This is a genomic window from Cutibacterium avidum 44067 (genome assembly GCF_000367205.1).
GTDB classification, from domain to species: domain Bacteria; phylum Actinomycetota; class Actinomycetes; order Propionibacteriales; family Propionibacteriaceae; genus Cutibacterium; species Cutibacterium avidum.
Map to the genome: position 1 here is coordinate 173,015 of NC_021064.1, position 57,671 is coordinate 230,685.

Below are 57,671 nucleotides of genomic sequence, written 5' to 3' on the forward strand. Positions count from 1 at the left end.
TCAGCCAGGTGATGCAGCCCGGCTACAAGCTCGGTGATCGTGTCCTGCGTCCGGCGCGCGTGGCGGTCTCCGATCCGGACCCGAATTCCAAGCCCGGGGAGTCGAAGGATGAGGGGTCGGGGGAGCAGGCCCCCGAGGCTGACGGCGACTGAGACGACACACATCGAAGAAGGCGGCCATGATCGCAGACCGGAAGAACCCGCGATGATCAGGGAGGGAGGAACCAGATGAGTACCAAGGACTGGGCCGAGAAGGACTACTACAAGGTCCTCGGTGTCTCCAAGGACGCGAAGCCCGAGGAGATCAAGAAGGCGTTCCGCAAGATCGCCCGGGACAACCATCCCGACTCCCACCCCGGTGACAAGGCTGCCGAGGCTCGTTTCAAGGAGGCCTCCGAGGCCAACGACGTGCTGTCCAATGCCAAGAAGCGTAAGGAATACGACCAGGCTCGCAGCCTCTTCGGAACGGCCGGCCGATTCGGGTTCCCGCGTGGTGGCGCTCAACCGAACGTCAACGTCGAGGACTTCATTCGTACCGCCTCCAACGGCGACGGATTCGGAGACCTCTTCGGAAATCTCTTCGGGGCCACCGGTGGACGCCGCACCACGACCAGGGCGGCTCGTCGTGGTGCCGACGTCGAGGGGGAGACGACGATTTCCTTCGACGACGCCGTGTCCGGGACGACCGTCACCATGGACATGGTCTCCCAGGCCCCCTGCCAGGCGTGCCGGGGAACTGGTGCCAGGGCCGGAACCGTGCCGAGAGTGTGCTCGACCTGTCAGGGATCGGGTATGCACGCGACCTCGGCGGGTGGCGTCTTCGAGATGACTGAGCCCTGCCCGGATTGCCAAGGGCGAGGCATGGTTGTCGAGGATCCCTGCCAGGTGTGCCACGGATCGGGTCGCGCGAAGTCCACCAAGTCCATGCAGATCCGCATTCCTGCCGGCGTGGAGGACGGCCAGCGCATCCGTATCAAAGGCAAGGGTTCCCCGGGCGAGAATGGCGGCAGGGCCGGCGACCTGTACGTCAAGGTGACGGTGCGTCCGCACAAGGTCTTCGGACGTGACGGCAACAACCTCACCGTCGACGTGCCGGTGACCTTCCCGGAGGCTGCTCTCGGCGCCGAGGTCGAGGTGCCGACCCTGGCCGGAAGTACCGTTCGTCTGCGGATTCCCGCAGGGACGCCCAGCGGCCGGACCTTCCGGGTGCGTGGTCGTGGCGTGCCGCGCTCGGACGGCAACAAGGGAGACCTGCTCGCCACGGTCGAGATCGTCGTCCCCGAGAAGCTTGACGACGACGCGCGACATGCCTTGGAGGGGTTCCGTGACGCCGTCCGGCAACCCAACCCGCGGCCATGGGAGGTGAGGTGAGATGGCACGGAGCAGCAGGAAGCTGTCCGACGCCGTCGATCTGGCGGTGATCGACAAGGACGCCGCCATCTTCCCCATCTCGGTGGCCGCCGAGTTGGCCGGGATGCACCCGCAGACCCTGCGCACCTATGACCGGCTCGGGCTGGTCATCCCGGAGCGGACCCGTGGACGGGGTCGTCGGTACTCCATGCGTGATGTCGCCGCCCTGCGGATGGTTCAGCACCTGTCCCAGGAAGAGGGGATCAACCTCAACGGGATCAGGCGCATCCTCGAGATGGAGCGTCGTATCGAACAGTTGTCCGACCAGGTCGATCAGCTCACCGACACCGTGCGTGGAATGCAGGCTGCCAGGTTCCAGGGTAGTGAGGACGCGCGGGTGTTTACCGCCGAGTCCACCGGTCGGGTCCACATGGGTAGGACGGTCGTCCACGCCCAATTGGCATTGCCTGCGCACCGAGGCTGAGAGCCCTTGAGATGGTTGCGATCTCGCGCGGGCAGTCCATTCTGACCGCTGTGAATCCGCTGACAGCAGACCGAAATACCGCTGTGAGGGGGCAGACAACCCGTCATCGACGAGGCATGATGAGATCGTGAAGGGAATTCTCAGGATTCTCAGTGTCGTGATTGTCGCGGCCGTCGTGGTCGGGATTACCCTCGGATTGCGGCCTGTCAACCACGCAAATGGGTGGTCCTTTGACCGGCATCGTAAGCCGAGCGTGGCCACCTCCTCAGCCCCGGCGTCCTTTGTTGCGGGGCGGTCCGCTCCCGGACTGACGGGGCATGGCGGAACCCTCGGCACTGTCGGTCTTGGCGACTCCGTTCCGCAGGGAAGTGCGTGCCGCCAGTGCGTCACCTTCATCGAGCGGGTCGGCACAGACATGGCCCACCGAGCGAGCGTGCGAGCCTCCGTGGGTAACGAGTCGGTGTCGGGATACAAGACCACTGACGTCCTCACCCAGCTCGAGTCGCCTGGCACGAGGACCTTGCTCAAGAATGCTGATCTTGCCATCGTGACGATCGGGGCCAACGATTTCGACGTCGACAAGATCGTCGCCAGGTGTGCCCACGCCGATGCGTCATGCGTCGAGGGTGACGTCGATGCGGTGACCGGACGGGTGCGCACCATCCTGGAACGCATCAAGGCCGGGATGGCGACGCCCGATGCCACCGTCGTCGTCACCGGGTACTGGAATGTCGGGATGGACGGCAAGGTAGGGCGTGAACAGGGCAAGGACTACGCCCATGTCACCAACACGATCACCAAGGTGTTCAACTCCCAGGTCGAGGACATCGCTGATGAGGCCGGGGTCGTCTATGTCGATGTGCGCACTCCGTTCAAGGGCGCCGACGGCACGCGGGACGACACCGAACTTCTCGCCGAGGACGGTGACCATCCGTCGCAGAAGGGTCACGCCGTGCTGGCCAAGGCTGTGGAGGCCGAGCTGCCCTGACGGCGGTGTTCCGTGTCGTCGTGGTGTGCGTCGGGACGAACCTGCGGCCGAGGTTGCCGATCAATACCGGGTTCGTCCATGCCGAGGTGGCACTGAAGGGCCTTGCCCCCCAGATCGCCAAGACCGAGCATGCAGAGGGGGAAGGGGCATCCCTTGCCGTCATCTCCTGTCAGTGTGAGACAACCCACATCTCACCCCGATCTTTGGGTGCTGGATCGTCCTATTCGTATTACCCTGAATAACAAGTAGCGTCGGCACCGAGGTCGACGCGCTGACAAGGGATCAAAGATGACAGAAACCATGCTTGCCGAACGTTTCCACGCTGCGGATCGGTCCATCACCCTCGAGGACATCCCGATCCCGCACCCGGGGGCCCGGTGAGGTGCTCATCAAGGTCGCATACTGCGGTATTTGCCACTCCGACCTGAGCCTCATCAGCGGCGCCTTCCCGGCCAGTCGTCCCGTTGTGACCCAGGGCCATGAGGCCTCCGGCACCATCGTCGAGCTCGGCGCCGGCGTCACCGGGTGGAAGGAGGGTGACCGCGTCATCCCGTCCGCTGGTCGTCCCTGCCTCAAGTGCCGCAAGTGTCGTCGTGGTGCCTTCACAGACTGCCTGAGCCTGAACCTGATGGCCTTCGCCTACGATGGCGCATGGGCCGAGTACCACGTCGCCCAGGCCTCCGGAATGACGAAGATCCCGGACAACGTCCCGATGGACCAGGCCGCCCTTCTCGCTGATGCCGTCTCCACCCCCTACGCCGCTGTCGTCCGTACTGGCAAGGTGCACATGGGCAACGCCGTCGCCGTCTGGGGAGTCGGTGGTGTCGGGACCCACCTCGTCCAGCTCGCCAAGCTGGCCGGTGGCGTCCCGTCATCGCCATTGACCTCAACGACGCAGTCCTCGAGCGCGCCAAGCGACTCGGTGCCGATCACACCCTGCGCAGCGACGACCCTGAGCTCATGCAGAAGATCGAGGACATCACCAACGGCCGCATGATCGACGTCGCCTTCGACGCCGTCGGCATCAAGCCCACCCTGCGCGCTTGCGTCGACTCCCTCGACGTCGACGGCAAGGCGGTCTCCGTCGGTCTCTCCTCCCAGGACATCGACGCCGGCCCGTTCCTGGACTTCAACCTGCACCGCAAACAGGTTCTCGGCCACCTTGGTTACAAGTCCCAGGACATCGCCATGCTGGCCGAGATGCTGTCGTACCACCGCCTCGACCTCTCGGAGTCGATCTCCAAGGTCATTCCGCTGTCGGAGGTCAAGAGCGGCATTGAGGAGCTGGAGTCCCATCAGGGCAACCCGATCCGTATCCTCGTCAAGCCCTGACGCCGTCCAGTCCTGAGGCAAGGTCCTCGGACACAACTCAACGCACACGTTCAGCGCACAGGCTCGACACACACTGGGTGCCGTCGCGATTCGTCTCGTCGGCACTCGTACGTATGAGACCACGGACGTTGCCGTGCGAGCCTGCAACGCCACGGGCGTGATCGTCTCTGTCCGAGCGGGGTCCTACAATCCAAGGATTGAACCCCGGACCTCCCGGGACTGCTGCGACGACGCATCCCGCCGTCGGGGCGGGAACGCCGGCACGACGTCAGGAGTTTCATGACAGTACTGACCGACTTTCTCGCCACGCATCAACTGCTGACGATCCTCATCGTCCTGGCTTCTGGTGCCCTGCTGGGCCAGATCAAGTTCGGCCCACTGAGATTCGGTGCTGCTGGTGCCCTCTTCATGGGGCTCGTCGTGGGTGCCCTCGACCCACGTTTCGGCCAGGACCTGGGCATGATCAAGGGCTTCGGCGTCGTGCTGTTCTGTTACACCGTCGGCCTGGCTGCTGGATCGACCTTCCTGTCCGACCTCAAACGTCAGTGGAGCCTCATGTTCGCCGGCATCGTCGGGCTTGCCGCCATGGCAGCCGCCGGGCTCGGGTTGGGACGATTGTTCGGACTGAGCCCGGCCCACGTCGCCGGCCTGTACGCCGGTGTCCTCACCTCACCGGCCATCGACGCCGCATCGACGGCCACCCACGGCGCCGGGGACACCCTCGTTGGCTATGCGTTGTCGTATCCGGTCGGCGTTGTCGTCGGGCTCGTCATGGTCGCCCTCGTCGCCAAGCGGCACTGGCCGGCCACCAAGGACAACACCTCCATGGCCGAGGCCGGGCTGACTTCGGTGTCAACGGTCGTCGATCGCGAGACCTCCATTCGCGAGACCCCAGGTTTCAACGACGACCAGATCCGGATGTCCTACCTGCTGCGCGACGGCGAGATGCGGCTGGCCACCCCGGACGACGACCTCCATGTCGGCGACCAGGTTCTCGTCGTCGGCAACCCTGACGACGTCAACCGTGCCGTCGAGCACTTGGGCCACGTCTCTGATCGCGCCCTCACCGACGAGCGCCACGAGATTGACTTCCGCCGCTTCCTGGTGTCCAACCCTGCCCTGGTCGGGCACACCCTCGGCAGCATCGATGTGCGCGGCCGTACCAGTGGCAAGGTGACTCGGGTGCGTCGTGGCGACCTCGACATGTTGGCCCGCGATGACATCGTCCTGCAGCCGGGCGACCGCGTGCTGTGCGTGGTGCCGGCGAATCGTCTGTCCGACGCCGCCGACCTCTTCGGTGACTCCGAGGCCCGCGTCTCCCAGGTCGACGCCCTGTCCCTGGGGCTCGGCGCCGCCCTTGGTCTGCTGCTCGGGGCTCTCATGGTGGCCCTGCCCGGCGGCTTGCGCTTCGAGCTGGGAACCGCAGCCGGACCGCTCGTCATGGGTATGATCCTGGGGTCGGTGCATCGTACGGGTCCATTGCGGTGGCAGCTGCCACACGCCACCAACGCGATTCTGCGTCAGCTCGGTCTCATGATTTTCCTGGCCTGCGTCGGGCTGGCGTCCGGTCCCGCCTTCCTGTCCCAGGCCGCCAGCTGGACCGGTCTGGCAGTCATCGGCGTCTCAGCCGTCACCTTGGTCCTCGGTGGAGTGATCGTCATTGCTGCGGCCTGGTTCATGAAACTGTCGGCCCAGCGCGCCACCGGTGCCTTCGCCGGTTTCGTGGGCCAGCCGGCCATCCTCAGCTACGCCAACTCCTTGGTCAACGACGAGCGCATCGAGTCGGCCTACGGTGCCCTCTTCGCGCTGGGAACCATCGTCAAGATCCTCCTGGTGCAGGTCATCGTCCTGGTGTGAGTTCTTCCGGAACGGGGGCCGGTCGGTTGTGCAACCGTCCGGCCCCCGTCATGTCGGTGAGGGGACCTGATCAGCCCCGTGACTGATTGCGGCGACGAGACAGCCACCACCCCAGAGTCAGGACGGCCAGCCAGATCGGGCCGATCGCCACGGCGATCCGGAAGGGCGGCATGATCAGCATGACGACGACCATGAGCACCAGGAAGGCGATGACGATCCAGTTGGTCACCGGTGCTCCCGGCATCTGGAACTTGAGGTTTGCGCGGGTCTCGGGGGCCAGACGACGACGGAAGAGCATCTGGGTGATGATGATCGTCGCCCAGTTGATGATGGCGGAGATCGTGGCGATCGACATGATGTACATGAACGCCTGTTCCGGCAGCAGCCCGACGACGACCACCGCGATGGCCGTCACCGCGCTGGAGACCAGCACACCGACCCACGGGGAGCCGGCCCTGTTGACCTTGCCGAGAACCTTGGGGGCGTCACCCTGGTGGGCCAAGGCGTGCAGCATCCGACCGTTGGCGTAGAGGCCGGAGTTGTACGCCGACATCGCTGCGGTGAGCACGACGAGATTGAGAATGGCGGCCGCTCCCGGGATGCCGACGAGGTCGAAGATCTGGACGAAGGGGCTGGCGGTGCCGTCGATCTTGGTCCACGGGACGATGGCCAGCATGACGACGAGGGCGCCGACGTAGAAGATCAGGATCCGCCCGACGACCCGGTTGATGGCCTTCGGGATGGAACACTGCGGGTCCTCGGCCTCGCCTGCGGTGATGCCGATGAGTTCGGTGCCGCCGAAGGAGAACATGACGATGATGATGCCGGCGAGCATCCCGGTGACGCCGTAGGGCATGAACCCGCCGTTGCGCCACATGTTGCTGAATCCGGTCGCCGGGGTGGGGGGAGATCCGAGGAGGATGATCCACAGCCCCAGGATGATCATCGCGACGATGGCGACGACCTTGATGATGGCGAACCAGAACTCCACCTCGCCGTAGGCGCGCACGTGGAGCAGGTTGACAGTGGTCACGATGACGAGGAGAACCGCCGCTGACAGCCAGCGGGGCACGGCCGGGAACCAGTAGTTGACGTAGATTCCGACCACCGAGAGCTCCGCCATCGACACGAAGATGTAGTTGAACCAGTAGTTCCAGCCGGAGATGAAGCCGGGCAGGTCCCCCCACCATCGGTGCGCGTACTCACTGAAGGCGCCCGACGTCGGGTGGTGGACGCTCATCTCGCCGAGGGCACGCATAATGAGGTAGATCACCGCGCCCCCCACCAGGTAACTGATGACGATGGCCGGGCCAGCGGCGGAGATCGAGTCGGCAGCTCCATAGAACAGACCGGTTCCGATGGCGCCACCCAGGGCGATGAGCTGGATGTGTCGGTTTCTCAGACTGCGGTGCAGTTGCTGATCAGGTTCGGTCACGCCGGTGAGTTTAGGGGCGGGTCCGAGAAGGAGGCGGCGGTGATCGAGGGGTGAGCGTTCGTGCAGGCGAGAGGTCACGACGACGCCGAGGTGCCGATACTTGCCGGTCACCCCACGGAGCTGCCAGAAAATCGAGATGAAAACGTGTACATGCCTGATCCGGGCCACTTCTTGGCAGCTCCGTGGGGTGGTCCCGGAGTATCGATACCCTGACCAGGTGATCTTCAACCTCTCCGCCGTGTGCCTGATGCGAGGGCGAACCTGTCTCAACGTCCGAAAACGGGGAGCCGGTCACGTCATCCTTCCCGGTGGCAAGATCGAGCCCGGCGAGACCCCTCTCGAGGCCGCCATCAGGGAGGCCCGGGAGGAGACCTGTCTGGTCCTCGATCCCGCAGACCTCACCCACCTGGGAACCTTCGACGCCCCTGCCGCTAACGGTGACGCCGACGGCATTCGCTGCGCGGTTTATGTGTGTGACTGGCAGGACTCCTGGCCCGAGCCCGTCCCCGACTCCGAGATCGTCGAGTACGAGTGGACCGACCTCGACCACTGCCACGATGACGCGAGACAGGCCCCGCTGCTGCTCGGCCGGGTCATCCCGGCCCTGCAACAGCGAGGCCTGCTGTGAACCTCACGGTGTCGCCAGCCCTTGAGCTCACTCCTCAGCCAGGGCGACGGCGGGCTTGATCTTCGCTCCCCGGCGACCGGGGATCACGGAGGCCAGCCATCCGGCCAGCACCGAGACGACGGCCACCACGAGCATCTGAACCCACGGCACGGACGCCTGAACGGTCATGATCGAGCTGAAGAGGGCGTGGGATCCGGCGATGCCGTATCCGATACCCAGCGCGATACCGAGGATTGCCGCAATGCCCGAGAGGATGAGCGCCTCCGTGCCGAACATCGACCGCACCTGTTTCCGCGTCAGTCCGAGGGCGCGCAGCAACCCGATCTCGCGGGTGCGCTCCACCACCGACAGGCCAAGGGTGTTTGCGACGCCGACCATTGCGATGATGACCGAAATCACCAGCAGACCGACGACCATGCCGAGCAGGATGTTGATCACCTTGTCCATCTGGGCCTTCTGATCAGCGGTCGAGGCGACCGTCACTCCCTGGTGGGCCGACATGGACTTGGACAGGGCCTGGGTGGTCTTGGACTGATCGGTGCCGTCCTTGTAGCGGACCTGCAGCTGGGTGGGTTCGGCCTTCGGAGCCAGCTTGGTCATGACGTCCTGGGTGACGACGATGCCCTGCGTGTCCTGACCATGTCCGACCAGGGTCAGGTTGACCTTGTTGCCATTGACGGTGACGGTGATCTTGTCGCCGTCAGAGGCACCTGGCACGGAGCCCACGGCGTGGGTGCTGTCGAGCCCCTTGGTGGCGGAATCGTTGCGAACGACCTGGGAGAACTCCGATGAGACGCCCTGGATGGTGGTCTGCTTGGCATCCCCGCCGCCCTCAATGGTTCCGGTGGCTGTCGTCACAGTAGCGACCTTGGCGACTCCGTCGGTCTTCCTGGCGTCCTGAATGGTCGCCTTGTCGAGCGGACCCTGGGCTCGCACGGTGGCGTCGACGGGGAAGTGACCGTTCATGACCTTGTCGATGGAGGCCCGTCCGGTGGCAGCTCCCGTCGCGACGGTGGTGATGAGGGTGACGCCGATGAGCAGGGCAGACGTCGTCGTGGCGGTACGGCGCGGGTTGCGCTGAGTGTTCTCGACAGCCAACTCCCCCGGAACCCCGCCGAGATGGGCTGAGCCGACGGCTCGGCTCAGCCCGCCGATGAGGACGGGAGCCAGCACCAGCACGCCGGCAAAACTGACGAATCCACCGGCCACCCCGCACAGCACGGCGACATTGGTCTCCATGTCAGCGGTCGCGGAGACGACGACGAGGGCGGCACCGGCGATGAAGAGCAGGGCACCGAGCATGATGCGGACCCGACCGATCCTGCGGGTGGGCGTCTCGGTCATGGGCTGCAGAGCAGCGACCGGGGCGACCTTGGTGGCGCGACGTGCCGGTGATAGGGCGGCCAAGGTCGTCACGACGATTCCGACAATGAGTGGGATGATGCATGACATCACGGTGACGCTGACCGAAGCGTCGACCGGGGAGCCCGCAGCCTTGAGCCCCATGAGCATGAGCTGGGTGACGCCAATACCAAGAGCCGTTCCGACGGCCGATCCGATGAGGCCGGCGGTGAGGGCCTCGCCCACCACCGAGCGACGCACCTGCTTGCGGGTGGCACCGATACAGCGGGCCAAGGCCAGGGTGCGGGTGCGTTGGGCGACGAGGATGGTGAAGGTGTTGACGATCACCATCGCTGCGACGGCCAGGGCGATGACGGCGAAGGCACCCATGAAGGTCGTCATGGCCGCGAATCCGTCGGAGGCGTGCTCGGCCTGGTGGGCTCGCTCGTCGTCTGCGGTACGGACGGTGGCGGTACTGCCGACGGCCTTGGAGGCATCCTTGACGACCTCGGAGGCTGGGCGGTCGGAATTGACGTACAGGACGTCGGCACCTTCCTGACCACTGATGCCGGCCAGGGTGGCGGCAGGCAGGTAGATCTCCGGAGAGGTCGGGGTGCTCGTGGTCCGAGCATTCGGATTGAGCACGCCCACCACGGTCAGGTTGGTGGACTTCAGCTTCTTCTGAGACATGTCACTGACCGTGATCCGGGAGCCGACCGCGGCCTTGTTGTCCGCAGTGCTCTGGTTGACGGCGACTTCGTTCGGCCCCGTCGGGGCGCGTCCCTCGACCATGTCGGGGTGGGCTGGTACGAGGTGGCCGGAGACATAGGCGGACTGCCCGTTGTCGGTGCGCTGCAGGAAGACGTTGCGGGTGGCCTCGACCGAGGTCACGCCATCGACCTTGGCGACCTTGTCAACGGTGGTCTGGGCAATGGTCTTGTCCTTGCCAGTCACGACTACGGCGGCATCCCCGACGGCTGCCGCCTGGGTCCGCAACGTGGAAGCCTTGATCGAATCCATCAACATCAGGGTGCTGGCCATGAAGGCCACCCCGATGATGACGGCGATCATCGTGGGAATGAGACGACGACGTTCATGAATCATGCCAACACCTCCTGCCCACGAGTGGTGGAAACCTGGCCGTCAGCGACGGTGACGATGTCGTCGGCCCTGGCGGCGGCGTCGCGGTCGTGGGTGACCATGACGACGCTCTGGCCGAGGTCGTCGACGCAGTGGCGCAGGAAGTCGAGCAGGTCGTCGCTGGCCTCCGAATCGAGGGCGCCGGTGGGCTCGTCGGCGACGATGACGTCCGGACGGGTCACCAGGGCACGGGCGACGGCAACGCGCTGCTGCTGGCCGCCCGACAGCTCCGACGGCTTGTGGCGAAGGCGTTCGGTGAGGCCGAGCATCCCGGTGATGTGGTCGAACCACTCCTTGTCGACCTTGCGGTGGGACAGCCTCAGCGGCAGCATGATGTTGTCGGTGGCCGTCAGCGTCGGCATGAGGTTGAAGGACTGGAACACGAATCCGACGTGGTCGCGACGCAGCCGGGTGAGGGCGTCGTCGTCGAGGTGAGTGATCTCGGTGTCGCCGATCCACACCCGTCCAGAGGTGGGGGAGTCCAGACCCGTCATGCAGTGCAGCAGGGTCGACTTGCCCGAACCCGACGCCCCCATGATGGCGGTGAAGCGCCCGGCCGGGATGTCGAGGGTCACGGAGCGCAGCGCCCGCACAAGGGTGGCTCCCGAACCGTAGGTCTTGGTGAGGTCAAGGGTGCGGACCGCGCTGGGGACGGTCGTCGAGGATGCGGTCGGCGCGGCCGGCGCTGAGGCAGACATGAGAACTCCTGTGTCGAGGTGCAACAACGCCTTTGACGCTATGGGCGTTGTCCCTCGTCACACATCAGTCCCGGGAACGGTTCCTGCTCTCCTACTGCAGGAGGATCCAGCTCGTCGGCGGAAGGACCGGGCTGAGGGCCCTCATGTCCGAAAGGTCAGCGACCGGGTCGAACCAGTCCGGCGTCGTAGGCAGTGATGACCATGGAGACCCGGTCACGCAGGCTGAGTTTGGACAGGATGTGCCCGATGTGGGTCTTGACGGTCGTCTCGGCCAAGTAGAGCCGCTCGGCGATCTCGGCGTTCGTCAGCCCTTCGCCGACGCAGGTGAGCACCTCGCGCTCCCGGTCGGACAAGGAGTCTATGAGCTTGGGGTCGGTCATTGTCGGCGCGCCCTCCCCTTGACGAGGGATGAAGCGTTCGATGAGACGCCGGGTGGCCGACGGGGCGACGACCGAGTCGCCGTCACGAACCGCTCGGATGGCGGCCAGCAGTTCCGTCGGTCCGGCGTCCTTGAGCATGAATCCGGACGCTCCGGCGCGCAGGGCAGCATGGACGTACTCGTCAAGGTCGAAGGTCGTCAGGACGAGGATCCTGGCCTCAGGGTGGGCGACCATGATCTTCTCGGTGGCGCCCAGGCCGTCGAGGATGGGCATCCGGATGTCCATGAGGACGACGTCGGGGGACAGCTCATCGACGAGGGTGACGGCTTCGGCGCCGGTGTTGGCCTCCCCGACGACGGTCATGTCGGGCTGGGCGTCGAGGACCAGGCGGAATCCGGCACGAACCATCTGCTGGTCATCGGCCAGGAGGAGTCGGATCGGGTCGGTCATGGCATGGTCCTCCGGGGCTCGGACTGACGATTACTGATGATTGATGGGTGGGGATGACGCCGTGGACTCGGAACCCGTGGTCCGGGCGACTTCCCACCTCAAGAGTGCCACCCCAAGCGGACATACGTTCGCGCATCCCCACCAGGCCATGCCCTGCCCCGTCGGCCCGCTCGATGCCAGTTACTCCGGCTCCTCGCCCGTCGTCGAGGATCTCCAGGGTGACGTTGCCGGGGTGATGGCTGACGATGACCTGGGCGGTGGCGGCAGGACCGCCGTGCTTGAGGACGTTGGTGAGGGCTTCCTGGACGACGCGGTAACAGGCCAGCTGGGCGCCCTGGGAGAGGGGTTCGTGGCATTCCGGGTCGCCCTCGACCCTGAGGTCGATGGACAGCGCTCCCTTCATCTCCTCGACCAGACGAGGAATGTCGTCAAGGCCCTGGGTGGGGGCGAGTTCGGGGGCGGAGTCGTCGTCGCGCAGCACCCCGACGAGACGACGGGTCTCGTCGAGGGCGTGACGGGCGGTCGTGGCGATCGTGTCGAGTGCCTGGGCGCTGGCCGCCAGACGGGTCTCGGCGTCGCCGACCTCCTCGTGGTGGGCGAGGTAGGAGCCACCGTCGGCCTGCACCACGATGACCGACAGGGAGTGGGCGACGATGTCGTGCATGTCCCGGGCGATCTTGGCGCGTTCCTCCTGAGTGGCAAGACGGATGCCCTGGTCGCGTTCGCGTTCCAGATCGATGGCGCGTTGGCGCAACGCCTCCATGGTCTGGCGACGACCCCGAGCCGCACTTCCGGCGAACCAGGATGCCAGACAACATGCCATGCACCCGATCGCGATGATGCCGGAGCGCAGCAGCTTCGTATGCGTGTTCAGATCGGACCTGGGGTCGAATCCCCAACTCACCGCGGCGGCGATCGGGGCGACGAAGCACAGTGCGAGCCAGAAGCTGCGCCGTGGTCTCTCGGTCTTCAGCGAGAGTTGGTACAGGATGATGGGTACCAGAACGTTCTGCGGCCACGGGCCGGTCGTCATCGCAAGCTGGACGAGGTGTGAGCCGACCAGTACTGCCGCCGTGATCTCCGGCCTGGTGCGGGCCCACACCCAGGAGGCTGCAACCGCGAGGACCAGCACGAGCATCCATATTTCATGGGCAGTGACATGGTCTTGCTGAGCCCAGGACATCACGGTGACCACAACGACGACGAAGACGAACACCGAGTCGAGGATCATGGGGTGCGCGCGCAACCACCGATAGCCACGACGCAGACGTCCCGGGGGACGACGTGTGGGGACGGAAGTGCTGCTCACCGTTCTGACCCTACGGCCAGAAGGGATGAGCCACATCCTTCCGTCGGTGGATTTAAGGAGGATCCGACCATCCGTGACCGTTCAGCTCTCTCCGAAAACCTGGCCGTTGGTTGTGGCTCCGCTGGGAGGTCCGTGGCCGAGGGGCCATGATTGCGGTGTGCAGAACCGTTCCCGACTGATACGCCTGATGGGCCCGGCCTTCGTCGCGGCCGTGGCGTATGTCGATCCGGGGAACGTCGCCGCGAACCTCTCGGCAGGGGCTGGCTATGGCTACCTGCTGGTGTGGGTGCTGGTCGTCGCCAACGTCATGGCGATGCTGGTGCAATATCTGTCGGCCAAGCTGGGACTGGTCACTGGCCATTCCCTTCCTGAGCTCGTCGGGGACGCTCTACCACGTCGAAGCAGTCGGCTGGCCTTCTGGTTCCAGGCCGAGCTGGTCGCGGCTGCGACGGACCTGGCCGAGGTTATTGGTGGGGCAGTGGCCTTGGAGATGCTCTTCGGCCTACCACTGCTCGTCGGAGGTCTCATCACTGGGGCGCTGTCCCTGGCGATCCTGGCAATCCCGTCTCGTCACGGGCAGCGTACTTTCGAGATCGTCATCATCGGGATGCTCGTGGTCGTCGCCATTGGCTTCACGGCAGGACTGGCCTTCTCGCCCCTGTCGTGGAGCGGAATTGCCTCCGGCATGATCCCGAGGTTCGAAGGCACCGAAACGGTCATGTTGGCCACATCGATGCTGGGCGCCACCGTCATGCCACACGCGGTGTACATGCACTCCTCACTGGTGCGAGATCGTCACGGGGTGAATGATCGGCCGGGCCATATCTCCAGACTTCTCAAGGCGACGCGATGGGACGTCGCGGTCTCCCTGGTGTTGGCCGGATCGGTGAACATCGCGATGCTGCTGCTGGCAGCGGCGAGCTTGCAGGGAGTCGAGGGGATTGACGGCATCACCGAGGCCCACGCGGCCATCAGCTCCTCCTTGGGGTCGACGATCGGGGTCATCTTCGCCATCGGACTATTCGCGTCGGGGTTGGCCTCGACGTCGGTAGGTGCTTATGCCGGGGCCGAGATCATGGCAGGGCTGCTCCACATGAGAGTTCCCATGCTCGTCCGCCGGCTCGTGACGATCATCCCGGCCCTCATCATCCTGGCGTCGGGAGCGAATCCGACCAGGGCCCTCGTCCTCAGCCAGGTCCTCCTGAGCATGGGGTTGCCGCTGGCCCTCGTGCCACTGGCGCGGTTCACGGGGGACCGACGCTTGGTGGGTCAATGGGCGAATGGCCGCGTCATGTCCGTCATCTCGTGGACGGTCGTCGTCGCGGTGTCAGCTCTCAACGTCGTCCTCGTCGTCGCGACGATCATGAGGTGAATGATCCCTGAGTGAAACTGTCTGGCGTCCTTCGTGAGATTGATGACAAACTCAGGGCGTGACGACGCCGAACCCCACACCGAGCCTAACTCACGAATTGGCCACTGAGCTGGCGACCGCTTTCCGCGGACATCCCGCCGGCGTGGCAATCCTGACGACGATGGGTGCAGCTGGTCCGGAGGGGCTGACGGTGTCCTCCCTGGCATCGGTGTCAGTCGTGCCTGCCGTCGTCTCGGTGTCGATGGGTAATGGCTCGACGACCTTGGCGGCTCTGAAGGAGGGGGCCCGCGTCATCGTCCACATGCTTGATGCGGACCGGACCGATCTGGCAGATGCGTTCGCGGTACCCGGTGCGGACCACTTCGTCGGAACTGAGTGGATACCCAGCACTGAGGGAGCGCCGCAACTGAGTACCCCAGGCCCGGTTTTGCACGGTTTCGTCCAGGTGATGACCGATACCGGATCGGCCACGCTCATCGCCGTCACCGTTGATCGGATCGACATTGGAAACCGTCACGCTCCCGGCTTGGTGAGGATGGCGCGAGGATGGCACGAAATACCTCGCTAGGCTTTTCCGTCCGGCTTTTTCGGGTACGTTGGAAGACGCCATCGAAGTCGAAGGAGATGTCGCTATGACAGCTACTGATGCGTGCGCCCAGCAGACTGAACGTATGGGAACTGCGCCCGGATTCATTGCCGCTCTGGACCAGTCCGGAGGCTCCACACCGAAGGCTCTCAAGGCGTACGGGGTGGAGCCCGAGGTCTACGGCGACGACAAGGACAAGATGTTTGATCTCGTCCACGAGATGCGGACCAGGATCATCACCAGCCCGTCGTTCACCAGCGACCACATTCTCGCCGCGATTCTGTTCGAGATGACGATGGATCGTGAGATCGAGGGAATTCCCACCGGTGATTTCCTGTGGCAGAAGAAGGGCATCGTCCCCTTCCTCAAGATCGACAAGGGCTTGGCCGACGAGGAGTCCCACGTCCGCGTCATGAAGCCGATCCCCGGTCTTGACGAGCTCCTTCATCGCGCTGTCGAGGAGAAGCACATCTTTGGCACCAAGGAGCGCTCGGTCATTCTTGATGACGACAAGGACGGCATCAAGAAGATCGTCGATCAGCAGTTCGAGCTCGGTGAACAGGTCCGCGCCGCTGGCTTGGTGCCGATCCTCGAGCCCGAGGTCGACATCCACGCCCCGAACAAGCAGAAGGCGGAGGAGAGGCTGCACAACCTCATCCGTGAGCACATCGACGCCCTGCCTCTCGACGCCAGGATCATGCTGAAGCTGACGATTCCGACGACCGATGACCTGTACACCGATCTCATCGCGGATCCGAAGGTTCTTCGTGTTGTGGCTCTGTCCGGTGGCTACTCCCGTGAGGAGGCCAACGAGAAGCTGGCTCGCAACCACGGACTGATCGCGAGTTTCTCGCGTGCTCTCGCCGAGGGGCTGAGCCACGGCCAGTCCCAGGAGGAGTTCGACGAGACCCTCCGCAGCTCCATCGATTCGATTTACGCTGCTTCGGTGTCCTGACCCTTCGTCGTACGACGGGCCTGCGAGGAAACTCGCGGGCCCGTTGTCGTGACATGGGTGATGGCCCCGCCTCGTCACGCAGAGTGGCTCCGGTTGGACGCAAACGGCTTCGGAACAGGGTGAATGGTGGTGTGAAGGCCTGCCCGCCTTGTAGAGTGCTGCTGTGATTCCCAAACTTGTCGCGTTCGATCTGGACGACACCCTGGCCCCCTCGAAGACTCGTCTCCCTGAGCCCATGGCGCGCATCATGTCGCGGCTGCTGGATCACACCAGCGTCTGTGTCATCTCCGGCGGTCAGTTCGGCCAGTTCCGTACTCAGGTCGTCGAGGCCCTTGACGACGTCAATGCCTCCCGCCTGGATCGTCTCCACCTGCTGCCCGCCTGCGGCACCCAGTACTTCCGCTGCGTTGACGGCGAATGGCAGCGTATCTACGTCGAGGCGCTGACCGAGGACGAGAAGTCCCGCGCTATCGATGCCGTCGAGACCTGCGCCCGTGACCTGGGGTTGTGGGAGGAGCACACCTGGGGGCCGAGGTTGGAGGATCGAGAGTCCCAGATCACCTTCTCCGCCCTGGGGCAGCAGGCCCCCGTCGATGCCAAGAAGGCGTGGGATCCCAGCGGTGAGAAGAAGCTCAAGCTCCGCGAGGTCGTGGCGGCGAAGCTTCCGGACCTCGAGGTGCGCGCCGGCGGATCCACCTCCGTCGACATCACCCGCGTCGGCCGCGACAAGTCCTTTGGGTTGGGCAAGTTGCTCGCTGTGACGGGCCTGTCCAAGGAGGACGTGCTCTTCTACGGGGATCGCCTTGACGAGCACGGTAACGACTACCCCGTCAAGGTCATGGGCATCCCGTGCGTCGCCGTCACGGATTGGCAGGACACGGCTGACAAACTCGAAAAATTATTGTCTGACTAACAAGTTTCATACCTTCACGAAACTGCCTTTCGGCTGCCATGAAATGGTGTCATGACGCCACCTGAAGACCCCGTGTATCACGAAAAAGGGGTTCATTTTCGTGATCTTCCCGACAATTTGGCATAAGAGTTCATCTTGGGGCCTGGTCCATGTCATCTGATCATCGAGATGATGACATCTCGGCTTCCTAGTGTCCTTCCTTGGTGCTGCCTGTGAGAGAGCGGCAATGAGACCCCGAGGAGGGTGGGTGAACATCGGAGTCGACGAAGCCGTGCCGGTGGGCGTGACGTCGCCTGGAACGGTGACGTCACCGTCGTCGGACCCAGTGCCGCAAGCCAGGTCGACGGCCACCTCACAAATCACGTCCACGGCCACGCCACATCGAGTGCCCAGACGCCGCCCAAGCCGCAGAATGCGACGGGAGGCATTGCTCTTCCTGGCTTTCGTGGCCCCGAACGCGATCCTCATTGCACTGTTCGTCTACCGACCGTTCTTCCTGAACATCTACTACTCGGCTCTCGACTGGACCCTCGGTTCGGCCAATGCCACTTGGGTCGGGCTGCAGAACTACGTCGAGTTCTTCACTCGCGACGCCGGCACCGTCCTGACGACGACCCTCATCTTCACCGTCGCCACCGTCGGATTCTCTATGCTCATCGGCCTCGGCCTGGCCGTCGTCCTCAACCGTCAACTGGTGGGACGCAATGTCGCCCGAGCCGTCGTCTTCGCACCGTACGTCCTTTCCGGTGTGGGCATCGGCATGGTGTGGATGTTCATCTTCGACCCCGTCACCGGCGTCCTCTCCGCAATTCTGCGGGGAATGCACCTTCCGGTGCCGCAGTGGTTCAACAACCCGCATCTGGCTCTGGTGATGGTCATCATCGTCTACGTCTGGAAGAACCTCGGCTACTGCGCGGTCATCTACCTGGCAGCCCTGCAGGGCATTCCGCGCGATCTGCTCGAGGCGGCAGCACTCGACGGCGCCTCCCGTCGCCACACCTTCCGCTCGGTGGTCTGGCCGCTGCTGTCGCCGACGACCTTCTTCCTCGCCCTGACGACGATGTTGTCCTCCCTGCAGGCCTTCGACATCATCAAGATCATGACCCCGCTGGGTCAGGGCACCTCGACCCTCATGTACTCCTCGTACATCCAGGCTTTCGGAACGTACAACCGCGCCGGTTACTCGGCCGCTCAGTCGACGGTCCTCGTCGTCATCCTGCTCATCCTCACCGTCATCCAGATGCGCTTCCTCGAAAGGCAGGTGCACTACTCGTGAGCTTGAATGCTGCCGTTCGTCGCGCCGACATCCGCCGTCCTCACAAGGTCGACGAGTCGGTCGTGGGGGCCGAGTCCGGTGTTTCCAAGGCCTTCACGGGCTACCTGCCGATGATTCTGGCCGCCCTCATCGTCGTCCTGCCACTGCTGTGGATGGTGCTGGGATCCTTCAAGACCCCGTCCGAGATCGTCGGCCAGGACGTCGTCTGGTGGCCCCATCACTGGAGTTTCGACGCCTACCGTCAGGCCTCCCGGACCATCGACTTCCCGCAGCTGTTCCTCAACACCGTGATCGTCACCGCCATTGGCGCGACGGTCAAGCTCGTCCTGGCCTGTACCAGTGCCTATGCCTTCGCCTTCCTGCACTTCCCGGGACGCAAGATCATCTTCATCCTGGTTCTCGTCGCCCTCATGGTTCCCGCCCAGGTCTCCCTGGTCCCGAACTACGTCCTCATCTCCCAGCTCGGGGGAGTGAACACCTACTGGGGCATCATCTTCCCCGGCCTGGGTACGGCCTTCGGGACGTTCCTGTTACGTCAGCACTTCCTGTCCTTGCCGGGTGAGGTCATGGAGGCCGCTGAGGTCGACGGGGCTGGTCACATGACCCGGCTGTTCACGATGGTCATCCCGATGTCAGCTCCCGCCATCGCGACGGTCGCCCTGGTGACGATCGTCGACGAGTGGAACAACTACATCTGGCCGTTGGTCATCACCTCGGACACCTCACGGATGGTGCTCCCGGTGGGTCTGACCGCACTGCAGGCCGTCGACTCCGACGCCGGCGTCTACCCGATCCTCATGGCCGGTGCCGTCTTCGTCATCCTGCCAGTGCTCATCATCTTCGTCCTGCTCCAGCGTTACCTCGTCGCCGGACTCACCCAGGGCGCGGTCAAGTGACCTGCGTCCGCTGGTCCAGTGACGCTGCCGGTCTCCCTTCCGGCACGAGTTTCCATCCACTCCGTTTCCACGTTCGACTCGATCCACAAGGAGAGCATCACCGTGTCCGATCTCAATTCCATCAGCCGTCGTCGGCTGCTGACCATGGCGGCCCTCGGGGCCGGAACCCTCGGCCTGGCCGCGTGCTCGGGCCCCTCCGCCGTCAGCTCCTCCAGCAAGGGAGCCTCCAAGGCTGCCGAGAAGGTTGACTACGCCGACGTCAAGCCCGCCACCGACATCACCTTCTGGACCAACAATCCCGGGGGATCCGGTGACGTCACCAAGAAGATCTGCGACGATTTCAGGGCCAAGGAAGGGATCTCGGTCAAGATCGTCCCGGCCGGCTCCTCCTACGAGGAGGTTGCGCAGAAGTTCCAGACCGCGCTGACCGGCAAGGACACCCCTGACGTCATCATCGGTTCCGACGTCTGGTGGTTCCGCTACTACATGCAGGACGCCATCGCTCCGCTGGACGACCTGCTCAAGGCTGCCAAGGTTGACGTCTCGGTCTACCGCAAGGGCCTCATCGACGACTACTGCTACAAGGACAACCTGTACGCCCTGCCCTTCTCCCGCTCGACCCCGCTGTTTTACTACAACAAGAACCATTTCAAGGCTGCCGGTCTGCCCGACCGCGCCCCGAAGACCTGGGACGAGTGGAGGACCTGGGCCAAGAAGCTGCAGGACGCCAAGACCGGAGCTCAGCACGCCTACCAGTTCCCGTCGGTCACCGACTACGCCGGCTGGACCCTGCAGAACATCCTGTGGGGATACCGCGGCGGCTGGTCCAAGAAGGACTCCTTCGACATCATCTGTGACTCCGACGAGTCCATCGAGGCCCTGACGGTCGTTCGTGACGCGGTCCTCAAGGAGAAGTGGGCCGGAGTCTCCTCCAACGAGTCCACCGACGACATGGCTGCCGGCGCTTGCTCGGCCACCATCGGTTCCACCGGCTCGCTCGTCGGCGTCCAGAAGGCCGTCGGCAACAAGTTCGAGGTCGGCGTCGGGTTCCTGCCCGGTGGACCTGCCGTCGAGAAGCCGGTCTGCCCGACCGGTGGTGCCGGTGTGGCCATCTGCTCTCGCTCCAGCAAGGAGAAGCAGCTGGCCGCCGCCAAGTTCATCGGCTTCCTCACCAATGCCGAGAACACCGTCGATTTCTCCGCTGCCACCGGTTACATGCCGGTCTGCAACGATTCCGACACCTCCAAGCTGCTCAAGGAGAACCCGCTCATCGGTGAGGCCATCAAGCAGCTCGACGCCACCCGTCCGCAGGACTACGCTCGCGTCTTCCTGCCCGGTGGCGATCAGGAGATCGCCAAGGCCATCGCCTCGGTCATCCAGCAGGGTGCCGAGCTGAAGCCGGCCATGACCAAGCTGCGTTCCACCCTCGAGAACATCTACAACACTCAGGTGAAACCCCACCTGTGAGCGCGTCTCGACGGCTCCTGAGGCCGCCGCTGTCGCAGCGATGACAATCGGCGACGCCGTGCTGTTAGGTACGGCGTCGCCATATTGTGTCGGTGACATGGGGATCTGGTGGTTGTGACGTGGTGCGCTCCTCTGCTGTCGGCAGAGTTGAGTCGATGGGACTCAACCACACTTGACTGTGCAGCATGAAGGTCCATACTTGAGTCATAGCAACTCAACTTCAGCGAGGCAGGTAATGGACACCAATCTCACCACGATGAGCCGTGACGCGGTCACCGCCGCCACTCGGCACGCGTTGGCCCACGGGAATCCGTCCGTGGAGCCTTCGCATCTTCTCCATGCTCTTCTCACCATCCCGGACAACACCGTCGGCCCTCTGGTGGCTGGCCTGGGCATCGATCCGCAACGGGTTGACGCCGTCGCAACCACCGCCATGCGCGCCCTGCCATCGAGCTCGGGGGCATCCGTCGCCCAGCCACAGCTCTCGGGTGCCCTTGCTCGGGTGATTGCCGACGCACAGAACCGTGCTGAGGCCATGGGTGACTCCTTCGTCGCCACCGAACACCTCCTCATCTCCCTGACGGCGGTTCCCTCCGACGTCCAGAGCGGTCTCGCGGGTCTCGGCCTCAAGCCCGATTCCCTGGCGTCCGCCTTCAACGAGGGACGTGGTGACCGTCGCGTCACCTCCGAGGAGTCCGAGGGTGGAGAGTCCGCCCTGGCCAAGTACTCCGTCGATCTCACCGAGCGCGCTCGTTCTGGCAAGCTCGACCCAGTCATCGGTCGCGACCAGGAGATCCGTCGCGTCGTCCAGGTGCTGGCGCGACGCACCAAGAACAACCCAGTCCTCATCGGCGAGCCCGGCGTCGGCAAGACCGCCGTCGTCGAGGGGCTGGCTCAGCGAGTGGTGGCCGGGGACGTCCCCGACTCCCTGAAGGGTCGCCGGGTCGTCTCCCTGGACCTGTCCTCGATGGTCGCGGGCGCCAAGTACCGTGGTGAGTTCGAGGAACGTCTCAAGGCCGTCCTCAACGAGATCAAGGAGGCCGAGGGGCACGTCATCACCTTCATCGACGAGCTGCACACCGTCGTCGGTGCCGGAGCTTCTGGTGAAGGCGCCATGGACGCCGGCAACATGCTCAAGCCCATGCTGGCTCGCGGTGAGCTGCGGATGATCGGCGCGACCACCCTTGACGAGTACCGCGAGCACATCGAGAAGGACCCCGCCCTGGAACGTCGTTTCCAGCAGGTCTTCGTCGGTGAACCCTCGGTGGAGGACACCATCGCCATCCTGCGTGGTCTGCGGGCGCGTTACGAGGCCCATCACAAGGTGCGCATCACCGACGGTGCCCTCGTCGCGGCCGCCAGCCTGTCCAACCGGTACATCACCGCGCGTCAGCTCCCTGACAAGGCCATTGACCTGATTGACGAGGCTGCCTCCCGTCTTCGCATGGAGATCGACTCCTCCCCGGAGGAGATCGACACCCTGCGTCGTGAGGTCGACCGCATGAAGATGGAGATCTTCGCCGTCGAGAAGGAGGAGGACCCGGCCAGCAAGCAGCGTCTGCAGAGGCTGCGCGCCGAGATGGCCGGCAAGGAGGAGACCCTGCGCGGGCTCGAGACCCGCTGGGAGGCCGAGAAGGCCAGCCTCAATGAGGTCGGCGAGCTCAAGACCCGCATCGATCAGTTGCGCACCGCCGCCGAGAAGTACCAGCGTGAGGGTGACTTCGGCAAGGCCTCCGAGATCCTCTACGGCCAGATCCCGGCCCTGGAGAAGGAGGCTGAGGCGGCTGACAAGGCCGAGGAGAACGGCTCCCGGATGGTCTCCGAGGAGGTCGGCACCTCCGACATCGCCGAGGTCGTGTCCTCGTGGACCGGCATCCCCGTCGGTCGAATGATGCAGGGCGAGCAGGAGAAGTTGCTCCACATGGAGGAGCGTCTGCACGAACGCCTCATCGGTCAGGATCGCGCCGTCAAGACGGTGTCGGACGCGGTGCGTCGTTCCCGGGCGGGCATCTCCGACCCGAACCGGCCCACCGGGTCTTTCCTCTTCCTCGGACCGACCGGCGTCGGCAAGACCGAGCTGGCCAAGTCCCTGGCCCAGTTCCTCTTCGACGACGAGACCGCCATGGTCCGCATCGACATGAGCGAGTACATGGAGAAACACTCCGTCTCGCGCCTGGTCGGTGCCCCTCCGGGCTACGTCGGATACGAGGAGGGAGGCCAGCTCACCGAGGCCGTGCGGCGTCGTCCGTACTCGGTCATCCTCCTCGACGAGGTGGAGAAGGCCCATCCGGACGTTTTCAACATCCTGCTGCAGGTGCTCGATGACGGCCGTCTCACCGACGGTCAGGGTCGTACGGTCGACTTCCGAAACACCATCCTGGTACTGACGAGCAACCTCGGCAGCCAGTTCCTGTCGGATCCTGACCTCGACAACAAGGCCAAGCACGAAGCCGTCATGAATGCGGTGCGTGCGGCATTCCGTCCCGAGTTCCTGAACCGACTCGACGACGTCGTGATGTTCGACCCGCTCTCCCGTGAGGATCTTGCTCGGATCGTCGAGACGAACCTGGCCAAGTTGAACTCGAGGCTTGCTGATCGCAGGATCACCGTCGAGACCACTGATGCTGCGAAGGAGTGGCTAGCGACTACGGGATTCGATCCGGTTTACGGTGCCCGACCGCTGCGTCGTCTGGTGCAGACCACCATTGAGGACCAGTTGGCTCGCAAGGTGCTCTCCGGCCAGGTGCAGGACGGTGGCATCGTCACCTTCGACGTCGCCGCGGACTCCGACGGCCTGACGAGCCGATGACGGGTCAGCGATGTGCCGGTCTCAGCGACCGGTGCGCGGCAACCTCGACGGACGCGGGGCGCGGCGGCCCGGGAAGATCGACGGTGCCGTCACCGAGGGTCCAGACGATGGGGCCGCGGGCGATTGCGTCGAGGGTGTCGTTGCCGACGGGGTCGAGGATGCCGTTCCCGACGGGGTGGTGGTAGAGGTCGAGGTCGGCGTCGTGGAGGAAGACGGCGTGGGAGAAGACTTGGTGGCGCGCGCCGTGAGCCAATGCTCAGGCGTGGTCGGATGGTCGATGAAGCGCATCTCACCGATGAGCCCGAAGAAGCCCTTGTCCATGGCGCCGCCGTAAATGCTGCCTCCGATGATCCACGGCAGGTCGTCGAAGCCGTTGATGCCGTGGGCCTGCCCCTTGGTGCCGTACTGGTTGCGCAGCATGGGTACGCCATTGACGTACATGACGACCGAACCCTCGGCAGGGTCGTCGACGACCGCGATGTGGTACCACTTGCCCAGGTCGACGTCGCCGGACCAGTCAGAGTAGCCCATGCCGACGGGGGCGATGTCGGTGAACGCCCACTGGATCTCCTTGAGGCTTGAGATCGCCCCTGCCATCGGCGGCTCGTCCAGATCACTGTCGTCGGCACCGGGGACGTTGAAGTTCGGCAGGTCGTTGCGCGTGCCGCCTCGGCTCAGGAAGGCGCTCCAGTAGTTGGGGTCGCTGTAGTCCTTGTCGATATTGATGAAGGTTTCGAAGGTGTAGCCCTTCGTGAACCGTTCCTTGTTGATGGGGGCGTCCTTGCTCGTGGCGAAGTACGAGAAGTTGCCCTTGGACGCCGGTACGAGCTTGATGGCCTGCATGCCGGACGAGTAGTTCATGTGATCGTCGACGAGGGCGGCCGAGTCCGGTGCGAGGCCGGCCACCCTGAGCTTCATGTCGTTGCCGTTCTCGGTGATGTCCTTCTCGATGAGTTCCCCGTCGACCGACGTCGGCCGCCAGTGTGCCACGGTGCCGGGAACCTTGGGGTAGTCCTGATCGTTAACCGGTGGCACGAGCGGCAGCTCGGCGATCGGGGTAAAGGTCTTCAGAAGATGGTCGCGTAGCGCCTTGGTGGCCGAGGGAACCTCGCCGGTCGGGTGGAAGTCAGCGCCGAAGGAGGCGAACCGGGATGCGAAGTCGAAGTGCGTCGACCACGTGTCGCCGGGGCCCTCCAGCAGGGCGCGGTCCAAGGAGTTGGCCTTGGCTCCCTTGAGCGGCACCCACGGTGAGAAGGCCGTCTGCGACAACTGGTTGTGGGTGAAGTCGAACTCCATGAGTGCCATGAGTCCGTTGCCACCCTGGTAGGCCATCTGGTAGTCGAGGAGCTGCTGGAACACCGGCTGACCGGCGTCATTGGTGAGGATGCGGTTCGTCGCTCCGTGGTGGTGACCGTTGACGGTGAGGAACACCTGGTTGTGGGTCTTGACGAGGCGGTCCCAGATGCGCTGGCCGAAGGCGGTCGACAGGGCGGTCCCCTCAGGCGAGATGTCGATGATCTGGTGGGTCGTGATGATTGTCGGCACCGTCGGGTGGGCGTTGAGCACCGACTCGGCCCAGTCGAGGTCGGCAGTGTCGGAACCCCACGGGACGTTGACCGCCATCATCGGTACTCCGGCGACGGAGAATGCGTGCCAGTTGGACAGTCCGCTGGGGCCCATGGCCTTGAAACTGGGCGACGACTTCTGCCGAGACTTCGGGAACCACGTGCGGTAGTACTTGAAGTCGTTAGCGACGTCGTGGTTGCCGGGGATGATCGAGTACGGCACCTTGGCGTCGTCCATGATCTTCATGGCGCGGGAGGCGACGACGAACTGGTCCTCGTGGCCATCGCCGGACTGATCGACGACGTCACCCAAGTGGTGAGTCATCTCGATCCGGTAGGTCTTCGTGTTATCGGCGATCCACTTCGTCTGGCAGTCATACGGGTTGGGTAGTCCGGGGTACTGCTTGGTGAAGAGGTCGGCGGTGGCGACGCCGTATCGTGAATAGAACTGGGTGTCGGGCAGCAAGGCGATGCAGCCACGGATACCGGGCCCATCCTCGACCACCCCGGTGGTGGTGTAAGGGGCAGCGTTGGCTGGCCAGCCCTTGTGAACGGCTACCCCGGCCAGGGTGATGGCGGCCCCGCCCAGGATGAGGTGGCGACGACTGATCGACGACATGTGTATGACTCCTCGACACTCATGGCCGGACACTCCGTCACAGCCGCGCATTTCATCAGAGCAAACGGGTGCGACGGCGGTCCCACGGGTTTGTGAACGCGGGTGGACGAAAGGACGAACAGTCGGTGCGCGCCCGACGGGGGGTCGTCCCGGGCGGGCTCGCAACGCTGGACCAGGTCGCAACTGGACCAGCAGGGGAAAGGGTAGCGACGAATAGCGTCGACAGCCCCGATAGGGTCGAGCCCGTGCTTGCCCCTGACCCCCACCAGCGACACGAGCGTCTCGTGCCCGATCCAGACACCCCAGGAGCATGGATTGTCCGCGTCGGCGGGGCTGATCAGTCCTGGATTGACCCGGATGACCCCACTCATCTCGAGTTCGACTACACGGAACGCATCGCTGATCATCTCGATGTCCACCGCCCGGCGGGGGAGAGGATGCGCATCATTCACGTCGGCGGGGCAGGAATGTGTCTGGCACGGTACGTGGCATTCACCCGTCCGACGAGCCCGCAGATCGTCTGTGAGCCGGATACCGAGCTCACCGAGGAGGTGCGGCTCAAGGCCCCACTTCCGCCTCGTTCCGGGATCAAGGTGCGGCCCGTCGACGGACGCTCTGGGATCGCCGCCATGCGCGAGGACTTCGCTGACGTCGTCATCCTGGATGCCTTCGACGGTGCGAGGGTGCCCGCTGACCTGGTCACCGTCGAGTTCTTCACCGACGTCCTGCGTATCCTGCACACTGACGGCATCGTCGTGGCGAACCTGGCTGACTCGGCCCCTCTGGCCTGGACCAAGAGGGTCGTCAGGGCCGCTGAAGAAGTCTTTTCCAACGTCTGTCTGGCCGCAGAATCGTCGACCCTCAAGGGGCGTCGCTACGGCAACATCATCCTGGCGGGCTCGAACGGCCCCCTGTACGAGCAGGAACTGACGCGACGATGCAGCGGGGCCGCTTTCCCCTTCCGACTGATCAGTGGAGACGCCCTGACGAAACTTCTCGCGGGTGCCACGCCCTTTCGTGACGACGACGTCGAGCCGTCTCCCGGCCCTCCTGGCGGAGCGACCTTCTTCTCCTGAGACACCCGGACGGCTCTCTCCCACGTCGGTTTCGGGTGACATGATGGCGGCATGGCCAATTCCGCCCCTGACAGCAAGCCCAAGTACGGCCATGTGCCCTCGTTGCCAGACATGCCGTCAGCCATCGTCGTGGCACGGGTCATCGTCATCGGCTTCTCGGCGTTGTGGGCCCTCGTCGTCTGTGGCATGTGGGCAGCCGGGCGCAGCGAGAGCCAGACGACACTTGGTCCGGTCCTGACGTCGTTCGCCTTGGGCATGGATTCGGGAGGTTGGGTGCAGTACCTGCTCATCCCCCTGGCGGGTTGTGTTCTGACCGTGACTATGGGTCGTGGTCATGCCATCGACCGTTACCTGTTCACCGTGCTGTCCTTGGTGTGGATGTGGAGACTCTCGCGAGGCAGCGAGTTCATGAGAGGCTTTGACGTCATCGGAGTCATGACGGTGGCTGCCGTGCTGGCGACGGTCTGGAGCGGTCCCGTCAACGCGTGGGTCAAGGCCGTCGCGGAACGTGACAAGGTCATTGCCAACCCGCCGGAGGAAGGGTGGCTCGAACCGGGGCAGGGCCAGCCATGGCAGACCACGGTGGGTGGCAGACGAGTTCGATGAGCGCGAGAGAGGGGCTGGTCAGCATGATGCTGGACAGCCCCGCGTCACATCGTGAGCCGAGCGTCACTCGACGCGGGAACGCTCCGCCGACTGAGGCCGGCTGGCCTGGCCCTTGCGGCGGGCCTTGAGCCACTCGAAGAGCATCGGCAGCACCGACACCACGATGATGAGGAGCAGAGCCGCCTCGAAGTTGTTGCGGATGACGGGAATCTGTCCCAGGAAGTAACCGGCCTGCACGGCGATGAGCACCCAGAGGACGCCGCCGATGGCGGTGTAGGTGATGAATTTGCGGAAGTTCATCCGGCCCACGCCAGCAATCATCGTGACGAAGGTACGGACGATCGGCACGAATCGGGCGAGGATGAGGGCCACTGACCCGTGCTTGCGAAAGAAGTCGTGGGTGGTGTCGACGTGCTTGGGCGAGAACACCTTGCCCATGAACCCCTCTCGCTCCCGGAAGAGCTTGGGACCCACCACGTAACCGATCCAGTAACCGCAGATGTTTCCGGAAATGGCGCAGATGATGAGGACGAGGTTGACGACGACGAGGGTCGTCGCCGGGGGCCCGTAATGGACGAGTGGGACGGAGGAATTGACGCCCACGGCAGCAAACATTCCGAGGGCGAAGAGCAGAGAGTCTCCGGGCATGAAGAACACGGCCAGGCCGCATTCCACGAAGACGATCAGCGCGACGATCCACAGGGCTGCAGCACCGGCGCCCTGGATGATGGCTTGTGGGTCCATCCAGGCGGGGGTGAGCAGGGCGGGGAGGGTCATGAGGAGACTTGGCATGGGCCAAGACTATCTTTGGTTCGTGTGTGCCCCGACCGATGGCGGCCTCGCAGAGGCTCCCTCACTGCAGATTCCCAGTCAGAAGACGACCACAGTCGTAGGTGTCGGGCCGATGCCCGAACCATGGCCTGACGACCCAAGACTCGATCGGGAACTGTTGGCATCGGGGGATCGACGCAATGTCATCGATCGGTATCGATACTGGACGATGGAGGCCATCGTCGCTGACCTCGACACCCGACGTTCCCGGTTGCACGTGGCCATCCAGAACTGGGAGCACGACTTCAACATCGGTTCCGTGGTGCGCACCGCAAATGCCTTCAACGTCGCGGCTGTGCACATTCTGGGACGACGACGCTGGAACCGACGCGGTGCGATGGTGACCGATCGGTACTTGCACGTCTATCACCACCCGGACGTCCCCACCTTCCTGGAGTGGCTTGACGAACACGGCGTCACCCCTGTCGGCGTGGACAACCTGCCCGGGTCCGTGCCGCTGGAAACGGCAAGACTCCCGCAGGACTGTTGCTTGCTCTTCGGCTCCGAAGGCTCCGGACTGACCGACGAGGTCGTCGCAGGCTGCGACCAGTTGGTGGCCATCACCCAGTACGGATCAACTCGTTCGATGAATGCCGGAGCCGCTGCCGCGATCGCCATGTACGCCTGGACGACCCGGTGGTGCGAGGACCCAAACCCACCCACCGACTGAACAGGGAAACCGCGACCCCCTAGGCTCGTGCCATGAGCACACGACCCGCTGAGGACCCAGTACGACTGGTGGTGGCGTTCAATCCAGTGCCGAGTGCCTCCCGGGTTGCCCACCATCACGCGACGAGATTCCGCCTTGCCGTGCAAGCCCTCGTCGTCGTCATCATCGGTGGCCTGCTGTGGGCGTTGACGGCTGACGCCTTTGAACTGTCCACCGTGATGTGGATGTTCGGTGCCTGGGTGGTGCTGTTCCTGGTGCTCTTCGTCATTCAGAATCTGCGCCTGCACGCCGCGCGCAAGGATCTCCTCGACGTCGGGGAAGGGCCAGCTCTCATCGTCAACTCCGACGGTTTGAGCGTGCGACGGATACTGCGCACCGGGGAGGACGACTCCGTCGCACCGACCATGGACGAGATCGGCTGGAAGGACATGACGTCCATCAAGGTGGGTGGGTCGTCCATCGGGTCGGGCCCTGGGCTCGTCGTCCATGCTGACGATGACCGTCAGTGGGAGGTCCCGCTGTCCTGGCTGGATTGTCCGCCAGCAGACATCGACGCCGCGGTCTCAACAGCGTCGCGTGGCCGGGTGCGCGTCGAGCAGGCAGGGGTTGACACCGCCGACTGATGTGCGTTGCGCAGCACCTTTGAGCGTGCTGGAGTTCCGGACTGACATCACCCGGGTGGATGCGGAAGAATGAACTCTCGTCATCGCGAGTTCATACAGGAAGGCGCAATATGCCCATCGCAACACCCGAGGTCTATGGCGAGATGATCGATCGTGCGAAGCAGAAGGGCTTCGCCTACCCGGCCATCAACGTGACCTCCTCGCAGACCCTCAATGCGGCCCTCCAGGGCTTCACCGAGGCCGGCTCCGACGGCATCGTCCAGATCTCCACCGGTGGCGCCGAGTACGCCTCCGGGCAGAAGGTCAAGGAGATGGTGACCGGTGCCGTGGCACTGGCCGAGTACGCCCGAGTCGTGGCCAAGGACTACCCGGTGAACATCGCTCTCCACACTGACCACTGCCAGAAGGAGAAGCTCGACAAGTACGTCAACCCGCTCATCGCCATCTCCCAGGAGCGGGTGGACCGCGGCGAGGACCCGCTGTTCAACTCCCACATGTGGGACGGCTCGGCCATCGAGGTCGAGGAGAACCTCCAGATCGCCGAGGAGCTGCTCACCCGCACCTCGAAGGCCAAGATCATCCTGGAGATCGAGGTCGGTGCCGTCGGTGGCGAGGAGGACGGCGTCACCGGGGAGATCAACGAGAAGCTCTACACCACCGTCGCCGACGGCATGCGTACCCTCGAGGTGTTGGGCACCGGGGAGAAGGGGCGTTATATCACCGCGCTGACCTTCGGCAACGTCCACGGCGCCTACAAGCCGGGCTTCGTCAAGCTGCGTCCCGAGATCCTCAAGGAGATCCAGGACGAGTGCGGCAAGAAGTATGGCCAGGACAAGCCCTTCGACCTGGTGTTCCACGGCGGATCGGGATCGACCGCCCAGGAGATCGCTGATGCGGTGTCGTACGGAGTCATCAAGATGAATGTCGACACCGACACCCAGTACGCGTTCTCCCGTCCTGTCGTTGAGCACATGTTCAAGAACTACGACGGCATGCTGAAGATCGACGGGGAGGTCGGTAACAAGAAGATGTACGACCCCCGTGCGTGGGGCAAGAAGGCCGAGGCCGGGATGGCTGCCCGGATCGTCGAGGCCTGCGAACAGCTCGGTTCGAAGGGAACCTCGCTGAGCGCCTGAGTATGCCTGTGCAGAATCCCGGCCAGTCCTATGGTGAGGATTGGCCGGGATTCTTGGGCTCATCGGTGCGATGGCAGTGGTGGAGGTGGAGTGTCGTTGGCCCGCACTGTTGCGTTCCAGTCGACGAGCCACTTTCCATCAACGGGGGTCATGATAACGGTCATGATTGGTTCTGCTGTCGAACGTGCATAGATGTCCGCTGACCTTGTTGGAAGAGGCCCATCAGAAATAAGGATTCCTTCGTTTGGTGCGGCTTTGTCATCGTGGTAGGCCTTGAAAATAGCTTGGCCCCACTCTTTGGCTTTCTTGGAATGACCATCCCAGCCGGTATTGGGTGCGACGAGATCCTGAACGCGGCCGTTGTCAATAGCGTCAGGGGTTGATATGGCCTCGGCGAAGTAGGCCGCTATGGCGACATCACTTGGCTGAAGTTCGTCATCGTGATGCTGCACCAGAAGTGTGCCTCCAATCCCGGCAGCAGCAGCCACGATGGCACATACAAGATACGGTAGAACAGCTTTGATGTTCATTGATCTCTCCAGGCATTAGCTGAGTTCATGTCAAGTGAAGTGCCACATGTCGTGATAGTGTGATGCGAGTCTAGTGCGTTTACTCGTGAGCGCAAATGATCGGAGTTATCCGACTGATGAGATGTCGGATGGTGAACGTCAGTGTGTGGCGTTCCGTGCATGTGGTTGCGGCTGAGCCGTTGTCTCGGTGGGGGTGATGCTCGTAGTGACTATGACGGTGACTCACCCCTCGGTGACGACCGGGGTGTCTCCGGGCCGCGCCCACTCGCTCCACGAGCCGTCATAGATGCCGACGTCCTTGCGTCCGGCCAGGGTTGCGGCCAGCGCGATGACGCAAGCTGTCACACCGGAGCCGCACGTCGCGACGATGGGACGATCGCCCGCGGCATCGTTGACTAGCTGTTGCAAGTCCTCGACGGGGCGAATCCGGCCGTCGTCGATGACTTGGGTGTAAGGAAAGTTCGTTGCCGTCGGCATGTGACCGGCACGCAGCCCGACGCGGGGCTCCGCGACCGTTCCCGCAAACCGCTCGGCGGAGCGGGCATCGACGATGCGAGGAGAGTTCGGGTCATCCGAGGCGGCGATGATGCGTAGTACCTCCTCCTGGTCGAGGATGGCGCCGGGGACGGCAGTCAGGCTGACGTTCCCGGGTTTGGGGGTCGGGGTGATCTCGGTCGTCAGCCGTCCGCCGGCAGCCACCCAGCCAGCGTTCCCGCCCTCCAGGATCGACACATTGAAGAAACTGCAAGCGTGCATCATCCACCAGGGTCGGGCGGAGGCGAAGAGGAACTCGTCCTCGGTGACAACGACGTGGGAGTCCTCGTGACGTGGGAGTCCTCGTTAACCCCCAGTTCGCGCAGCCGTGCCTGGAACTGGTCCGCGGGCAGCATGGTGTGGGGCAGCCCGGTCGACTGGTCGCTCATCGAGCCGTCCAGGTCGAAGGGAAGGGCGCCCGGGATGTGTGGCACCCCGGGTCGGCAGGGGGACACGTCGACGACGATGATGCGGTCGGCGTCGGGGCCTTCAAGCAGTTGGGCGAGGGCGTTCGGGCTGACCACGGGAGTGGGGCACAAGGTCTCAGCCATGGTTGCATTATGTCACCGCCGATTCCACCCAGTAACACCATGGCGGGCATTTGGTCAGTTGAACATGGTTCAAGTGTGAAAAAGGGACCCACCTGCCCCTAACGCACTCGGCAAGTGGAATCATGAAGCTATGAGTCCGCGAAAGATTGGCGTTACCGAGCTCGTGCTCCGCGACGCGCATCAGAGCCTGCTTGCCACCCGTATGTCCATGGAGGACATGGTCGACGCTTGCGCCGACATCGATGCTGCCGGCTACTGGTCCGTAGAGTGCTGGGGCGGAGCTACCTTCGATTCCTGCATCCGTTTCCTCAACGAAGACCCGTGGGAGAGGCTGCGGACCTTCCGCAAGCTGATGCCCAACTCACGCCTGCAGATGCTGCTGCGTGGGCAGAACCTGCTGGGTTACCGTCACTACAACGACGAGGTCGTCGACAAATTCGTCGAGAAGTCCGCCGAGAACGGCATGGACGTCTTCCGTGTCTTCGACGCCCTCAACGACCCGCGTAACCTCGAGCACGCCATGTCTGCCGTCAAGAAGACCGGCAAGCATGCTCAGGGCACCATCTGCTACACCACCTCCCCGATTCACACCCCGGAGAGCTTCATCAAGCAGGCCGATCGCCTGATCGACATGGGTGCCGATTCGATCGCCTTCAAGGACATGGCGGCCCTCCTCAAGCCGCAGCCCGCCTTTGACATCATCAAGGGCATCAAGGAGAACCACCCCGACGTGCAGATCAACCTGCACTGCCACTCCACCACGGGTGTCACCCTGGTTACCCTGCAGAAGGCCATCGAGGCTGGCGTCGACGTCGTTGACACCGCCATTTCCTCGATGTCGCTCGGTCCGGGCCACAACCCGACCGAGTCCCTCGTCGAAATGCTCGAGGGCACCGAGTACACCACTGACCTCGACATGGATCGCCTCCTCAAGATCCGTGACCACTTCAAGAAGGTTCGTCCGAAGTACAAGAAGTTCGAGTCGAAGACGCTGGTCAACACCAACATCTTCCAGTCCCAGATCCCGGGCGGAATGCTCTCCAACATGGAGTCCCAGCTCGAGGCGCAGGGGGCTGGCGACCGCATGGATGAGGTCATGAAGGAGGTGCCGCGCGTCCGCAAGGATGCCGGTTACCCGCCGCTGGTCACCCCGTCCTCCCAGATCGTCGGAACCCAGGCCGTGTTCAACGTCCTCATGGGCAATGGCGAGTACAAGAACCTCACCGCCGAGTTCGCCGACCTGATGCTCGGCTACTACGGCAAGCCGATTGGTGAGCTCAACCCCGACATCGTCGAGATGGCCAAGAAGCAGACCGGCAAGGAGTCGATCGACTGCCGTCCCGCCGACCTGCTCGAGCCCGAGTGGGATGAGCTGGTTGAGCAGGCCAAGGGCCTCGAGGGCTTCGACGGCACCGACGAGGACGTTCTCACCAACGCCCTGTTCCCGGGAGTCGCCCCGAAGTTCCTCAAGGAGCGTCCGGAGGGCCCGAAGAGCGTCGCGATGACCGAGGCACAGCTGAAGGCCGAGAAGGAAGGCACCGGCGCTGCCGGCATCGCCGGACCGGTCAACTACAACGTGACGGTCGGTGGCAACAGCCACCAGGTGACCGTCGAGCCTGCGTGAGGATGATCGCCAACCATGGCTGAGAAGAAACCAATCAAGCTGGCCGACACCATGGCCGGCCGAATCGAGCAGCTTGCCGACGAGCGCCACAATGTGGAGCTCGGAGGCGGCGAAGCTCGACTCGAGAAGCAGCGTGATAAGGGCAAGCAAACTGCCCGCGAGCGCATCGACAACCTCGTCGACGCCTACTCCTTCGACGAGGTGGGTGCGTTCCGCAAGCACCGCACCACCCTCTTCGGCATGGACAAGGCCGAGGTTCCCGCCGACGGCGTCGTCACCGGTCGCGCGACCATTCACGGTCGCCCGGTGCACGTCGCCTCCCAGGACTTCACCGTCATGGGTGGTTCCGCTGGTGAGACCCAGTCGACCAAGGTCGTCGAGACGATGGAGCAGTCCCTGCTGACCGGCACCCCGTTCCTGTTCTTCTACGACTCGGGCGGCGCCCGAATCCAGGAGGGCATTGACTCGCTGTCCGGCTACGGCAAGATGTTCTACGCGAACGTCAAGCTGTCGGGCGTCGTGCCGCAGATCGCCATCATCGCCGGCCCCTGCGCCGGTGGCGCCTCCTACTCCCCGGCTCTCACCGACTTCATCATCATGACGAAGAAGGCCCACATGTTCATCACGGGCCCCGGAGTCATCAAGTCGGTCACTGGCGAGGAGGTCACCGCTGACGACCTGGGTGGTGCCGACGCGCACATGTCCACCTCGGGCAACATCCACTTCGTGGCCGAGGACGACGACGCCGCGGTGCTCATCGCGCAGAAGCTGCTGAGCTTCCTGCCGCAGAACAACACCGAGGACGCCCAGATCTCCAATCCCAACAACGACGTCTCCCCGCAGCCCGAGCTGCGCGAGATCGTTCCGTTGGATGGCAAGAAGGGCTACGACGTCCGCGACGTCATCGCCAAGATCGTCGACTGGGGCGATTATCTCGAGGTGAAGGCTGGCTGGGCGACCAACATCGTCACCGCCTTTGCTCGTGTCAACGGTCGTACCGTCGGCATCGTGGCCAACCAGCCGAAGGTCATGTCGGGCTGCCTCGACATCAATGCCTCCGACAAGGCTGCCGAGTTCATCACCTTCTGCGACTCCTTCAACATTCCGTTGGTGCAGTTGGTTGACGTTCCTGGTTTCCTGCCTGGTGTCCAGCAGGAGTACGGCGGCATCATTCGCCATGGCGCGAAGATGCTGTACGCCTACTCCGAGGCCACCGTCCCGAAGATCACCGTGGTGCTGCGCAAGGCATACGGCGGTTCCTACCTGGCCATGTGTAACCGTGACCTGGGTGCCGACGCCGTCTACGCCTGGCCGAGCGCGGAGATCGCAGTGATGGGTGCTGATGGCGCAGCCAACGTCATCTTCCGTCGCCAGATCAAGGAATCTGAGGATCCCGCAGCCACTCGCGCCGCGAAGATCGAGGAGTACCGCAACGCCTTCAACACGCCTTACGTGGCTGCTGCTCGTGGACAGGTTGATGACGTGATCGATCCCGCCGACACCCGTCGCAAGATCATCGCCGCTCTGGAGACCTACGCCACCAAGCGTCAGTCCCGTCCGGCCAAGAAGCACGGCGTCATGCCGTGCTGAGTGAAGAAGGCTGATGGGAGGACAAGATGAGTGAGAACAATGAACTCGTCATCGAGACGCTGAACAAGCGACTCGCAGCGCTGGAGGCCGAGGTTTCCCGGCTCAAGAAGACGAGCAAGGACGTTCCTGAGGACGTGCTCGCCGTCATCTGCGCCGCCGTTTCGGCTTACCTGGGCAACGACGGAAAGGTTCAGGCCGTCCGTTTCGCCCCGAGTGAGACCTGGGTCCGTCAGGGACGCAGGGCTCAGCAGAACCATTCGATTCGTTGACCTGGAGAAACTGACATGAAGCTCAAGGTGACCGTCAATGGCGTCGCTTACGACGTTGACGTTGACGTTGACAAGACCCCTAATACGCCGATGGCGCCGATCCTCTTCGGAGGCGGCTCCGGTGGCCCGATGAAGGCGTCCGGTGGCGGCGCCGGCAAGGCTGGAGAGGGCGAGGTTCCCGCTCCGTTGGCTGGCACCGTTGCCAAGATCCTCGTGGCCGAGGGTGACGCCGTCAAGGCTGGTCAGGTTCTCCTGACCCTCGAGGCCATGAAGATGGAGACCGAGATCAATGCCCCGGCGGATGGAACCGTCAAGGGCATCCTGGTGGCTGTTGGTGACGCCGTCCAGGGTGGCCAGGGCCTGGTGGCTCTGGGCTGATCCCCCGCACAGACCACAGTGGCGCCGCACCTTCAGGTGCGGTGCCACTGTCATGTTTCCGTGGCCGCCATGTTCTCGTGGTTGTCATTGGCCGAGGGCACGAGGACGGCCTGCCTCCAGGAGGAGGCAGGCCGTCCGTGTCTCAGATCACTTGAAGACGATCATCTTACGGCCGGTGGGGGTGTGGTTCCACAGCCACTTCAGGCCGGACATGTTGCGGATGTTGATGCAGCCGTGCGAGGCACCATTCCACCCACGACGGGAGAAGTCCGACGAGTAGTGGATGGCCTGACCACCGTGGAAGAACATCGAGTACGGCATCGGGGTCCCGTAGACACCCGACACGTGGTTCTTGTCCTTCCAGTACACGGTGTTGACGCCCTCAGCAGTGGGCTCGCTGGAGCGTCCGAAACGAGCGTCAAGGGTGATGAGGATGCGTCCGTTCTGGACCATCCACAACTTCCGCTGCTTCTTCGAGGCGCAGATGACGGTTCCCGTCATGCAGCGACGGTCGAGATGAGCACCCGAGTTGTTCATCGGGACGCTGACAGGTGCCGCGACGGGGCGGGAGGACACGGCAGTGGCCGGGATCCAGCTCTGCATGTTGTTGAACACGACCGGCATCCAACCGTTGCGATTCGGGCCGCGCCGGACGACGCGAGTGCCCTGGTGGGCCGTACCCATCGAGCGGAACGAGGTCGAGGCGCCAGCGCGCATCGTCTGGTCCTTCTTCACCCAGAAGGTTTGCGGACGGGTGGAGGTGACGGTGTTGCCTGGCAGCCAGCCCTGCTTGCCCTTGTAGAAGACTGGGGCCCAGCCATGGTGGTTCGGCCCACGGCGGACCATGACGGTCGTGGCATGGGTGCGTCCCATGGATCGGAAGGAGTTCGACGCGCCAGTACGCAGCTCGGTCTCGACGTAGATCCATTGAGTCTGGGGATGCCAGGTCGTCACCGTGTTGCCGGGGACCCAGCCCTGCGTGTTCTTGTACAGAACCGGGGCCCAGCCGTTGTAGTTGGGGCCACGACGAATCAGGGCGTGGGTGGGGGCAGTGCGTCCCATGGAGCGGAAGCTGGACGAGGCCCCGGTGCGCAGGTCTGCGGAGATGTAGGTCCACAAGGTCTGTGGCTTGTTGGTGGTCAGGGTATTGGTGGGGACCCATGCGTTGGTGCTTCCATGGCGTATCGGGGTCCAGCCGTTGCGCTCCTCGCCGTGGATGACGACCTGAGTGGTGGCCCGGATCTTGCCCATGGAGCGGAACTTGCTACTGGCGCCGGTGCGCAGATCGGTCGCGATGTAGATCCATGCTGTCTTCTCGATCTGGACCGCCCGCACAGCCGTGGAGACCGCCGCGTACGGGGTCGACTCGATGGAGGACTCCGGGGTGGCCGGTGAGCTCGGGGTTTCCGATGCGGCCGCCGAGGGGGTCGCATCGGAAGAGGGAGTTGCCTCGGTCGAGGAGGTCTCCTCAGGAGCGGAAGTCGTCGCTGGGGTAATAGGGGTCTCAGATGCGTTAGTGGAGGACGCAGACTGCGGAGAGGAATCCGTGGCGGTGGGCGGGGCAGTGGGTTCCGCGTGAGCAGTACCGACGATCCCGGCGGACAAGGACAAGGCCAGTGCGGCTGCCAGACCGGCAGCGCGGGAGGACTGCATGGATCGAACACCTTTCGGGGATGTGGACGAGAAGATCGTACGCCATATCACCGATGACTCTGGCTGCTTTCTGTTCGCTTTGTCGCCCCTTCGGCGGTGTTTTTCGCCATGACATGACGATGGCGCCGCAACTTCCCTAGTCAAGGGGAAACTGGGGCGCCATCGAAATGTGGTCAGGCTTTCGTCAACTGTTCTTCGCGCGGGTGCGAGCCTTGGCCCGCTCGTGGGCGTTCAGCTCGGTTTTGCGAATACGGACGACGTCCGGGGTGACTTCGAGACACTCATCCTCACGGCAGAACTCGAGCTGCTGTTCCATGGAGAGCTTGGTGGCCGGGATGAGGCGCTCCAGTTCGTCGCCGGTGGAGGAACGCACGTTGGTGAGGTGCTTCTCCTTGGTGGGGTTGACGTCCATGTCGTCGGGGCGGGAATTCTCGCCGACGACCATGCCCTCGTAGGTGTCGTCACCGGGGGAGACGAACATCGTGCCGCGCTCCTGCAGGTTGAACAGGGCGTAGGAGGTGACGACTCCCTGCCGGTCGGCGACCATCGAGCCACTCTGACGGGTGCGCAACTCGCCCACCCAGGGCTGGAAGTTCTCGAAGATCTGGTTCATGATGCCCTGACCCCGGGTCTGGGTCAGGAACTCGGTGCGGAAGCCGATGAGGCCACGAGCCGGCACGACGAACTCCATGCGCACCCAGCCGGAGCCGTGATTGACCATGTGCATCATCTGGCCCTTCCGCAGGCCCATCATCTGTGTGACGGCTCCCATGAATTCCTCGGGGGCATCGATGGTGACGCGCTCGAAGGGCTCGTGCAGCTTGCCGTCGATGGTCTTCGTGACGACCTGCGGCTTGCCGACGGTGAGCTCGAATCCCTCACGACGCATCTGCTCGACGAGGACGGCCAGCTGCAGCTCGCCGCGGCCCTGGACCTCCCACATGTCCGGACGGTCGGTGTCGGTCACCTTGATGGACACATTTCCAATGAGTTCCTGGTCGAGGCGAGCCTTGAGAAGACGAGCAGTGAGCTTGTCACCGGAACGGCCAGACAGCGGCGAGGTGTTGATGCCGATGGTCATCGACATCGACGGCTCGTCGACGTGGATAAGGGGCAGCGGATCGGGGTTCTCAGGATCCGAGAGGGTCTCACCAATGGTGATGTCAGGAATGCCGGCGATGGCGACGATGTCACCGGGGCCGGCCTTCTCGGCGGGGACGCGCTCGAGGGCCTCGGTCATGAGCAGCTCGGACAGCTTGACGTTCTGGACCGAGCCGTCGCGCTTGCACCAGGCCACCGTCTGTCCCTTGGAGATCTCACCGGAGACGACGCGGCACAGGGCCAGACGACCGAGGTAGGGGGAGGCGTCGAGGTTGGTGACGTGGGCGCGCAGCACCCCGTCCTCCTCGTAGGTGGGAGCAGGAATGTTCTGGAGGATGCAGTCGAACAGCGGCTGCAGGTCGGGGGAATCGGGCATCCCGCCGTCCTCGGGCTTGTTGAGGGAGGCCCGTCCGGCCTTGGCAGAGGCGTAGACGACCGGGACGTCGAGCAGGGAGACGTCATCGTCCTCGGAAAGATCCATGAAGAGGTCGTAGGTCTCCTCGACGACCTCGTCGATGCGAGCGTCGGAGCGGTCGACCTTGTTGAGGACGAGGATGAGTGGGAGTTTCTTGGCCAAGGCCTTGCGCAGCACGAAGCGGGTCTGGGGGAGGGGGCCCTCGGAGGCGTCGACGAGGAGGATGACGCCGTCGACCATCTCGAGGCCACGCTCGACCTCACCGCCGAAGTCAGCGTGTCCGGGGGTGTCGATGATGTTGAGGATGATCTCCTCGCCGTCGCTCATGACGTGCTTGACAGCGGTGTTCTTGGCGAGAATGGTGATGCCCTTCTCACGCTCAAGGTCCATCGAGTCCATGACGCGTTTCTCGACCTCGGCGCCCTCACGGAAGGCTCCCGACTGCCACAGCATCGCGTCGACCAACGTGGTCTTTCCATGGTCAACGTGGGCCACGATGGCGATGTTGCGCAGATCCTTGCGTACGGGCATGCAGAACTCCGGTTCAGATCGAGGATGTGGACACCGCGACGAGGCCGCGGGGCTTCGGCGGGCGAAAACGCGCCACCGTGAAGTGTAGGTCAGTGCAGGGTTGAGCTACGAATGAGCGAGTCAGCGCCACAGTTCGAAGCGCTGACGCGGTGGCTGGTGTGCTGATTTCTCGGCGGCAGTGTGATTGCCGTCACACCATTGAGAAGGTGGCACCTGTGCCTTGACCTGGTCGATGTGTTGGCCACATCCGGCCCAGGTTGTCCTACCACAGACGTCACATCTGACGGGTCGGCACATGGTGGTGATCCTTTCATTTGGCTGGAACAAGTTTATGTCACATGCCCTTGCAGGCGGCCTGAGCGAGCGCTTCGGCGCGTTTCGCCCTAGGCTTGGGAGTATGGCTGAGGAGCAGAACACCGATCCGACCGCAGAGATCGAGGAACAGGACCACGGCGTCCACTTGCCGCCTGACCCGGCCATCCGCAAGCTTGCCAAGCGGGGACGCGGTGAGTTCATGTCGGTCGTCAAGGAACATCCGTCCTCGACGTTGTGTTGGGCTCTCCTGGCTGAGGGGTCCCTGCTGTGCGGCACCGATGCTGCTGATGTCGCGGCCTATGCCTATGCACGTACCGGGCGTGATCTCGGCCTGGAGCAGCTGCGAGATGCCGGCTGGGACGGCGACGGCGTTGTTGACTGGGGCTACCTGCCGAACCAGGGGGTGTTCCGCTGTCTCCACGCCCTCGCAATGGCGGCTGAGAGGCTGGGATTTGGTGACGAGTCCGATGACGCCGACACATTGCTGCGCGAGTTGAGCGACGAGGCCTGGCGAGCGCTGCGTGGCGACGAGGTGCCCACCGATGGCGCTGTCGACGTCGAGGTCGGCGAGGACGAGTCCGACGGCGATCAGGAGAACGATCACCAGGAGTGACCTTTCGCCGTCAAGGTGAGGTCATGAGATTGACATTGTGATCTGCCGCATTCATCCTTGATGTAGGACATCCAATGTCCAATGTAATGCGCGGGGCTATCCCGACCAATCAATGGAGATGGGCGTATGAGCAACGTCGAGGCCACGGCGGCCAAGAAATCATGGCGTGACGAGCTGACCGGCACGCAGTGGAAGTCTTTCTGGGCAGCATGGATCGGATATCTGCTGGACGGATTCGACTTCGTCATGATCACTCTGGTCCTCACTGAAATTGGGCGCACCTTCAATGTCGGCGCGGCAGCGACGGCCACATTGGTTTCGGCCGCCTTCATCGCTCGGTGGTTCGGTGGTTTGCTGCTGGGAGCCATCGGTGACCGAGTGGGTCGTAAGGAGGCCATGGTCATATCGATCCTGCTGTACGCGGGCGGATCGGTCGTCTGTGCCATCGCCCCGGCGTTCTGGGTTATCTTCGTCGCCCGTGTCTGCATCGGCATGGGCATGGCTGGCGAGTACGGATCCTCGGCCACTTATGTCATTGAGTCGTGGCCTGTCCGCCTGCGCAACAAGGCTTCAGGATTCCTCATCTCCGGGTTCTCGGTCGGTGCTGGTGTGACGGCTCAGGTGTACGCCCTGATCGAGCACCTCACGCGGGGCACATCAGCAGAGCCATACACCTGGCGAATCCTCTTCGCACTGGGAATCATTCCGATCGTGTTGGCGCTATGGCTGCGGCGTGCTCTGCCGGAGGCCGCCGACTTCGCGAAGATGCGAGAGGAGCAGGCTGCCCGAGCTGCGGCTGGTGAAGTCGTCGAGAAGACGGACATGTTCACGATGCTCTTCGCCCGTAACCTGAAGCGCAGCATCATCAACATCGTGCTGGCTCTGGTCGCCTTCGGATGCCTCATCGTGATCTACCTGTTCAAGAGCGGAGTTCCGGGGTTTGTCCTGGCCCTGCTGTGGGTCATTGTTGCAGTCGTCATGGTGAGCTTCATGGTGCAGTTCGAGGGGCCGCGCTGGCCGACCGGCGTCGCAGTGATGATCACGGTGTTTGTCGCCTTCCTCTACTCGTGGCCGCTGCAGGCCCTGCTGCCGACCTACTACCGTCAGACTCTGGGGCTGGGCAGTGACACTGCGTCGAACCTCGTGACCGCAACCTCTTTCGGCGCCGCTGCTGGCTGCATCATGGCAGGGTTCATCGGTGACAAGTTCGGTACCCGGAAGGCCTACTGGACGTCTTTGCTCATCTCGGAGTTCCTTGTGCTGCCGGTCTTCCTCGTCAGCCGTGACATGGTGCACTCCTCGACGGTGTGGGTCGTCCTGCTGGGGGTCTTCATCTTCGTCCAGCAGATGTTCGGACAGGGCATCTCCGGGTTGCTGCCGAAGTTCATCTCCAACTACTTCCCGGTTGAGAAGCGGGCCGCTGGTCTGGGCTTCTCGTACAACGTGGGTGCCCTCGGCGGTGCCATTGCCCCGGTTCTCGGTATAGCGCTGGCGGGTGATCCGGCGACCGGCATCGGCGGCGCTCTGCCGTCCAGCTGGGGTCTGGGGTGGACGCTGTTCATCCTGTCCTTCGCCTTCACCGCAGTGATCATCATCCTTATTGCCATCAACTTCCCATACCGGATGCAGAAGTTGTTCCGCCCTGATCATGTCCGTTCCGCTGACCGGATGGATCACGTGGACGAGGAGTTCGCCGCATCCAATAACCCCGATGCCGTCGTGGCATCCTGATATGGAGGCATGTCATGAACATTCCAACGATCGTGGGCGCCTACGCAGCCATGCCGCAGGAGGTTCTGGATCAGGAGGCCCTGTACCGCGGCCTAGCCGCAGGTGGCTGGGTCGACGGGATCGAGATCCCGTATCGTGATGGCGTCGACGCCGACCCGCGCTGGCTGGCAGACCAGCTGCGCGGCCGGTTCACCCAGTGCGTCGTCACGGCTATTCCCGGGACGATGGGGCACCTGGCCAACGATCCTTACTTCGGGCTCGCCTCATCCGATGAGGAGGGTCGTCAGCGAGCAATGACGTGGATCGCTGGTTTGGTCGACGATGTGCGTTCCCTGCACGAGATGGTCGGCCACCCGGTTGTCCGCTTCGTCGAGCTCCATTCGGCACCCAGCAACCACGCCGAGCCAACCGCGCTCAAGGCTTCCCTGGTGGAGCTTTCCGGTCTCTTCGCAGATGCCGAGCTCATTCCCGTCATTGAGCACTGCGATGCTTCGGACGGAGTTGGCCCGGGGGAGAAGGAATTTCTCAGCCTGGATGACGAGATCACCGCGCTCTCCGGTATCGGAGTTCGGCTGACGGTCAACTGGGGACGAAGCGTTGTCGAGTCCCATGATCCAGATCTGCCGGCTCGCCAGGTCGATCGACTTGCCGATGCCGGCCTGCTCGGTGGAGTGATGGTCTCTGGTGCCGGTCCGGAAGTCACCCAGTACGGGCCGGCCTGGGGAGACGCGCATCTTCCCCTTCGAGATGACGAGCCGACCAGCCTGTTGACGACTGATCTCATCGGCTCCTTCATGGCCGCTGCCCGAGGGGTGCAGTCCTACCAGGGCATCAAGGTCCAGACCCCCGTCGATGCCACCGTCGAGCAGCGACTGGCCATGATCACCTCCATCCATGACGCCATGGCGTCGGCATGACACTCACCACAACAATCGCGAACACCACGAAGGACACCACCATGACCACTCACTTCCATGGAGTCATTCCCCCCGTCGTCACCCCGTTGACCACCGACGGTGATCTCGACGTCGTCTCCTACGAGAAGCTCATCAATCGCCTCATCGAGCAAGGGGTTGACGGCCTGTTCATCCTCGGTTCCACCTCCGAGGTCGCCTTCTTCGACGACGAGATGCGCGGACGGGTCCTGGGAGAGGCCAAACGGATCATCGACGGACGGGTACCGCTGCTCGCCGGGGTCATCGACACCGAGACCCTGCGCGTCATCCGTCATATTCGTCAGGCCGAGGAGATCGGGGTCGACGCCGTCGTCGCCACCGCGCCGTTCTACGCGATCACCGGTCCGACCGAGATCGAGAACCACTTCCGCGCCCTGCACGAGGCCACCGAACTGCCGCTCTTCGTCTACGACATCCCGGTGTGCGTGCACGTCAAGGCGCCCGTCGATCTCATGATCAAACTGGGTCGTGAGGGTGTCATCGCTGGATGCAAGGACTCCTCTGCCGACGATGTCTCCTTCCGTCGCCTGGCCCTGGCCAACCGTGTCGCAGGTTCTCCGCTGGCCCTGTTCACCGGCCACGAGGTCGTCGTCGACGGAGCTTTCATGTCCGGTGCCGACGGTGTCGTCCCGGGTTTGGCGAACGTCGACGCGACCAACTACGTGAAGATGTACAAGGCCTATCGTGAGGGCGACTGGGAGACGGTCCGAACCGAGCAGGACAAGGCCACCGAGCTTATGGAGATCGCGTTCGTTCCGCAGGGAGTCGTCGGTCCGGCTGCTGGTGTGGGAGCCTTCAAGACGGCCATGCAGCTGTTGGGAACGATCGAGACCAACACCATGTGCGTGCCGCTGCCTACCCTCACGGGTGAGAATGTCGAGAGGGTCGCGGAAGTGCTGCGTCGAGTCGGCCAGCTCGCGTGATCATGTCCAGGACAAGTATCAATCCGAGGAGGACTCGATCATGAGCGCATTCACCGACAGGATCATTGCGTCGATGGCGGGAGGCCTCGTCGTCTCGTGCCAAGCCTACCCAGGAGAACCTCTCCGGCACCCGGAGACCATGGCGCAGATGGCCGCTGCTGTCGAGCTCGGGGGAGCAGTCGCTGTGCGAGCCCAGGGGCTCTCCGACGTCGCCGCAGTCAAGGGGCGCGTCAGCGTCCCGGTGGTCGGCATCTGGAAGGAGGGTGACGAGGGCATCTACATCACCCCGACCCTTCGTCACGCGCGCTGCGTGGCCGCTGCCGGGGCTGACATCGTCGCCCTCGACGGCACCCGGCGGGAGCGCGCCGACGGCCTGAGCCTGGCCCAGACCATCGCAGGTCTCAAGGATGAGTACGACGTCGTCGTCATGGCTGACTGTGGATCGGCTGACGACGGTTTCGCGGCGGCCGAGGCGGGGGCCGACCTCATCGGTACGACGCTGTCCGGCTACACCGGTGAACGCCCCAGGACGGACGGTCCTGATTACGAGGTCATCGAGACTCTCGTCACGGGGCTCGACGGTAGTCGTCCGGTCATTGCTGAAGGACGCATCCACACCCCTGAGCAGGCGCGACGGGCAATGGATCTGGGCGCCCATGCCGTCGTCGTGGGAACAGCGATCACCCACCCGACCTCGATCACGGGCTGGTTCCGCGAGGCTCTGAAGTAATGGGCCGTCACAGAGGGCTTGCCAGTAGGCAGGCCCCCTCGTCACGCTCCGGGCAAGGCGGTGCGTGGGCGTTACCGCTGGGTGGGCGCCCCGCCAAGCCGCTCCCGGATGGCATCGAAGTGATGCCACATGGCGTCACGGCTGACCTCAGGATCGTTGCCGACGACGCAGTCCGCGATGCGGTCGTGGGCGTCACGGGTGGCCTTGACGGTGTTGGTTGGCGGCAGTCGGAGATCGGCGAGGTTGAGGGAGTCCCAGAACACATCAATGAGCTCGCGAGCCAGCTGATTGTCCACACCGGCGTAGAGCGTCCGGTGGAATTGGCGATCTGCCGACGCGGAGTCCCTGGGGTCGTCCATGCGTGCTGCCAGAGCGTGCAGTTCGCGACCGGTCGCTGCGCTGATGGAGCCGGTCACCTCGGCTGCCAACGAGCACTCCAGCAATGCGCGGACCTCCACCATCTCTCGCAACCCCGTGAGGTCCCTGTTCCCGGCGGTGTCGGCGCCGACCTGCTTGACGCCGCGATACACGAGCCCCGGACGAATCGTCGACGCGGAGGCTGTCGACAGGTAGGTGCCCAAGCCGCGTCGGACCTCGAGGATTCCCAGCGCCCGCAATTCCCGCACCGCCTCACGAACAGTGCCGCGCGCCATACCGAACTGAGTCGCCAAATCCTGCTCGATCGGAATGGGATCTCCGGGGGTCAGGTCCGAGGAGAGAATCCACTCAAACATCCGCTGCGCCGCAGGGTTGAGGTTATCGGCCAGGTGGACGACATCCTTCGGGTCTGACATGCCGCTAATCATGTCATGACCTGCATGATCTTGGCACCGGATAACCTCCCTGGTCGACGCGGGCTCGCAAAAGGCGACAGAATGGGGACACAGCGACGTCAAAGTCGTCGTCAGAGTCAGGAGCGCGACATGAGTGAGCACGTTGTTTTCCGCGACATGCGGCCTGAAGACGTCAAGGTGATCACCTTCGGGGAACCAGGATCACTGATCGATCGCATTGATCGTCCCGACGTCGTCGCCCGGGTCGCCCTCCACGAGGACCGCATCGTCGGGTACGCGGTTTCCTGGCTCGCCGTGGTGCATCGTACCCGTCGTTTCATTGATGTGGAGATCCATCCTGATTCCCGTGGGCGTCGTATCGGCACCCGCCTGGTGCGCCAGATTCAGCAGCGGGTGAAGCGGCCCCTGGCCACCAAGGCCATTGTCGGCTCGGACGCCGAGAATTTCATCCTTTCCCTGGGCGGTGAGGTTTACGCTTCCTGCCCGCCATTCGAGTTGCCGCGTCGCCACTTCGGCCGGGCCATTGAATCCCTCGCAGAGGTCAGCGTCGGCCCGGGAGGTGCCATTTCGGGCTCCACCCTGGCCCCTGGTGTGCTCGAGACGCTCTGGGAACAGATCTATGTGTGGATGCACGAGTCATGGTCGCCGGTTGATGACAGCGAGGCCGCTCACGAGGCGCTGCGGCAGGAGCTCGAGGACCTCGACGCGGGCGCCACCCGGGTCGCCCTCATCGACGGTCAGCCGGCAGCCGTCGCCTTCGTCTTCGTCGACGAGAACCCGACGGTTGTGGCAGAGACCGTGCAGGCCGACACACCTGAAGGCGATGCCGCCGTCGCCTCGGCGATGTCGTCGGTTATCAGCTGGGCCGAGGACGCTGGTTACAAGCGCGTCAACTTTGATGGACACCGTGGTGATCCGCACTTCGGCCCGCTGGCGTCGCGTCTGCCTCTTGAGGGGGCAAGCCTCGATCTGTTGGAGATCCCGGTCCTGCCGGATGACGGCGACGATGTCGGCGAGGGGGCCATTGGTGAGGGCGGTGCGACCGTCGCCTGATCGACCGTGACGTATTGACGACGAAGGGCCACGTGGAGCGGAGAAAAACCCTTCGCTCCCCGGTCTGACGCCGTTGATGTCGTAGCGACCACGTAAAGTGTGCCTGGTTGCAGAGCGGCATGTGCCCCTGCAACTGGAGGCAACCCGCACACCGGTGCGAGGAAATGGAGGAACAGATGCCTGGAATCGTCGTCATGGGTACCCAGTGGGGTGACGAGGGCAAGGGCAAGGCCACCGACCAGATGTCCGAGCGCGTTGACTACTGCGTGCGGTACTCGGGAGGCAACAATGCTGGACACACCGTCGTCGTCGGTGCCGAGAAGTTCTTCATGCACCTGCTGCCGTCCGGTGTCCTCAACCCGAACTCCACTGCGGTCCTCGGTAACGGTGTCGTCCTCAACCTGGACGTGCTGGCTGATGAGATCGACACGCTGCGCAGCCGTGGTGTGGACATCCCGCACCCGCTCATCAGCGCCAACGCGCACCTCATCACCCCGTACCACCAGACCCTTGACAAGGTGACCGAGCGTTTCCTCGGAAAACGTCGCATCGGTACCACGGGACGTGGCATCGGGCCGGCCTACTCCGACAAGATCAACCGCATGGGCATCCGTGTCCAGGATCTGTTCGACGAGTCGATCCTGCGCCAGAAGGTGGAGGCCTCCCTGGATCAGAAGAACCAGATCCTGGTGAAGATCTACAACCGCCGCTCCATCGACCCGGAGCGCGTTGCGGACGGGCTGCTGGCTCATGCCGAGCGCATCCGTCCTTATGTCGTTGACGTCGCGCGCGTGCTCAACAAGGGTCTCGACGAGGGCAAGGTCGTGCTTTTCGAGGGAGCCCAGGCCCACCATCTCGACGTCGACTTCGGCACCTACCCGTACGTCACCTCGTCCAACCCCATCGCTGCAGGCGCCTGCACCGGTTCGGGAGTCGGGCCGACGCGCATCGATCGCATCGTCGGCATCGCCAAGGCCTACACCACCCGCGTTGGTGAGGGTCCGTTCCCGACCGAGCTGTTTGACGAGGACGGCGAGCGCCTGCGCCGTGAGGGCGGCGAGTACGGCGTGACGACGAAACGTCCGCGTCGCTGTGGTTGGTTCGACGCCCCGCTGGTGCAGCAGGCTGTCATGATCAACTCGGTGACGGACCTGTTCCTCACCAAGCTCGACGTGCTGTCCGGCTGGGATCGCATCCCGGTCTGTGTGGCCTACGAGGTCGAGGGCGAGCGCACCGACGTCATGCCCGTCACCCAGTCCGACCTGCATCACGCAAAGCCGGTCTACGAGTTCATGGATGGCTGGAGCGAGGATATCTCGAAGGCCCGTTCCTTCGAGGATCTGCCGCGCAACTGCCAGGCCTACGTGCGTCGTCTCGAGGAGCTCGTCGGTACACGGATCTCCGGTATCGGTGTTGGTGCCGGTCGTGACCAGTCCATCATGCTCAACGACCTCATCGACTGAGAGCTGACGATGCAGTGTTCCGCTCCGATGCCGGGGAGGAATAAGACCGATCGGGAAACGGTCGGGAGCACCCTCTACTCTTGAGGTCGTGTCCAGCATGACTGTTATCGTCCTCGGATCTGGTGGTCGCGAGCATGCCCTCGCTCTGGCATGCCACCGAGACCCACAGGTCGCTGCCGTCCATGCCGCCCCCGGTAACCCCGGAACGGCATCCTTCGCCACGAACCATCCCATCGACCCGTGCGACAAGGACGCCGTCGTCGCCCTTGCCCGCGAGGTTGCGGCCGACCTTGTCGTCGTCGGCCCGGAGGCCCCGTTGGTCGCGGGGGTGGCAGACGCCCTGCGCGACGCAGGGATCGATTGCTTCGGTCCGAGTGCCGAGGCTGCTCGGCTGGAAGGCTCGAAGGCCTTCGCCAAGGAGGTCATGGCTTCTGCCGGTGTTCCCACCGCCGCATCTCGATCCTGCGGTGACCTCGATTCGGTGGGTGCAGCCCTCGACGAATTCGGGGCTCCCCACGTCGTCAAGGATGATGGGCTCGCAGGTGGCAAGGGAGTTGTCGTCACCGAGGACCGTGACGAGGCCCTGGCCCATGCCGAGCAGTGCCTCAATTCTGGCCACCAGGTGGTCATCGAGGAGTACCTCGACGGCCCCGAGGTGAGCCTTTTCGCGATCTGTGACGGCGAGCGTGCTCTCCCCATGCAGCCGGCCCAGGACTTCAAGCGGGTTGGTGATGGCGGGGTCGGTCCCAACACTGGCGGAATGGGCGCGTACACGCCATTGCCATGGGCGTCTGACAACCTTGTCGAGACAGTGTCGAACACGGTGATCTCCCCGACACTGTCAGCCATGCGAGATCGCGGCACCCCGTTCATCGGTCTGCTGTACGTGGGGCTGGCCTTGACCTCTGACGGTCCGAAGGTCGTCGAGTTCAACGTTCGCTTCGGCGACCCGGAAACCGAGCCACTGCTCAGCATGCTGGAGTCCCCGTTGGCACAGATCATGCAGGCCGCCGCCCGCGGAGACGTGTCCGGAACAGATGGCCTGCGGTTCCGCCGCGGAGCTGCCGTCGGTGTCGTCATGGCGAGCGAGGGGTATCCTGCATCTCCGGTGAAGGGACGCCGAGTTGTCGCTCCGGTCGATGACGAGGACGTCCTGCACGCCGGAACTCGTATCGAGGGGGATGGGCTGGTCACCAGCGGTGGCCGCGTCCTCGTGGTGCTTGGCCATGGTGAGACCCTTGCCGGGGCCCGTACTGATGCCTACAGCAGGGTTAACCAGCTCGAGGTGAGTGGCGGGTTCCACCGCACTGACATTGCCCTTCACGCAGCTGAGCTCGAGGCCGTCGACGAGATGGCCGACGAACTCGCGCCCCAATCCGAGAACAATCCCAGCAACCCGACAGACGGGGAGAATTCATGAGCGTTCCCAACATCCTTGCCACCCGTTACGCCTCTTCGGCGATGCGCTCCATCTGGACGCCGGAGAACAAGATCCGTGCCGAGCGCAGGCTATGGCTGGCCGTCCTCGAGGCCCAGGCGGACCTCGGCGTCAGCTTTGGGGGCGACGATCCCGAGCAGGTGTTGGCCGACTACCAGGCTGTTCTCGACAACGTCGATCTGGACTCGATCGCCGAGCGTGAGGCCGTCACACGACACGACGTCAAGGCTCGGATCGAGGAGTTCAACGCCCTGGCCGGTCATGAGCACATCCACAAGGGCATGACGAGCCGCGACCTCACCGAGAACATCGAGCAGATGCAGGTGCTGGAGTCGCTGAAGTTGGTGCGCGACAAGATGGTCGCCACCCTGAACCAGCTGTCCCGACTGGCTGCCCAGTACTCGGATCAGCCGATCGCTGGTCGGTCCCACAACGTTGCTGCCCAGGTGACGACCCTGGGCAAGAGGTTCGCGACCACCATCGACGAGATGTTGGTGGCGTGGGAGCACGTCAACGAGCTCATCGAGCGGTATCCGGCTCGCGGAATCAAGGGGCCGATGGGAACTTCCCAGGACATGCTCGACCTGCTCGGTGGGGATGACTCCAAGCTTGACGATCTCGAGCATCGGGTCGCCGATCACCTCGGCTTCAACCAGGTGCTGACCTCGACCGGCCAGATCTACCCGAGATCCCTGGACTTCGAGGTCATCTCGACGCTGGTGCAGGTGCTGTCGGGGCCGTCGAACCTGGCGACGTCAATCCGCCTGATGGCCGGCAACGAGCTCGTCACCGAGGGGTTCAAGCCTGGCCAGGTTGGGTCCTCGGCGATGCCGCACAAGATGAATGCCCGCTCCTGCGAGCGCGTCAACGGTTTCCTCGTCGTCCTGCGCGGATACCTCACCATGGTCACCGGTCTGGCCGGTGTGCAGTGGAACGAGGGCGACGTCTCCTGCTCCGTGGTGCGTCGCGTCGCTCTGTCGGATTCCTTCTACGCCATTGACGGGGCCTTCGAGACCTTCCTGACGATCCTCGGCGACTTCGGCGCCTTCCCGGCCGTCATCGAGGCCGAGTTGGAGCGTTACCTGCCCTTCCTGACGACGACGAAGATCCTGATGGCTTGCGTCCGCGCTGGCGTCGGTCGCGAGGACGCTCACGAGGCCATCAAGGAGCACGCCGTGGCCGTCGCCCTGGAGATGCGTGAGACCGGCACGACCGAGAACGATCTCTTCGCCCGTCTGGCTGCCGACCCGCGGATCCCGCTGACCAAGGAGCAGTTGCGCGGCCTGGTCTCATCGCCGCTGGATCTCACTGGTGGGGCTCAGGACCAGGTCGAGGCGCTGTGCGCCAAGGTCGAGGACATCGTCCGGGAATACCCCGAGGCTGCCAGCTACCTGCCTGGTCTGGTGCTGTGACGCGGTGATCTGAGTACTACGGGAGGGCCGGCTCGCTGAGTCGGCCCTCCTTTCCACATCTGCGCCAGTTGTGCCTCACCTACGCCATAAAATCTGGCGCAGTTGACGAGCGGCAATGGGGGAGTGGGTTGGGTTCGGACCCTCAGTTCCCCAGACCATGGGAGCATAACGTCGCCCCATCGACGCCCAGCGGCTCGACGATGTCGCCGGGGAGATCCCGAAGGATGTTGATCAGGGTCAGGACTGATGGACGTGTCATGGCTGCAGGCCTGCCACACACCACGATGTCTCGGTGAGGTCGGGGTCGGGTGAACTCTCGGACGACGATGCGGGGGTCCTTCGGCTTGGGTGCCGACACCGCGCTGCGTGGCATCAACGTTCGTCCTGCCCCCACTGACACCAGCTCGCGGATGGTCGCGAGGGACCCTGCCGACAAGCCATTCGGTGGCATCGGGCCAGATGGGCTGCACACCTCGAGCACCTGGTCACGCAAACAGTGTCCCTCGGACATCAGGATGAGCCCATCGGTCGAGACGTCGTGGGGGTCGATCGGCCCCTCTTCGTGGGCCAACTCGTCGTCAACCCCCGTCACCAACAGGAACTCCTCCCGGAAGACCGGGATTGCCGTCAGGGTCTCATCCTCGACCGGGGCAGCCACCACGGCGACGTCGAGATCCCCCTGATGGACGGCCTCCAGCAGCCTGGCAGTGCGTTTCTCCACCACATGGATGTTGACCCCCGGTTCGTGCTGGTCGAACCGAGCGATGATGCGTGGCAGCAGGAACGGCCCCAGGGTGGGGAAGACCCCGACCTTGAGCTGGCGGGTCGTCCGCTCGGACTCCTCCAGGGCCAGGGTCCGGATGTCGTCAGCCAACACCAGCATTTCCCGGGCGGTCTGGGCGATACGCTCGCCCACTGGGGTGATCTCGATGCGTCGTCCCGCCCTGACGGCCAGCGGCACACCGAGCTCATTCTCGAGTCGGTGGATCTGGGTCGACAAGGTCGGTTGACTGACGCCGCACGCCCCCGCCGCCCGACCGAAGTGGTGTTCTTCGGCTAGGGCGACGAGATATCTCAGATCACGAAGGTTCACGCGGACTCAGTTCTGCGCGGGGTTCTGACGAATGAGGTAGTCGAAGGCCCCGAGTGCTGCCGTCGCGCCAGCACCCATCGAGATGATGATCTGCTTGTAGGGCTGGGTGGTGCAGTCACCGGCAGCGAAGACGCCGGGCACCGAGGTGCCACCGCGCTCGTCGATGACGACCTCGCCGCGGCCAGTGCGCTCCACGGCGCCTTCCAGCCACTCGGTGTTGGGCAGCAGGCCGATCTGGACGAAGACGCCAGCCAGCTCGATGGTCTTGACCTCGCCGCTGGTGCGGTCCTCGTACTCCAGTCCCGTCACCTTGGAGCCGTCGCCCAGAATCTGAGTGGTGCGGGCCGATGTGATGACGTCGATGTTCGGCAGCGACTTGAGGGTGCGCAGCAGCACGTCGTCGGCCTTGAGAACGTCGAGGAACTCGACGACGGTGACGTGGTCGACGACGCCGGCCAGGTCGATTGCCGCCTCGATTCCGGAGTTTCCACCACCGACGACGGCGACCCTCTTGCCCTTGAACAGTGGGCCGTCGCAGTGCGGGCAGTAGGTGACACCCTTGGTGCGGTACTCCTCCTCACCGGGAACGCCGAGGTTGCGCCAGCGAGCACCAGTCGCGATGACGACCGAGCGGGCACGCAGGTCGCCGTCAGTCAGACGCACCGTCGTCATGCCGTCGGCAGTCTCCAGGGTGCTGGCGGTCTGACGCTCGATGACGTCGATGTCGTAGCCATTGACGTGGGCCCGCAGGGCGTCGGCCAGCTTCGGGCCAGTGGTGTGAGGCACGGAGACGAGGTTGTCGATGGCCTCGGTGTCGAGTACCTGGCCGCCGACTCGAGACCCCACCATCGCCGTGCGAATACCCTTGCGGGCGGCGTAGACGGCAGCGGCGGCACCAGCAGGGCCAGCGCCAACGACGAGCACGTCGTACGGATCGCGCTCGGACAGGTTCTCCTTGGCTCCCTGAGCGGCGTTGGCATCGAGACGTTCGAGGATCTCGGCCATGTCCATGCGGCCCGAGCCCCAGTCCTCGCCGTCCAGGTAGATGGCCGGCACCGAGGCGATGCCCTTGGCCTCCACCTCGTCGGTGTGGGTGCCACCCTCGACGGCGGTGTGATGGATGTTCGGGTTGAGGACGGCCATCGCGTTGAGGGCCTGAACCACCGTCGGGCAGTTCTGGCAGGTCAGCGACATGTAGGTGACGAAGTGGTGTTCCCCCTTGACTGCCCGCACCGCGTCGATGAGGGACTGCTCCTCCTTGACGGGGTGGCCACCGACCTGGAGCAGGGCCAGCACCAGGGAGGTGAACTCGTGGCCCATCGGCAGACCGGCGAAGCGGATGTCGCTCTGGGAGCTTGGAGAGGTGATGGCGAAGGACGGGGTCCGCTCGTTGTCGACGGGGTCGCCGACGCTCACCTTGTCCGACAGGGTGGCGATCTCGGCGAGCAACTCGTCCATCTGGGCCGACTTCGATGCCTTGGTGGCGTCGTCTCCCCGGTAGGGAGAGGGCACCAGGACGATGGGCTCGCGCACCATCTCGAGGTAGGTCTTGAGCTGGGTGGTCAGGGCGTTGTCAAGCATGATTCTCCTGGGTGGGGAAGTAGGGGGATATGGACGTGCCGGTCCGGGGATCCGTCGCAGGGACGATCGCCCCTGCGGCAGGTGCTCGGGTCGGAGCTCAGATCTTGCCGACGAGGTCGATCGACGGGGCGAGGGTGTCAGATCCCTCTTCCCACTTGGCGGGGCAGACCTCGCCGGGGTGGGTGTAGACGTACTGGGCGGCCTTGACCTTGCGGACCAGCTCGGTGGCGTTGCGTCCGATGCCCTCAGCGGTCAGCTCGTAGAACTGGATGACGCCGTCGGGATCGACGAGGAAGGTTGCGCGGTCGGCCTGCCCGGCTCCCTCGCGCTCGACGTCGAAGTTGCGGGTCAGCTGGAGGTTCGGGTCGCCGATCATCGTGTAGTTGACCTTGCCGACGGTGTCGGAGTCGGAGTGCCAGGCCTTGTGGACGAAGTGCGAGTCGGTGGACACCGAGAACACCTCGACGTCCATCGCCTGCAGCTCCTCGTAGTGGTCGGCGAGGTCACCCAGCTCGGTCGGGCAGACGAAGGTGAAGTCACCGGGGTAGAAGAAGAAGATGGCCCACTTGCCATTGATGTCGGCGTCGGAGACCTCAATGAAGTCCCCATTGCGAAAGGCGTTGGACTTGAAGGGGACGATCTTGGTGTTGATGAGACTCATGATGAGTCCTCTCTGGTCGACGAAGTGATAGTTCAACACTATCACTGATAGGTTCGCCATAGTCAATGCCTATGTTAGAGGCGAATCAGGGCTCTCTGTGTCGTCAGGGCCCACAACCGTGGCATGATGCCCCCATGGTCACTCCGCACCTCGAACTCCCGTTGCTGGCTGAGGGCAAGGTCCGTCGCCTTTATCGCCTCCCCGATCAGCCGGGCCGCCTTCTCATGGTTGCCACTGACCGGATCAGCGCCTACGACCACGTCCTGACCCCGGGGGTTCCCGGGAAGGGAGCAATCCTGACGAACGTGTCGTTGTGGTGGTTCGACCAACTGGCCGACATCGTCGATAACCATCTCGTCAGTCTGGATGTTCCCACTGAGGTCGCCGGACGAGCCATGATCGTCGAGGAACTGGAGATGTTCCCCGTTGAATGCGTGGTGCGTGGTTACCTGACGGGTTCCGGCTGGGCCGAATACCAGCGCAATCACGCGGTGTGCGGAATCCGCCTGCCTGAGGGGCTGCAGGATGGTTCCCGGCTCGAGGAGCCCATCTTCACCCCGGCGGCCAAGGCTCCCCAGGGTGAGCATGACGAGAACATCGACTACCTGCACCTGGTGAAACTCGTTGGTCCTGAGGTCGCCGCCCAACTGCACGACCTCTCGCTGCGGATCTACCAGCGAGCCGAGGAGATCGCCCGTGAGCGCGGCATCATCCTCGCCGACACCAAGTTCGAATTCGGCCGTCGCGCCGATGGCACCATCGTCCTCGCTGACGAGGTCCTCACCCCTGACTCCTCGCGGTTTTGGGACGCGGAGACCTGGCAGCCCGGTAAGAGCGCCGACTCCTTTGACAAGCAGTACGTGCGTGACTGGCTCACCAAGGAGTCGGGATGGGATCGGTCCAGCGACGAGGAGCCCCCGGCTCTGCCCGCGGAGGTCGTCGAGGCCACCAGCCGTCGCTATGAGGAGGCGTGGGCGCGTCTGACCGGCGGGCAGATGCCCCAGGATGACGTCGTCGCCGTCTCGGATGCTGAACAGTCGTCTGATTCCGTGCTTCCGCCGGAAGGTGGTGTCGGGCCTGTTCAGGGTGCGATGTCGACTCCCGTCGTTGCTCCCGATGCCAGTGTTCCTGACGCAGTCGATGTCCCCGACGAGCCGGATCCCCGTAGTGCCGATAGGATTGGTGGCATGTCACGTGTAGTGGTGGAGGTCATGCCCAAGCCCGAGATCCTCGATCCCCAGGGCAAGGCCATCACGTCGGTGTTCGCCCGGCTCGGCCATGACGGCCTGACGGTGCGCCAGGGCAAGCGTTTTGAAATCACCGGTGAGGGGCTGGAGGATCGTCTCGACGAGATCCGTCAGGTCGCCTCCGAGCTGCTGGCCAACACCGTCATCGAGTCCTTCGACGTGCGCGTGGAGGACTGACGATGACACGTATCGGAGTCGTCACCTTCCCCGGAACCCTTGACAACCAGGATGCCGCAAGGGCTGTTCGCCTGGCCGGGGCTGAGCCCGTGCCGCTGTGGTACGCCTCGACGGATCTGGCCGGGGTTGACGCCGTCGTCCTTCCGGGAGGGTTCTCCTACGGCGACTATCTGCGCTCGGGCGCCCTGGCTGCAGCCTCGCCGGTGATGTCCTCCATTCGTGAAGCGGTGGAAGCTGGTCTTCCTGTGCTCGGCATCTGCAACGGATTCCAGGTGCTCTGCGAGTCTCACCTGCTGCCTGGCGCCCTGATGCGCAACGAGAAGCGGCGTTTCCACTGCTCGGTGCAGCAGCTTCAGGTCGCCAGCGTTGACACCGTGTGGACCTGCGCCTTCCGTCCCAGCCAGCGCATTCGAATCGCCGCCAAGCATGGCGAGGGCAACTATGTTGCCGACAATGCGACCTTGGCAGCTCTGGAGGCCAACAACCAGGTCGTATTCCGCTACACCGCCAATCCGAATGGTTCGGCTCACGACATCGCTGGCATCACCAATGAGGCGGGTAATGTCGTCGGTCTGATGCCTCACCCGGAGCATTCTGTCGAGGATCTCACCGGGGCTGGCACCGACGGGCTGGAATTCTTCCGCTCCCTGCTGACCTTCTTGTCAGCCCAGCTATAGGAGACGGGGTGTCCGGGTTTCCCGGACATGTGTCACGGGGTGGTCCTCATGCGGTCACCCCGTCGTCGTGTCGTCAGAACTGTGCAGTCGCGGACGCTGTCGTCACTGCGCGACGTGGATACGCTGGCCGAGCGGGGAATCAGGGCTGACGGCCGTCAGGGCTGCGGCCCCGTCGAGGCCCTCTCCGAGAGGTTCGACGATGCGCGCTCCCGGCATGGCCACGGAGATCTTCTCGACGATCGCCGCATGGATGAGGCGGGACCTCATGACTCCCCCCAGCAGGCCGATGGCAGGGCTGTCCTCGTCGGTCAGATGGGTCTGGCGCAGTCCCGTGATGGATGAGTGAGCCAGCTCGTGGGCCGCACGCACGCAGATGTCACGGGCGACGTGATCGCCCCCTTCCGCGGCGGCGGTCACCTTGGCGGAGTAGGCGGCAATGTGCGAGACCATGAGTGGATCGGCGTGGAGTTCCAGGTAGGCGGCCTCGATGTCGTCGAAATCTCCGCCGATGGTCTCGCTGAGGATCGTCTGTTCGCCACGACCGTCGTGGGCGCGCATGACGGCGTCGAGGGCATGGCGGCCCAGCCAGAACGCCGATCCGGCATCGCCGATGACGTAACCCCAGCCGTCGACGCGGGCGACATCGTGGTGGCCGACGGCCAGCGTGATGACGCCGGTTCCGGCTGCCGTGACGACCCCCAGCTGGTCGCCCAGGGCGCCCAGGTAGGAGGTGATGGAGTCATGGGCCAGCAGTACCCGACCGACACCGTAGGGTTTGAGTGCCTCCAGGACGGGAACGGGATCCTCGTCGTCGCGGGCTCCCGATGACCCGATGGTCAC

General features: G+C 64.0%; 51 protein-coding genes and 1 pseudogene (2 of these 52 running past the window's edge). 35 read left to right on the forward strand and 17 right to left on the reverse strand.

Annotated elements, in window-relative coordinates; genetic code table 11:
• The 6 genes and pseudogenes from grpE to PALO_RS00820 all read left to right on the forward strand — a co-directional run.
• A protein-coding gene (gene grpE, locus PALO_RS00790; RefSeq protein ID WP_004809308.1) for a nucleotide exchange factor GrpE crosses the window boundary here: on the forward strand, positions 1-152 show its 3' portion. It extends 499 nt beyond the left edge of the window; only the last 152 of its 651 coding nucleotides appear in the window; its start codon lies off the left edge, out of view; the stop codon is at positions 150-152.
• A gap of 75 nt (positions 153-227) precedes the next feature.
• Positions 228-1,370, forward strand: coding sequence for a molecular chaperone DnaJ (gene dnaJ / locus PALO_RS00795; protein ID WP_004809305.1), 1,143 nt, complete (start codon positions 228-230; stop codon positions 1,368-1,370).
• A gap of 1 nt (position 1,371) precedes the next feature.
• Positions 1,372-1,833, forward strand: a complete 462-nt coding sequence (locus PALO_RS00800) for a heat shock protein transcriptional repressor HspR (RefSeq protein WP_015582049.1) — start codon at positions 1,372-1,374, stop codon at positions 1,831-1,833.
• Between the two features lie 127 nt (positions 1,834-1,960).
• Positions 1,961-2,821 (forward strand): SGNH/GDSL hydrolase family protein, encoded by an 861-nt coding sequence (locus PALO_RS00805; protein ID WP_015582050.1) that lies wholly within the window; start codon positions 1,961-1,963, stop codon positions 2,819-2,821.
• 288 nt (positions 2,822-3,109) lie between these two features.
• A pseudogene (locus PALO_RS00815) lies at positions 3,110-4,153 on the forward strand (zinc-binding dehydrogenase).
• A gap of 279 nt (positions 4,154-4,432) precedes the next feature.
• The gene (locus PALO_RS00820) at positions 4,433-6,010 is read left to right on the forward strand and encodes an aspartate:alanine exchanger family transporter (RefSeq protein WP_015582051.1); all 1,578 of its coding nucleotides are present in this window, start codon (positions 4,433-4,435) and stop codon (positions 6,008-6,010) included.
• 70 nt (positions 6,011-6,080) lie between these two features.
• On the opposite strand, the gene PALO_RS00825 is transcribed toward PALO_RS00820, so the two are convergent.
• Positions 6,081-7,445 (reverse strand): amino acid permease, encoded by a 1,365-nt coding sequence (locus PALO_RS00825; RefSeq protein WP_015582052.1) that lies wholly within the window; start codon positions 7,443-7,445, stop codon positions 6,081-6,083.
• 247 nt (positions 7,446-7,692) lie between these two features.
• On the opposite strand from PALO_RS00825, the gene PALO_RS00830 reads away from it, so the two are divergent.
• The gene (locus PALO_RS00830) at positions 7,693-8,073 is read left to right on the forward strand and encodes an NUDIX hydrolase (RefSeq protein WP_051048726.1); all 381 of its coding nucleotides are present in this window, start codon (positions 7,693-7,695) and stop codon (positions 8,071-8,073) included.
• Between the two features lie 27 nt (positions 8,074-8,100).
• Here the strand turns inward: PALO_RS00830 and PALO_RS00835 are convergent, their stop codons facing one another.
• The 4 genes from PALO_RS00835 to PALO_RS00850 all read right to left on the reverse strand — a co-directional run bounded on the left by PALO_RS00835 (position 8,101) and on the right by PALO_RS00850 (position 13,313).
• On the reverse strand, positions 8,101-10,518 hold the full coding sequence (locus tag PALO_RS00835; RefSeq protein WP_015582054.1) for an ABC transporter permease: 2,418 nt from the start codon (positions 10,516-10,518) through the stop codon (positions 8,101-8,103).
• Entirely contained in the window at positions 10,515-11,252 is a 738-nt protein-coding gene (locus PALO_RS00840; protein ID WP_015582055.1) for an ABC transporter ATP-binding protein, read from the reverse strand. Before PALO_RS00840 ends, PALO_RS00835 begins: the two co-directional genes overlap by 4 nt.
• 155 nt (positions 11,253-11,407) lie before the next feature.
• A complete protein-coding gene (locus PALO_RS00845) occupies positions 11,408-12,082 on the reverse strand; it encodes a response regulator (protein WP_015582056.1) in 675 nt (224 codons plus the stop codon).
• Positions 12,048-13,313, reverse strand: a complete 1,266-nt coding sequence (locus PALO_RS00850; RefSeq protein ID WP_015582057.1) for a sensor histidine kinase — start codon at positions 13,311-13,313, stop codon at positions 12,048-12,050. The genes PALO_RS00845 and PALO_RS00850 overlap by 35 nt, the downstream gene beginning before the upstream one ends.
• Before the next feature lie 265 nt (positions 13,314-13,578).
• On the opposite strand from PALO_RS00850, the gene PALO_RS00855 reads away from it, so the two are divergent.
• From PALO_RS00855 to clpB, 8 genes are all read left to right on the forward strand, one after another.
• Entirely contained in the window at positions 13,579-14,763 is a 1,185-nt protein-coding gene (locus PALO_RS00855; RefSeq protein ID WP_036902056.1) for an Nramp family divalent metal transporter, read from the forward strand.
• A 58-nt stretch (positions 14,764-14,821) separates the two neighbouring features.
• Positions 14,822-15,331: a flavin reductase gene (locus tag PALO_RS00860; RefSeq protein ID WP_051048685.1), complete on the forward strand. Its 510-nt coding sequence runs from the start codon at positions 14,822-14,824 to the stop codon at positions 15,329-15,331.
• Positions 15,332-15,359: 28 nt separating this feature from the next.
• Complete coding sequence (locus tag PALO_RS00865; RefSeq protein WP_036901442.1) at positions 15,360-16,304, forward strand: fructose bisphosphate aldolase; 945 nt, start codon at positions 15,360-15,362, stop codon at positions 16,302-16,304.
• Between the two features lie 163 nt (positions 16,305-16,467).
• On the forward strand, positions 16,468-17,217 hold the full coding sequence (locus PALO_RS00870; RefSeq protein ID WP_015582061.1) for an HAD-IIB family hydrolase: 750 nt from the start codon (positions 16,468-16,470) through the stop codon (positions 17,215-17,217).
• A 445-nt stretch (positions 17,218-17,662) separates the two neighbouring features.
• Positions 17,663-18,493 carry a carbohydrate ABC transporter permease gene (locus PALO_RS00875; RefSeq protein ID WP_015582063.1) on the forward strand — a complete coding sequence of 277 codons (831 nt, stop codon included), beginning with the start codon at positions 17,663-17,665 and terminating at the stop codon, positions 18,491-18,493.
• Positions 18,490-19,389: a carbohydrate ABC transporter permease gene (locus PALO_RS00880; RefSeq protein ID WP_015582064.1), complete on the forward strand. Its 900-nt coding sequence runs from the start codon at positions 18,490-18,492 to the stop codon at positions 19,387-19,389. Before PALO_RS00875 ends, PALO_RS00880 begins: the two co-directional genes overlap by 4 nt.
• A 102-nt stretch (positions 19,390-19,491) precedes the next feature.
• Complete coding sequence (locus PALO_RS00885) at positions 19,492-20,856, forward strand: ABC transporter substrate-binding protein (RefSeq protein WP_023031956.1); 1,365 nt, start codon at positions 19,492-19,494, stop codon at positions 20,854-20,856.
• A gap of 235 nt (positions 20,857-21,091) precedes the next feature.
• Positions 21,092-23,665: an ATP-dependent chaperone ClpB gene (gene clpB / locus PALO_RS00890; protein ID WP_015582066.1), complete on the forward strand. Its 2,574-nt coding sequence runs from the start codon at positions 21,092-21,094 to the stop codon at positions 23,663-23,665.
• A 21-nt stretch (positions 23,666-23,686) separates the two neighbouring features.
• Here the strand turns inward: clpB and PALO_RS00895 are convergent, their stop codons facing one another.
• Positions 23,687-25,849 carry a LamG-like jellyroll fold domain-containing protein gene (locus PALO_RS00895; protein ID WP_015582067.1) on the reverse strand — a complete coding sequence of 721 codons (2,163 nt, stop codon included), beginning with the start codon at positions 25,847-25,849 and terminating at the stop codon, positions 23,687-23,689.
• A 245-nt stretch (positions 25,850-26,094) separates the two neighbouring features.
• Between PALO_RS00895 and PALO_RS00900 the strand changes: the two genes are divergently transcribed.
• Together PALO_RS00900 and PALO_RS00905 are read left to right on the forward strand one after the other, a co-directional pair.
• A complete protein-coding gene (locus PALO_RS00900) occupies positions 26,095-26,925 on the forward strand; it encodes a spermidine synthase (protein WP_021107940.1) in 831 nt (276 codons plus the stop codon).
• 111 nt (positions 26,926-27,036) lie between these two features.
• Positions 27,037-27,531, forward strand: coding sequence for a hypothetical protein (locus tag PALO_RS00905; protein WP_171023502.1), 495 nt, complete (start codon positions 27,037-27,039; stop codon positions 27,529-27,531).
• A gap of 63 nt (positions 27,532-27,594) precedes the next feature.
• Here PALO_RS00905 and PALO_RS00910 read toward each other — a convergent pair whose 3' ends face one another.
• Positions 27,595-28,323 carry a DedA family protein gene (locus PALO_RS00910; protein WP_015582070.1) on the reverse strand — a complete coding sequence of 243 codons (729 nt, stop codon included), beginning with the start codon at positions 28,321-28,323 and terminating at the stop codon, positions 27,595-27,597.
• A gap of 112 nt (positions 28,324-28,435) precedes the next feature.
• Here PALO_RS00910 and PALO_RS00915 point away from each other — a divergent pair, with 112 nt between their 5' ends.
• The 3 genes from PALO_RS00915 to fbaA all read left to right on the forward strand — a co-directional run bounded on the left by PALO_RS00915 (position 28,436) and on the right by fbaA (position 30,791).
• Positions 28,436-29,032 (forward strand): TrmH family RNA methyltransferase, encoded by a 597-nt coding sequence (locus tag PALO_RS00915; protein WP_308982531.1) that lies wholly within the window; start codon positions 28,436-28,438, stop codon positions 29,030-29,032.
• 140 nt (positions 29,033-29,172) lie between these two features.
• A complete protein-coding gene (locus PALO_RS00920) occupies positions 29,173-29,655 on the forward strand; it encodes a hypothetical protein (protein ID WP_036910131.1) in 483 nt (160 codons plus the stop codon).
• 110 nt (positions 29,656-29,765) lie between these two features.
• The gene (fbaA, locus tag PALO_RS00925) at positions 29,766-30,791 is read left to right on the forward strand and encodes a class II fructose-bisphosphate aldolase (protein WP_015582073.1); all 1,026 of its coding nucleotides are present in this window, start codon (positions 29,766-29,768) and stop codon (positions 30,789-30,791) included.
• Positions 30,792-30,850: 59 nt separating this feature from the next.
• On the opposite strand, the gene PALO_RS11765 is transcribed toward fbaA, so the two are convergent.
• The 3 genes from PALO_RS11765 to PALO_RS00935 form a co-directional block, all read right to left on the reverse strand.
• Positions 30,851-31,282: a hypothetical protein gene (locus tag PALO_RS11765; protein WP_080634316.1), complete on the reverse strand. Its 432-nt coding sequence runs from the start codon at positions 31,280-31,282 to the stop codon at positions 30,851-30,853.
• Between the two features lie 261 nt (positions 31,283-31,543).
• Positions 31,544-32,053 carry a sulfurtransferase gene (locus PALO_RS00930; protein WP_161493745.1) on the reverse strand — a complete coding sequence of 170 codons (510 nt, stop codon included), beginning with the start codon at positions 32,051-32,053 and terminating at the stop codon, positions 31,544-31,546.
• A 23-nt stretch (positions 32,054-32,076) separates the two neighbouring features.
• Positions 32,077-32,406 carry a rhodanese-like domain-containing protein gene (locus PALO_RS00935; protein ID WP_015582075.1) on the reverse strand — a complete coding sequence of 110 codons (330 nt, stop codon included), beginning with the start codon at positions 32,404-32,406 and terminating at the stop codon, positions 32,077-32,079.
• Between the two features lie 130 nt (positions 32,407-32,536).
• Here PALO_RS00935 and PALO_RS00940 point away from each other — a divergent pair, with 130 nt between their 5' ends.
• From PALO_RS00940 to PALO_RS00955, 4 genes are read left to right on the forward strand one after another with little or no spacing between them, the layout of a single operon-like run.
• Positions 32,537-34,030, forward strand: coding sequence for a methylmalonyl-CoA carboxytransferase subunit 5S (locus tag PALO_RS00940; protein WP_004809245.1), 1,494 nt, complete (start codon positions 32,537-32,539; stop codon positions 34,028-34,030).
• Between the two features lie 15 nt (positions 34,031-34,045).
• Positions 34,046-35,620, forward strand: coding sequence for an acyl-CoA carboxylase subunit beta (locus PALO_RS00945; protein WP_004809243.1), 1,575 nt, complete (start codon positions 34,046-34,048; stop codon positions 35,618-35,620).
• 26 nt (positions 35,621-35,646) lie between these two features.
• Positions 35,647-35,889: a hypothetical protein gene (locus PALO_RS00950; protein ID WP_004809241.1), complete on the forward strand. Its 243-nt coding sequence runs from the start codon at positions 35,647-35,649 to the stop codon at positions 35,887-35,889.
• Positions 35,890-35,904: 15 nt separating this feature from the next.
• On the forward strand, positions 35,905-36,267 hold the full coding sequence (locus PALO_RS00955; protein ID WP_004809238.1) for a biotin/lipoyl-containing protein: 363 nt from the start codon (positions 35,905-35,907) through the stop codon (positions 36,265-36,267).
• 147 nt (positions 36,268-36,414) lie between these two features.
• Here PALO_RS00955 and PALO_RS00960 read toward each other — a convergent pair whose 3' ends face one another.
• Positions 36,415-36,768, reverse strand: coding sequence for a L,D-transpeptidase (locus tag PALO_RS00960; protein ID WP_036902046.1), 354 nt, complete (start codon positions 36,766-36,768; stop codon positions 36,415-36,417).
• 1,336 nt (positions 36,769-38,104) lie between these two features.
• Positions 38,105-39,967: a translational GTPase TypA gene (gene typA, locus PALO_RS00965; protein WP_004809234.1), complete on the reverse strand. Its 1,863-nt coding sequence runs from the start codon at positions 39,965-39,967 to the stop codon at positions 38,105-38,107.
• 397 nt (positions 39,968-40,364) lie between these two features.
• On the opposite strand from typA, the gene PALO_RS00970 reads away from it, so the two are divergent.
• The 5 genes from PALO_RS00970 (at position 40,365) to PALO_RS00990 (ending at position 45,235) form a co-directional block, all read left to right on the forward strand.
• Positions 40,365-40,895 (forward strand): DUF3151 family protein, encoded by a 531-nt coding sequence (locus tag PALO_RS00970; RefSeq protein WP_015582077.1) that lies wholly within the window; start codon positions 40,365-40,367, stop codon positions 40,893-40,895.
• Between the two features lie 126 nt (positions 40,896-41,021).
• Positions 41,022-42,626: an MFS transporter gene (locus tag PALO_RS00975; RefSeq protein WP_004809227.1), complete on the forward strand. Its 1,605-nt coding sequence runs from the start codon at positions 41,022-41,024 to the stop codon at positions 42,624-42,626.
• 14 nt (positions 42,627-42,640) lie between these two features.
• On the forward strand, positions 42,641-43,543 hold the full coding sequence (locus PALO_RS00980; RefSeq protein ID WP_015582078.1) for a DUF4862 family protein: 903 nt from the start codon (positions 42,641-42,643) through the stop codon (positions 43,541-43,543).
• Complete coding sequence (locus PALO_RS00985; protein ID WP_015582079.1) at positions 43,540-44,505, forward strand: dihydrodipicolinate synthase family protein; 966 nt, start codon at positions 43,540-43,542, stop codon at positions 44,503-44,505. The genes PALO_RS00980 and PALO_RS00985 overlap by 4 nt, the downstream gene beginning before the upstream one ends.
• Positions 44,506-44,545: 40 nt before the next feature.
• Positions 44,546-45,235: an N-acetylmannosamine-6-phosphate 2-epimerase gene (locus tag PALO_RS00990; protein ID WP_015582080.1), complete on the forward strand. Its 690-nt coding sequence runs from the start codon at positions 44,546-44,548 to the stop codon at positions 45,233-45,235.
• Between the two features lie 71 nt (positions 45,236-45,306).
• Here PALO_RS00990 and PALO_RS00995 read toward each other — a convergent pair whose 3' ends face one another.
• On the reverse strand, positions 45,307-46,041 hold the full coding sequence (locus PALO_RS00995) for a FadR/GntR family transcriptional regulator (RefSeq protein ID WP_015582081.1): 735 nt from the start codon (positions 46,039-46,041) through the stop codon (positions 45,307-45,309).
• Between the two features lie 69 nt (positions 46,042-46,110).
• Here PALO_RS00995 and PALO_RS01000 point away from each other — a divergent pair, with 69 nt between their 5' ends.
• From PALO_RS01000 to purB, 4 genes are all read left to right on the forward strand, one after another.
• The gene (locus tag PALO_RS01000; protein WP_187290328.1) at positions 46,111-47,082 is read left to right on the forward strand and encodes a GNAT family N-acetyltransferase; all 972 of its coding nucleotides are present in this window, start codon (positions 46,111-46,113) and stop codon (positions 47,080-47,082) included.
• A 164-nt stretch (positions 47,083-47,246) separates the two neighbouring features.
• The gene (locus tag PALO_RS01005) at positions 47,247-48,545 is read left to right on the forward strand and encodes an adenylosuccinate synthase (protein WP_080564852.1); all 1,299 of its coding nucleotides are present in this window, start codon (positions 47,247-47,249) and stop codon (positions 48,543-48,545) included.
• Between the two features lie 97 nt (positions 48,546-48,642).
• The gene (gene purD, locus PALO_RS01010; RefSeq protein WP_004809212.1) at positions 48,643-49,965 is read left to right on the forward strand and encodes a phosphoribosylamine--glycine ligase; all 1,323 of its coding nucleotides are present in this window, start codon (positions 48,643-48,645) and stop codon (positions 49,963-49,965) included.
• Positions 49,962-51,395, forward strand: a complete 1,434-nt coding sequence (purB, locus tag PALO_RS01015; protein WP_015582083.1) for an adenylosuccinate lyase — start codon at positions 49,962-49,964, stop codon at positions 51,393-51,395. The genes purD and purB overlap by 4 nt, the downstream gene beginning before the upstream one ends.
• 142 nt (positions 51,396-51,537) lie before the next feature.
• On the opposite strand, the gene PALO_RS01020 is transcribed toward purB, so the two are convergent.
• The 3 genes from PALO_RS01020 to ahpC form a co-directional block, all read right to left on the reverse strand.
• Positions 51,538-52,488, reverse strand: a complete 951-nt coding sequence (locus tag PALO_RS01020) for a LysR substrate-binding domain-containing protein (protein WP_015582084.1) — start codon at positions 52,486-52,488, stop codon at positions 51,538-51,540.
• Between the two features lie 6 nt (positions 52,489-52,494).
• Positions 52,495-54,069, reverse strand: a complete 1,575-nt coding sequence (ahpF, locus tag PALO_RS01025) for an alkyl hydroperoxide reductase subunit F (RefSeq protein ID WP_015582085.1) — start codon at positions 54,067-54,069, stop codon at positions 52,495-52,497.
• Between the two features lie 97 nt (positions 54,070-54,166).
• The gene (ahpC, locus tag PALO_RS01030; RefSeq protein ID WP_015582086.1) at positions 54,167-54,730 is read right to left on the reverse strand and encodes an alkyl hydroperoxide reductase subunit C; all 564 of its coding nucleotides are present in this window, start codon (positions 54,728-54,730) and stop codon (positions 54,167-54,169) included.
• Between the two features lie 134 nt (positions 54,731-54,864).
• On the opposite strand from ahpC, the gene PALO_RS01035 reads away from it, so the two are divergent.
• Both PALO_RS01035 and purQ read left to right on the forward strand, forming a co-directional pair.
• Positions 54,865-56,154 (forward strand): phosphoribosylaminoimidazolesuccinocarboxamide synthase, encoded by a 1,290-nt coding sequence (locus tag PALO_RS01035; RefSeq protein ID WP_015582087.1) that lies wholly within the window; start codon positions 54,865-54,867, stop codon positions 56,152-56,154.
• Between the two features lie 2 nt (positions 56,155-56,156).
• Positions 56,157-56,831: a phosphoribosylformylglycinamidine synthase subunit PurQ gene (gene purQ / locus PALO_RS01040; protein ID WP_015582088.1), complete on the forward strand. Its 675-nt coding sequence runs from the start codon at positions 56,157-56,159 to the stop codon at positions 56,829-56,831.
• Positions 56,832-56,933: 102 nt separating this feature from the next.
• Here the strand turns inward: purQ and PALO_RS01045 are convergent, their stop codons facing one another.
• Positions 56,934-57,671 carry the 3' portion of an N-acetylglucosamine kinase gene (locus PALO_RS01045; protein ID WP_041709914.1) on the reverse strand. The gene runs 225 nt beyond the window's last position, so only the last 738 of its 963 coding nucleotides appear in the window; its start codon lies off the right edge, out of view; the stop codon is at positions 56,934-56,936.

What these genes read in the sequence shown, in the direction of transcription:
- dnaJ (WP_004809305.1), top strand. Translation starts at nt 228, where the DNA reads ATGAGTACCAAGGACTGGGCCGAGAAGGACTACTACAAGGTCCTCGGT.
- PALO_RS00800 (WP_015582049.1), top strand. Translation starts at nt 1,372, where the DNA reads ATGGCACGGAGCAGCAGGAAGCTGTCCGACGCCGTCGATCTGGCGGTG.
- PALO_RS00820 (WP_015582051.1), top strand. Translation starts at nt 4,433, where the DNA reads ATGACAGTACTGACCGACTTTCTCGCCACGCATCAACTGCTGACGATC.
- PALO_RS00830 (WP_051048726.1), top strand. Translation starts at nt 7,693, where the DNA reads ATGCGAGGGCGAACCTGTCTCAACGTCCGAAAACGGGGAGCCGGTCAC.
- PALO_RS00835 (WP_015582054.1), bottom strand. Translation starts at nt 10,518, where the DNA reads ATGATTCATGAACGTCGTCGTCTCATTCCCACGATGATCGCCGTCATC.
- PALO_RS00840 (WP_015582055.1), bottom strand. Translation starts at nt 11,252, where the DNA reads ATGTCTGCCTCAGCGCCGGCCGCGCCGACCGCATCCTCGACGACCGTC.
- PALO_RS00845 (WP_015582056.1), bottom strand. Translation starts at nt 12,082, where the DNA reads ATGACCGACCCGATCCGACTCCTCCTGGCCGATGACCAGCAGATGGTT.
- PALO_RS00850 (WP_015582057.1), bottom strand. Translation starts at nt 13,313, where the DNA reads ATGATCCTCGACTCGGTGTTCGTCTTCGTCGTCGTTGTGGTCACCGTG.
- PALO_RS00855 (WP_036902056.1), top strand. Translation starts at nt 13,579, where the DNA reads ATGGGCCCGGCCTTCGTCGCGGCCGTGGCGTATGTCGATCCGGGGAAC.
- clpB (WP_015582066.1), top strand. Translation starts at nt 21,092, where the DNA reads ATGGACACCAATCTCACCACGATGAGCCGTGACGCGGTCACCGCCGCC.
- PALO_RS00895 (WP_015582067.1), bottom strand. Translation starts at nt 25,849, where the DNA reads ATGTCGTCGATCAGTCGTCGCCACCTCATCCTGGGCGGGGCCGCCATC.
- PALO_RS00905 (WP_171023502.1), top strand. Translation starts at nt 27,037, where the DNA reads ATGCCGTCAGCCATCGTCGTGGCACGGGTCATCGTCATCGGCTTCTCG.
- PALO_RS00910 (WP_015582070.1), bottom strand. Translation starts at nt 28,323, where the DNA reads ATGCCAAGTCTCCTCATGACCCTCCCCGCCCTGCTCACCCCCGCCTGG.
- PALO_RS00915 (WP_308982531.1), top strand. Translation starts at nt 28,436, where the DNA reads ATGCCCGAACCATGGCCTGACGACCCAAGACTCGATCGGGAACTGTTG.
- fbaA (WP_015582073.1), top strand. Translation starts at nt 29,766, where the DNA reads ATGCCCATCGCAACACCCGAGGTCTATGGCGAGATGATCGATCGTGCG.
- PALO_RS00935 (WP_015582075.1), bottom strand. Translation starts at nt 32,406, where the DNA reads ATGGCTGAGACCTTGTGCCCCACTCCCGTGGTCAGCCCGAACGCCCTC.
- PALO_RS00940 (WP_004809245.1), top strand. Translation starts at nt 32,537, where the DNA reads ATGAGTCCGCGAAAGATTGGCGTTACCGAGCTCGTGCTCCGCGACGCG.
- PALO_RS00945 (WP_004809243.1), top strand. Translation starts at nt 34,046, where the DNA reads ATGGCTGAGAAGAAACCAATCAAGCTGGCCGACACCATGGCCGGCCGA.
- PALO_RS00950 (WP_004809241.1), top strand. Translation starts at nt 35,647, where the DNA reads ATGAGTGAGAACAATGAACTCGTCATCGAGACGCTGAACAAGCGACTC.
- PALO_RS00955 (WP_004809238.1), top strand. Translation starts at nt 35,905, where the DNA reads ATGAAGCTCAAGGTGACCGTCAATGGCGTCGCTTACGACGTTGACGTT.
- PALO_RS00960 (WP_036902046.1), bottom strand. Translation starts at nt 36,768, where the DNA reads ATGACGGGAACCGTCATCTGCGCCTCGAAGAAGCAGCGGAAGTTGTGG.
- typA (WP_004809234.1), bottom strand. Translation starts at nt 39,967, where the DNA reads ATGCCCGTACGCAAGGATCTGCGCAACATCGCCATCGTGGCCCACGTT.
- PALO_RS00970 (WP_015582077.1), top strand. Translation starts at nt 40,365, where the DNA reads ATGGCTGAGGAGCAGAACACCGATCCGACCGCAGAGATCGAGGAACAG.
- PALO_RS00975 (WP_004809227.1), top strand. Translation starts at nt 41,022, where the DNA reads ATGAGCAACGTCGAGGCCACGGCGGCCAAGAAATCATGGCGTGACGAG.
- PALO_RS00980 (WP_015582078.1), top strand. Translation starts at nt 42,641, where the DNA reads ATGAACATTCCAACGATCGTGGGCGCCTACGCAGCCATGCCGCAGGAG.
- PALO_RS00985 (WP_015582079.1), top strand. Translation starts at nt 43,540, where the DNA reads ATGACACTCACCACAACAATCGCGAACACCACGAAGGACACCACCATG.
- PALO_RS00990 (WP_015582080.1), top strand. Translation starts at nt 44,546, where the DNA reads ATGAGCGCATTCACCGACAGGATCATTGCGTCGATGGCGGGAGGCCTC.
- PALO_RS00995 (WP_015582081.1), bottom strand. Translation starts at nt 46,041, where the DNA reads ATGATTAGCGGCATGTCAGACCCGAAGGATGTCGTCCACCTGGCCGAT.
- PALO_RS01000 (WP_187290328.1), top strand. Translation starts at nt 46,111, where the DNA reads ATGGGGACACAGCGACGTCAAAGTCGTCGTCAGAGTCAGGAGCGCGAC.
- PALO_RS01005 (WP_080564852.1), top strand. Translation starts at nt 47,247, where the DNA reads ATGGAGGAACAGATGCCTGGAATCGTCGTCATGGGTACCCAGTGGGGT.
- purD (WP_004809212.1), top strand. Translation starts at nt 48,643, where the DNA reads ATGACTGTTATCGTCCTCGGATCTGGTGGTCGCGAGCATGCCCTCGCT.
- purB (WP_015582083.1), top strand. Translation starts at nt 49,962, where the DNA reads ATGAGCGTTCCCAACATCCTTGCCACCCGTTACGCCTCTTCGGCGATG.
- ahpF (WP_015582085.1), bottom strand. Translation starts at nt 54,069, where the DNA reads ATGCTTGACAACGCCCTGACCACCCAGCTCAAGACCTACCTCGAGATG.
- ahpC (WP_015582086.1), bottom strand. Translation starts at nt 54,730, where the DNA reads ATGAGTCTCATCAACACCAAGATCGTCCCCTTCAAGTCCAACGCCTTT.
- PALO_RS01035 (WP_015582087.1), top strand. Translation starts at nt 54,865, where the DNA reads ATGGTCACTCCGCACCTCGAACTCCCGTTGCTGGCTGAGGGCAAGGTC.
- purQ (WP_015582088.1), top strand. Translation starts at nt 56,157, where the DNA reads ATGACACGTATCGGAGTCGTCACCTTCCCCGGAACCCTTGACAACCAG.